This is a genomic window from Actinoplanes couchii (assembly GCF_016862075.1).
Lineage (GTDB): Bacteria > Actinomycetota > Actinomycetes > Mycobacteriales > Micromonosporaceae > Actinoplanes > Actinoplanes couchii.
Window position 1 is genome coordinate 1 of record NZ_BOMG01000052.1, and the last position, 56,517, is coordinate 56,517.

The 56,517-nt window shown below is 70.0% G+C and carries 53 protein-coding genes and 3 tRNA genes (1 of these 56 only partly in view); 22 read left to right on the forward strand and 34 right to left on the reverse strand.

Annotated elements, in window-relative coordinates; all coding sequences use genetic code 11:
* The first annotated feature begins 455 nt into the window (after positions 1-455).
* A complete protein-coding gene (locus Aco03nite_RS20005) occupies positions 456-671 on the forward strand; it encodes a hypothetical protein (protein ID WP_203796902.1) in 216 nt (71 codons plus the stop codon).
* Between the two features lie 28 nt (positions 672-699).
* On the opposite strand, the gene Aco03nite_RS20010 is transcribed toward Aco03nite_RS20005, so the two are convergent.
* The 6 genes from Aco03nite_RS20010 to Aco03nite_RS20035 form a co-directional block, all read right to left on the reverse strand.
* Positions 700-1,494, reverse strand: coding sequence for a carbon-nitrogen hydrolase family protein (locus tag Aco03nite_RS20010; protein ID WP_203796903.1), 795 nt, complete (start codon positions 1,492-1,494; stop codon positions 700-702).
* A 119-nt stretch (positions 1,495-1,613) separates the two neighbouring features.
* On the reverse strand, positions 1,614-2,906 hold the full coding sequence (clpX, locus tag Aco03nite_RS20015; protein WP_203796904.1) for an ATP-dependent Clp protease ATP-binding subunit ClpX: 1,293 nt from the start codon (positions 2,904-2,906) through the stop codon (positions 1,614-1,616).
* Between the two features lie 218 nt (positions 2,907-3,124).
* Positions 3,125-3,781 (reverse strand): ATP-dependent Clp protease proteolytic subunit, encoded by a 657-nt coding sequence (locus Aco03nite_RS20020; protein WP_203796905.1) that lies wholly within the window; start codon positions 3,779-3,781, stop codon positions 3,125-3,127.
* A gap of 11 nt (positions 3,782-3,792) precedes the next feature.
* Positions 3,793-4,431 carry a ClpP family protease gene (locus Aco03nite_RS20025; protein WP_203796906.1) on the reverse strand — a complete coding sequence of 213 codons (639 nt, stop codon included), beginning with the start codon at positions 4,429-4,431 and terminating at the stop codon, positions 3,793-3,795.
* Positions 4,432-4,634: 203 nt separating this feature from the next.
* Positions 4,635-5,978 carry a trigger factor gene (gene tig / locus Aco03nite_RS20030; protein ID WP_203796907.1) on the reverse strand — a complete coding sequence of 448 codons (1,344 nt, stop codon included), beginning with the start codon at positions 5,976-5,978 and terminating at the stop codon, positions 4,635-4,637.
* 38 nt (positions 5,979-6,016) lie between these two features.
* Positions 6,017-6,090 (reverse strand) — tRNA-Pro (locus tag Aco03nite_RS20035).
* A 130-nt stretch (positions 6,091-6,220) separates the two neighbouring features.
* On the opposite strand from Aco03nite_RS20035, the gene Aco03nite_RS20040 reads away from it, so the two are divergent.
* A tRNA-Gly gene (locus Aco03nite_RS20040) sits at positions 6,221-6,291 on the forward strand.
* 285 nt (positions 6,292-6,576) lie between these two features.
* Here the strand turns inward: Aco03nite_RS20040 and Aco03nite_RS20045 are convergent.
* The gene (locus Aco03nite_RS20045; RefSeq protein WP_203796908.1) at positions 6,577-7,440 is read right to left on the reverse strand and encodes a hypothetical protein; all 864 of its coding nucleotides are present in this window, start codon (positions 7,438-7,440) and stop codon (positions 6,577-6,579) included.
* 230 nt (positions 7,441-7,670) lie between these two features.
* On the opposite strand from Aco03nite_RS20045, the gene Aco03nite_RS20050 reads away from it, so the two are divergent.
* From Aco03nite_RS20050 to Aco03nite_RS20060, 3 genes are all read left to right on the forward strand, one after another.
* Entirely contained in the window at positions 7,671-7,991 is a 321-nt protein-coding gene (locus Aco03nite_RS20050) for an ArsR/SmtB family transcription factor (RefSeq protein ID WP_203796909.1), read from the forward strand.
* Positions 7,988-8,494 carry an SRPBCC domain-containing protein gene (locus Aco03nite_RS20055; RefSeq protein ID WP_203796910.1) on the forward strand — a complete coding sequence of 169 codons (507 nt, stop codon included), beginning with the start codon at positions 7,988-7,990 and terminating at the stop codon, positions 8,492-8,494. Before Aco03nite_RS20050 ends, Aco03nite_RS20055 begins: the two co-directional genes overlap by 4 nt.
* Positions 8,495-8,655: 161 nt before the next feature.
* Complete coding sequence (locus tag Aco03nite_RS20060; RefSeq protein ID WP_239145311.1) at positions 8,656-9,453, forward strand: SDR family oxidoreductase; 798 nt, start codon at positions 8,656-8,658, stop codon at positions 9,451-9,453.
* A 468-nt stretch (positions 9,454-9,921) separates the two neighbouring features.
* Here the strand turns inward: Aco03nite_RS20060 and Aco03nite_RS20065 are convergent, their stop codons facing one another.
* Positions 9,922-10,647, reverse strand: coding sequence for a DNA-directed RNA polymerase II (locus Aco03nite_RS20065; RefSeq protein WP_203796912.1), 726 nt, complete (start codon positions 10,645-10,647; stop codon positions 9,922-9,924).
* Between the two features lie 101 nt (positions 10,648-10,748).
* On the opposite strand from Aco03nite_RS20065, the gene Aco03nite_RS20070 reads away from it, so the two are divergent.
* On the forward strand, positions 10,749-11,972 hold the full coding sequence (locus tag Aco03nite_RS20070) for a GNAT family N-acetyltransferase (protein WP_203796913.1): 1,224 nt from the start codon (positions 10,749-10,751) through the stop codon (positions 11,970-11,972).
* A gap of 1,001 nt (positions 11,973-12,973) precedes the next feature.
* Positions 12,974-13,324, forward strand: coding sequence for a hypothetical protein (locus tag Aco03nite_RS54550; RefSeq protein WP_373872619.1), 351 nt, complete (start codon positions 12,974-12,976; stop codon positions 13,322-13,324).
* A 389-nt stretch (positions 13,325-13,713) separates the two neighbouring features.
* Here the strand turns inward: Aco03nite_RS54550 and Aco03nite_RS20080 are convergent, their stop codons facing one another.
* The 4 genes from Aco03nite_RS20080 to Aco03nite_RS20095 all read right to left on the reverse strand — a co-directional run bounded on the left by Aco03nite_RS20080 (position 13,714) and on the right by Aco03nite_RS20095 (position 17,275).
* Positions 13,714-14,199 carry a ribose-5-phosphate isomerase gene (locus Aco03nite_RS20080; protein ID WP_203796914.1) on the reverse strand — a complete coding sequence of 162 codons (486 nt, stop codon included), beginning with the start codon at positions 14,197-14,199 and terminating at the stop codon, positions 13,714-13,716.
* Between the two features lie 13 nt (positions 14,200-14,212).
* Positions 14,213-15,130 carry an alpha/beta hydrolase gene (locus Aco03nite_RS20085; RefSeq protein ID WP_203796915.1) on the reverse strand — a complete coding sequence of 306 codons (918 nt, stop codon included), beginning with the start codon at positions 15,128-15,130 and terminating at the stop codon, positions 14,213-14,215.
* Positions 15,130-16,326: a DUF1015 family protein gene (locus Aco03nite_RS20090; protein WP_203796916.1), complete on the reverse strand. Its 1,197-nt coding sequence runs from the start codon at positions 16,324-16,326 to the stop codon at positions 15,130-15,132. Before Aco03nite_RS20090 ends, Aco03nite_RS20085 begins: the two co-directional genes overlap by 1 nt.
* Positions 16,327-16,642: 316 nt before the next feature.
* Complete coding sequence (locus Aco03nite_RS20095; protein ID WP_203796917.1) at positions 16,643-17,275, reverse strand: mycothiol-dependent nitroreductase Rv2466c family protein; 633 nt, start codon at positions 17,273-17,275, stop codon at positions 16,643-16,645.
* A gap of 100 nt (positions 17,276-17,375) precedes the next feature.
* Here Aco03nite_RS20095 and pepN point away from each other — a divergent pair, with 100 nt between their 5' ends.
* Both pepN and Aco03nite_RS20105 read left to right on the forward strand, forming a co-directional pair.
* The gene (pepN, locus tag Aco03nite_RS20100) at positions 17,376-19,934 is read left to right on the forward strand and encodes an aminopeptidase N (RefSeq protein ID WP_203796918.1); all 2,559 of its coding nucleotides are present in this window, start codon (positions 17,376-17,378) and stop codon (positions 19,932-19,934) included.
* Positions 19,935-20,003: 69 nt separating this feature from the next.
* On the forward strand, positions 20,004-20,555 hold the full coding sequence (locus tag Aco03nite_RS20105) for a Uma2 family endonuclease (protein ID WP_203797022.1): 552 nt from the start codon (positions 20,004-20,006) through the stop codon (positions 20,553-20,555).
* Between the two features lie 3 nt (positions 20,556-20,558).
* On the opposite strand, the gene Aco03nite_RS20110 is transcribed toward Aco03nite_RS20105, so the two are convergent.
* Entirely contained in the window at positions 20,559-20,954 is a 396-nt protein-coding gene (locus tag Aco03nite_RS20110; RefSeq protein ID WP_203796919.1) for a DUF5130 family protein, read from the reverse strand.
* Entirely contained in the window at positions 20,941-21,183 is a 243-nt protein-coding gene (gene ctaJ, locus Aco03nite_RS20115; protein WP_239145293.1) for an aa3-type cytochrome oxidase subunit CtaJ, read from the reverse strand. Before ctaJ ends, Aco03nite_RS20110 begins: the two co-directional genes overlap by 14 nt.
* A 231-nt stretch (positions 21,184-21,414) precedes the next feature.
* Here ctaJ and Aco03nite_RS20120 point away from each other — a divergent pair, with 231 nt between their 5' ends.
* Both Aco03nite_RS20120 and Aco03nite_RS20125 read left to right on the forward strand, forming a co-directional pair.
* A complete protein-coding gene (locus Aco03nite_RS20120; protein ID WP_203796921.1) occupies positions 21,415-21,888 on the forward strand; it encodes a hypothetical protein in 474 nt (157 codons plus the stop codon).
* A 10-nt stretch (positions 21,889-21,898) separates the two neighbouring features.
* A complete protein-coding gene (locus tag Aco03nite_RS20125) occupies positions 21,899-22,699 on the forward strand; it encodes a class F sortase (RefSeq protein ID WP_203796922.1) in 801 nt (266 codons plus the stop codon).
* Between the two features lie 19 nt (positions 22,700-22,718).
* On the opposite strand, the gene Aco03nite_RS20130 is transcribed toward Aco03nite_RS20125, so the two are convergent.
* The gene (locus Aco03nite_RS20130) at positions 22,719-23,258 is read right to left on the reverse strand and encodes an HNH endonuclease (protein ID WP_203796923.1); all 540 of its coding nucleotides are present in this window, start codon (positions 23,256-23,258) and stop codon (positions 22,719-22,721) included.
* A 191-nt stretch (positions 23,259-23,449) separates the two neighbouring features.
* On the opposite strand from Aco03nite_RS20130, the gene Aco03nite_RS20135 reads away from it, so the two are divergent.
* The 3 genes from Aco03nite_RS20135 (at position 23,450) to Aco03nite_RS20145 (ending at position 26,278) form a co-directional block, all read left to right on the forward strand.
* Positions 23,450-24,526 carry a mechanosensitive ion channel family protein gene (locus Aco03nite_RS20135; protein ID WP_203796924.1) on the forward strand — a complete coding sequence of 359 codons (1,077 nt, stop codon included), beginning with the start codon at positions 23,450-23,452 and terminating at the stop codon, positions 24,524-24,526.
* The gene (locus tag Aco03nite_RS20140) at positions 24,523-24,948 is read left to right on the forward strand and encodes a globin (RefSeq protein WP_373872620.1); all 426 of its coding nucleotides are present in this window, start codon (positions 24,523-24,525) and stop codon (positions 24,946-24,948) included. The genes Aco03nite_RS20135 and Aco03nite_RS20140 overlap by 4 nt, the downstream gene beginning before the upstream one ends.
* 64 nt (positions 24,949-25,012) lie before the next feature.
* On the forward strand, positions 25,013-26,278 hold the full coding sequence (locus Aco03nite_RS20145; protein WP_203796926.1) for a PKD domain containing protein: 1,266 nt from the start codon (positions 25,013-25,015) through the stop codon (positions 26,276-26,278).
* Positions 26,279-26,305: 27 nt separating this feature from the next.
* Here Aco03nite_RS20145 and Aco03nite_RS20150 read toward each other — a convergent pair whose 3' ends face one another.
* The 5 genes from Aco03nite_RS20150 to Aco03nite_RS20170 all read right to left on the reverse strand — a co-directional run bounded on the left by Aco03nite_RS20150 (position 26,306) and on the right by Aco03nite_RS20170 (position 30,412).
* Positions 26,306-26,899 carry a type III secretion system chaperone family protein gene (locus Aco03nite_RS20150; protein ID WP_203797023.1) on the reverse strand — a complete coding sequence of 198 codons (594 nt, stop codon included), beginning with the start codon at positions 26,897-26,899 and terminating at the stop codon, positions 26,306-26,308.
* Between the two features lie 129 nt (positions 26,900-27,028).
* A complete protein-coding gene (locus tag Aco03nite_RS20155; protein ID WP_203796927.1) occupies positions 27,029-27,688 on the reverse strand; it encodes a DUF8185 domain-containing protein in 660 nt (219 codons plus the stop codon).
* A 16-nt stretch (positions 27,689-27,704) separates the two neighbouring features.
* Positions 27,705-28,115 (reverse strand): acyl-CoA thioesterase, encoded by a 411-nt coding sequence (locus Aco03nite_RS20160; protein ID WP_203796928.1) that lies wholly within the window; start codon positions 28,113-28,115, stop codon positions 27,705-27,707.
* Positions 28,116-28,118: 3 nt separating this feature from the next.
* A complete protein-coding gene (gene ettA / locus Aco03nite_RS20165; protein ID WP_203796929.1) occupies positions 28,119-29,795 on the reverse strand; it encodes an energy-dependent translational throttle protein EttA in 1,677 nt (558 codons plus the stop codon).
* A gap of 98 nt (positions 29,796-29,893) precedes the next feature.
* On the reverse strand, positions 29,894-30,412 hold the full coding sequence (locus Aco03nite_RS20170) for a hypothetical protein (protein ID WP_239145294.1): 519 nt from the start codon (positions 30,410-30,412) through the stop codon (positions 29,894-29,896).
* A gap of 137 nt (positions 30,413-30,549) precedes the next feature.
* On the opposite strand from Aco03nite_RS20170, the gene Aco03nite_RS20175 reads away from it, so the two are divergent.
* Positions 30,550-31,944, forward strand: coding sequence for an alpha,alpha-trehalose-phosphate synthase (UDP-forming) (locus Aco03nite_RS20175; RefSeq protein ID WP_203796930.1), 1,395 nt, complete (start codon positions 30,550-30,552; stop codon positions 31,942-31,944).
* A 58-nt stretch (positions 31,945-32,002) separates the two neighbouring features.
* Here Aco03nite_RS20175 and cobA read toward each other — a convergent pair whose 3' ends face one another.
* The 3 genes from cobA to cobC form a co-directional block, all read right to left on the reverse strand.
* Entirely contained in the window at positions 32,003-33,205 is a 1,203-nt protein-coding gene (cobA, locus tag Aco03nite_RS20180; protein ID WP_203796931.1) for a uroporphyrinogen-III C-methyltransferase, read from the reverse strand.
* Between the two features lie 151 nt (positions 33,206-33,356).
* The gene (cobT, locus tag Aco03nite_RS20185; protein WP_203796932.1) at positions 33,357-34,409 is read right to left on the reverse strand and encodes a nicotinate-nucleotide--dimethylbenzimidazole phosphoribosyltransferase; all 1,053 of its coding nucleotides are present in this window, start codon (positions 34,407-34,409) and stop codon (positions 33,357-33,359) included.
* A complete protein-coding gene (gene cobC, locus Aco03nite_RS20190; protein WP_239145295.1) occupies positions 34,406-35,458 on the reverse strand; it encodes an Rv2231c family histidinol phosphate aminotransferase CobC in 1,053 nt (350 codons plus the stop codon). Before cobC ends, cobT begins: the two co-directional genes overlap by 4 nt.
* Positions 35,459-35,542: 84 nt before the next feature.
* Here cobC and Aco03nite_RS20195 point away from each other — a divergent pair, with 84 nt between their 5' ends.
* On the forward strand, positions 35,543-37,687 hold the full coding sequence (locus Aco03nite_RS20195; protein ID WP_203796934.1) for a transglycosylase domain-containing protein: 2,145 nt from the start codon (positions 35,543-35,545) through the stop codon (positions 37,685-37,687).
* Between the two features lie 15 nt (positions 37,688-37,702).
* Here the strand turns inward: Aco03nite_RS20195 and Aco03nite_RS20200 are convergent, their stop codons facing one another.
* Together Aco03nite_RS20200 and Aco03nite_RS54120 are read right to left on the reverse strand one after the other, a co-directional pair.
* Positions 37,703-38,302, reverse strand: coding sequence for a TIGR03086 family metal-binding protein (locus Aco03nite_RS20200; RefSeq protein ID WP_203796935.1), 600 nt, complete (start codon positions 38,300-38,302; stop codon positions 37,703-37,705).
* Between the two features lie 182 nt (positions 38,303-38,484).
* Positions 38,485-41,067 (reverse strand): cobyrinic acid a,c-diamide synthase CobB, encoded by a 2,583-nt coding sequence (locus tag Aco03nite_RS54120; protein ID WP_275415883.1) that lies wholly within the window; start codon positions 41,065-41,067, stop codon positions 38,485-38,487.
* 137 nt (positions 41,068-41,204) lie between these two features.
* Between Aco03nite_RS54120 and Aco03nite_RS20210 the strand changes: the two genes are divergently transcribed.
* Both Aco03nite_RS20210 and Aco03nite_RS20215 read left to right on the forward strand, forming a co-directional pair.
* The gene (locus tag Aco03nite_RS20210; protein WP_239145296.1) at positions 41,205-42,176 is read left to right on the forward strand and encodes an SURF1 family cytochrome oxidase biogenesis protein; all 972 of its coding nucleotides are present in this window, start codon (positions 41,205-41,207) and stop codon (positions 42,174-42,176) included.
* 10 nt (positions 42,177-42,186) lie between these two features.
* Positions 42,187-42,621 carry a hypothetical protein gene (locus Aco03nite_RS20215; RefSeq protein ID WP_203796936.1) on the forward strand — a complete coding sequence of 145 codons (435 nt, stop codon included), beginning with the start codon at positions 42,187-42,189 and terminating at the stop codon, positions 42,619-42,621.
* Positions 42,622-42,818: 197 nt separating this feature from the next.
* On the opposite strand, the gene Aco03nite_RS20220 is transcribed toward Aco03nite_RS20215, so the two are convergent.
* The 9 genes from Aco03nite_RS20220 to Aco03nite_RS20260 all read right to left on the reverse strand — a co-directional run bounded on the left by Aco03nite_RS20220 (position 42,819) and on the right by Aco03nite_RS20260 (position 53,641).
* Positions 42,819-44,678: an ATP-dependent DNA ligase gene (locus tag Aco03nite_RS20220; RefSeq protein ID WP_203796937.1), complete on the reverse strand. Its 1,860-nt coding sequence runs from the start codon at positions 44,676-44,678 to the stop codon at positions 42,819-42,821.
* A 331-nt stretch (positions 44,679-45,009) separates the two neighbouring features.
* Complete coding sequence (locus Aco03nite_RS20225; protein WP_203797026.1) at positions 45,010-45,198, reverse strand: hypothetical protein; 189 nt, start codon at positions 45,196-45,198, stop codon at positions 45,010-45,012.
* A gap of 182 nt (positions 45,199-45,380) precedes the next feature.
* Entirely contained in the window at positions 45,381-46,844 is a 1,464-nt protein-coding gene (locus Aco03nite_RS20230) for an FAD-dependent monooxygenase (protein WP_203796938.1), read from the reverse strand.
* A 14-nt stretch (positions 46,845-46,858) separates the two neighbouring features.
* Positions 46,859-48,205, reverse strand: coding sequence for a dipeptidase (locus Aco03nite_RS20235; protein ID WP_203797027.1), 1,347 nt, complete (start codon positions 48,203-48,205; stop codon positions 46,859-46,861).
* 35 nt (positions 48,206-48,240) lie between these two features.
* Positions 48,241-49,323 (reverse strand): M48 family metallopeptidase, encoded by a 1,083-nt coding sequence (locus tag Aco03nite_RS20240; RefSeq protein WP_203796939.1) that lies wholly within the window; start codon positions 49,321-49,323, stop codon positions 48,241-48,243.
* 88 nt (positions 49,324-49,411) lie between these two features.
* On the reverse strand, positions 49,412-50,938 hold the full coding sequence (locus tag Aco03nite_RS20245) for a cobyric acid synthase (RefSeq protein WP_203797028.1): 1,527 nt from the start codon (positions 50,936-50,938) through the stop codon (positions 49,412-49,414).
* The gene (locus tag Aco03nite_RS20250; RefSeq protein ID WP_203796940.1) at positions 50,932-52,065 is read right to left on the reverse strand and encodes a cobalamin biosynthesis protein; all 1,134 of its coding nucleotides are present in this window, start codon (positions 52,063-52,065) and stop codon (positions 50,932-50,934) included. Before Aco03nite_RS20250 ends, Aco03nite_RS20245 begins: the two co-directional genes overlap by 7 nt.
* A 40-nt stretch (positions 52,066-52,105) precedes the next feature.
* Positions 52,106-52,570, reverse strand: coding sequence for a hypothetical protein (locus Aco03nite_RS20255; protein WP_239145297.1), 465 nt, complete (start codon positions 52,568-52,570; stop codon positions 52,106-52,108).
* A 387-nt stretch (positions 52,571-52,957) separates the two neighbouring features.
* Complete coding sequence (locus Aco03nite_RS20260; RefSeq protein ID WP_239145298.1) at positions 52,958-53,641, reverse strand: single-stranded DNA-binding protein; 684 nt, start codon at positions 53,639-53,641, stop codon at positions 52,958-52,960.
* 82 nt (positions 53,642-53,723) lie between these two features.
* Between Aco03nite_RS20260 and Aco03nite_RS20265 the strand changes: the two genes are divergently transcribed.
* From Aco03nite_RS20265 to Aco03nite_RS20280, 4 genes are all read left to right on the forward strand, one after another.
* On the forward strand, positions 53,724-54,794 hold the full coding sequence (locus tag Aco03nite_RS20265; RefSeq protein WP_203796941.1) for an alpha/beta hydrolase: 1,071 nt from the start codon (positions 53,724-53,726) through the stop codon (positions 54,792-54,794).
* 13 nt (positions 54,795-54,807) lie between these two features.
* Positions 54,808-54,880: transfer RNA gene (locus tag Aco03nite_RS20270), tRNA-Arg, on the forward strand.
* Between the two features lie 88 nt (positions 54,881-54,968).
* Positions 54,969-55,727 carry an SAM-dependent methyltransferase gene (locus Aco03nite_RS20275; protein ID WP_203796942.1) on the forward strand — a complete coding sequence of 253 codons (759 nt, stop codon included), beginning with the start codon at positions 54,969-54,971 and terminating at the stop codon, positions 55,725-55,727.
* Positions 55,728-55,788: 61 nt separating this feature from the next.
* Positions 55,789-56,517: the 5' portion of an SPFH domain-containing protein gene (locus Aco03nite_RS20280; RefSeq protein WP_203796943.1), read on the forward strand. It continues 162 nt past the right edge of the window; only the first 729 of its 891 coding nucleotides appear in the window; it begins with the start codon at positions 55,789-55,791; its stop codon lies off the right edge, out of view.

Here is a 56,517-nt window from a genome sequence, read left to right on the forward strand (position 1 = left end):
TCAAACTTGAGCCCGTTAAAGGCTCGCCTTCGAGGCAACCGTTCAAGCTTACCCGGTCGTTTTCGCTGCGCAAAGTTGAACCCTTGCGAGCAACGCCCAAGTGTCTTTCTCGTTAGACGAGAGGTGGCTCTAGCAGAACCGGCCTACGATCACTTTCGTGATCGGACCGCCCGGCTCCCTGCTGGCTTAGCCACTCTACCCGGCCGGCTTCGCGACCGCAAATCCAATTTCTTGGATCTTTTGTCGCACCACCCGGTGCTGAGGTCGAGCATAACTCGCTCTTAGCTGCCTTCGTGCCAGCTTCTGGATTGTCGCTTTCGCGTCGTTCCGTACCGCTTTCCCGCTTGCAGAGAGAAAGTTACGCGAACCATGGGTGCCACCGCAAATCGACGATCATGACCGCCTTGAGCGGCGAGCCTGCACACGGCGAAGCCATCCCATGACAGAGTGGGTTCATGGCCACTCCCCCGGCGCTGGCGACCGATGCGGTCCTGAGCCTGATCGCCCCGCTCTGGCAGTGGGTGATCGGCCTACTTGTGCTGGTCACGGTCGTGTTGTCGATTCGGAAGCTGCTGATGCGGGGCCCCTCCCGGATGGGCGGGGCCCTTCTCATGGTCGGCGGAGCGGTGGTCGCGCTTACTGCTCTGACCTACCTGATCGAAACTCTGTGACGCCGGATACAAAAACCTGGTAACACGCTCACATCCGGCGGTTGGCCAGGCTCGGAACTTCAGTGCGGATCTTGTCGAGACGGTCCAAGTCCAGGTCGGCGAAGGTGACGCCGGCGGTGTCCGGGGCCTGGGCGAGCACGGTTCCCCACGGGTCGACGACCATGCTGCGGCCGAAACACGTGCGATCCGGGTCGTGGTCACCGATCTGCCCGGCCGCCAGGACGTAACACTGGTTCTCGATCGCACGGGCGCGCAGCAGCACCTCCCAGTGATCCCGCCCGGTATGCAGCATGAACGCCGCCGGCACCACGAGGATCTTCGCTCCGGCGATGGCGAGACTCCGGTACAGCTCGGGGAAGCGCAGGTCGTAACAGATGCTCAGCCCGACCGGCACACCGTCGACGTCGGCGACAACCGTCTGATCCCCCGGTGCCACGGTGCGCGACTCCTGGTAGGAGACCCGGCCCGCTATCTCCACGTCGTACAGATGGATCTTGCGGTAGACCGCGGCCCGCTCGCCGTCCGGTGCGAAGACCAGTGTGGTGTTGAAGGTCCGGCCGGTGTCGGGGCCGGTCTCGTGGAACGAGCCGGCGTGGATCCAGAGGCCGAGCTCGCGCGCGGCGCCGGCGAAGAAGTCGGCGAACTCGCCGTCCACCGGCTCGGGCTCGGGGGCGTCGGCGGACCGGCCGAGAAAGTCGACGTACTCCGGGAGGACCGCGAACGTCGCACCACCGGCGGCAGCACGTTCGAGGAGTCCCCGGGCCACGGCGAGGTTGTGGGCACGGTCTTCGCGTGAGTTCAACTGGCAGACGGCGACGCGCATGAATCGAGCGTACGGCCATCGAAGGTGTTCCGGGGGTCTCACCAACCCTCCGGAAACAGCACTGCCGCCACCCGGTGCGGGTGGCGGCAGTCAGCGAACTCGGTGGGGAAAGCCCGATGTCAGGCGGACTTCTCCTCGCGCTCGGGACGACGGCGCCGGCCGACGAACTCGCGCGGGACGATCGTGGGAATCACGTTCTCCACGACGACCTCCCGGGTGATCAGCACTCGCGCGGCGTCGGGGTTGCTGGGCACCTCGAACATCACGTTCTGCAGGACCTCTTCCATGATCGCCCGGAGACCGCGGGCGCCGGTGCCCCGGAGCATGGCCTGATCGGCGATCGCCTCCAGCGCGCCCTCGTCGAACTCCAGCTCGACGCCGTCGAGCTCGAAGAGTCGCTGGTACTGCTTGACGTACGCGTTCCGTGGCTCGGTGAGGATCTTGATGAGCGCTTCGCGATCCAGATTCCGAACGGTCGTGATGACCGGGAGCCGGCCGATGAACTCGGGGATCAAACCGAATTTGAGCATGTCCTCCGGCATCACCTTGCCGAAGATGTCATCGGTGTTCCGCTCGGATATCGACCGGAGACGCGCGCCGAACCCGACGCCGCTCTGCCCGACCCGCTGCTCGATGATCCGGTCCAGGCCGGCGAACGCCCCACCCACGATGAAGAGCACGTTGGTGGTGTCGATCTGGATGAACTCCTGGTGCGGGTGCTTCCGGCCGCCCTGGGGCGGAACGTTGGCGACCGTGCCCTCGAGGATTTTCAGCAGAGCCTGCTGGACACCCTCGCCCGAGACGTCCCGGGTGATCGACGGGTTCTCGCTCTTGCGGGCGATCTTGTCGACCTCGTCGATGTAGATGATGCCCTGCTCGGCGCGCTTGACGTCGTAGTCGGCGGCCTGGATCAGCTTGAGCAGGATGTTCTCGACGTCCTCGCCGACGTAGCCCGCCTCGGTCAGTGCCGTGGCGTCCGCGATCGCGAAGGGGACGTTGAGCATCCGGGCCAGGGTCTGGGCCAGATGTGTCTTACCGCAGCCCGTGGGGCCGATCAGCATGATGTTGGACTTGGCCACCTCGACGTCGCTGCCCCCACCGGGTGCGCCGTTCGATTCGGCCTGGATCCGCTTGTAGTGGTTGTAGACCGCGACGGAGAGGGCCTTCTTCGCCTGTTCCTGGCCCACCACGTAGTTGTCCAGGAATTGGCAGATCTCCATCGGCTTGGGAAGCTCTTCCCACTTCACCTCGCCGGTCTCAGCCAGCTCTTCTTCGATGATCTCGTTGCAGAGGTCGATGCACTCGTCGCAGATGTAGACCCCAGGGCCCGCGATGAGTTTCTTGACCTGCTTCTGCGACTTCCCACAGAAGGAGCACTTGAGTAGGTCGCCACCGTCGCCGATCCGTGCCACCTACGTTCTCCCTGCGTTCAATGGGCCGGCCGTCGACCGGTCCTGGTGCGAGGACGGAATGCCTCGTTGCCATCTATCGTCCGCCGACCCGCGTAGCTGAGGCTGCAGACTCGACGTTACCCGCAAAGGGGCAGATCTCCGACCCCCCAAAACGGGCGTGTCAGGGGTCGGTCAGTCTAGCGCCTGCCGACCGGACCCCTGACACCACGGACTCGACGTCAGACGCCGGCCGTCTGCAGGCTCTTCTTGCGCGTGGCCAGGACGACGTCGACCAGACCGTACTCCTTGGCCTCGGCCGCGGTCATGATCTTGTCGCGGTCGATGTCCTTGCGGACCTTCTCGATCGGCTGGGTGGAGTGGTGCGAGAGCATCTCCTCCAGCTGCGTGCGCATGCGCATGATTTCGCGCGCCTGGATCTCGATGTCCGACCCCTGGCCGTAACCACCCTCGGTGGCCGGCTGGTGGATGATGATCCGCGAGTGCGGGAGCGCCATCCGCTTACCGGGGGTACCACCGGCGAGGAGCACCGCCGCGGCGCTGGCCGCCTGGCCCAGGCAGACCGTGCTGATGTCGGGCCGCACGTACTGCATGGTGTCGTAGATGGCGGTCATCGCGGTGAACGAGCCACCGGGCGAGTTGATGTACATCAGGATGTCGCGGTCCGGGTCGGTGCTCTCCAGCGTCAGCAGCTGGGCCATCACGTCGTTGGCCGACGCGTCGTCCACCTGCACGCCGAGGAAGATGATCCGGTCCTCGAACATCTTGTTGTACGGGTTCGACTCCTTGATACCCCACGAGGTGCGCTCGGAGAACGAGGGCAGCACGTAGCGGTTGTGCACCGGAGCGAACCCGGGAGGCATGGAGAGGTCGGTCATGGTTCAGCTCCTCAGTTCAGCGTTCCGGCACCGTCCGGGACCTGCGTGGCCCCGGTGATCACCTTGTCGATGAAGCCATAGTCCTTCGCCTGCTCGGCCGTGAACCAGCGGTCCCGGTCGAAGTCGGCGGCGATCTGCTCCTGCGTCTGGCCCGTGTGGTGGGCGATCCGCTCCTGGAACATGCGCTTGGTGTGCAGCATCTGCTCGGCCTGGATGGCGATGTCGGCGGCGGTGCCACCCATGCCACCGGACGGCTGATGCATCATGATGCGGGCGTGCGGCAGGGCGAAACGCTTGCCCGGCGTGCCGGCACAGAGCAGGAACTGCCCCATCGACGCGGCCATGCCCATCGCGACGGTCTGCACGTCGTTGTCGATGAACTGCATCGTGTCGTAAATGGCCATACCCGAGTAGACAGAGCCGCCCGGGGAGTTGATCCAGAGGTGGATGTCAGCCTCGGGGTCTTCGGCGGAGAGCAGCAGCAGCTGGGCGCAGATGCGGTTGGCACTCGCATCGGTCACCTCGCTGCCGAGGAAGATGATCCGCTCCCGCAGCAGGCGATTGAAGACCGAGTCGTCGAGGTTGCCACTCAGGGTGTCACCGCCACCGCGCCGCGACGCGGGCCCGGTGGGGATGTGGAGATCGGTCATGGCAGCCCTTCACAGCTTGCTGTGTCGGCCGAGGGTCCGGCCGGCAGGTTGTCCGTCGTACGACCAACCTAACTGGTCGAATGCTCATCAGCTTCCCGCTCGGGCAGGTGTTCGCTGACAGCGCATCGCTCAGCCGTACCCGAAAACGACAACGGCCACCGCGCACCGGAACCGGTGCGCGGTGGCCGTTCTGAAGCTATGGATCAGTGGTTGTGACCGGCGTGCTCGTCGGCCTCACGCAGGTCGTCCAGCGAGAGCGTGTTGTCCTCGGTGTCCTTCATCGTGACCTGCTCCATGACGGACGCGAGGGCCTTGCCCCGGCGCACGTCGCCGAAGACGGAGGCCGCGGAGCCCGAGCGGACCAGCTGGTCGTAGTACTGCTGCGGCTGCATCTGGGCCCGCTGCGCCCGGTGCACGATCTCGTGACCGAACTCGTCGTCGGTGACCTGGACGTCCTCGGCGTCGGCGATGGTGTCCAGCAGCAGCTGGATCCGGACGCCTTCCTGAGCGGCCTCGGTCAGCTCCTGGTCGATCTGCTCCTCGGTCTTGTCCTCCGAGGCCAGGTAGTCGGCCAGGGTGGCGCCGATGCGCTCGAGCTGGTCGGTCATGGCCTGCTTGCGGCCCTCGACCTCGTCCTTCACGACACCCTCGGGCGCCGGGATGTTCGCCGTCTCGACGAGCTGCTTGAGGGCCTCGTCACGAGCCGCGTAGATCTGCTCGACCTTCTTCGCCCGGGTGAGGCGGGTGCGCAGGTCGTCCTTGAGCTCGTCGAGGGTGTCGAACTCGCTCGCCAGCTGGGCGAACTCGTCGTCGATCTCGGGGAGCTGCTTGTCCTTGACGGTCCGGACCGCGACCTTCACCTCGGCGTCCTGACCGGCGAAGTCGCCGCCGACCAGCTGGGTGGTGAAGTTCGCCTCCTCGCCGGCGGACAGGCCGACGAGCACCTCGTCGAGGCCGGGGAGCAGCTGCTTGCTGCCGACCTCGTGGGAGATGTTGGTGGCGGAACCACCCGGGACGTCCGCCCCGTCGACGGTCGCGTTCAGGTCGAGCTGGACGTAGTCGCCCTCCGCAGCGGCGCGCTCGACCGTCTTCAGGGTGGCGAAGCGCTCGCGCAGGCCGTTGATCTGCTCATCGATCTCGCTGTCACCGATCTCGACGGCCGGAACCGTGACGGTGATCTCGGAGAGGTCCGGGACGGTGATCTCCGGGCGGACGTCGACCTCGGCCGTGAACTTCAGCGGCGCGTTGTCGGCGAACTCGGTGATCTCGACCTCGGGACGGCCGAGGGTCTTGACGTCGTGCTCCTGGACCGCGGCGAGGATCTGCTGCGGGATCGCCTCCTGGACGGCCTCGTTCAGCACGGCGCCACGGCCGACACGCTGGTCGATCACGGCCGACGGAACCTTGCCCTTGCGGAAGCCCGGCACCTGAACCTGCGCGCCGATCTCCCGGTACGCCTTCTGCAGGCTCGGCTTGAGCTCCTCGAACGGCACCTCGATAGCGAGCTTCACCCGGGTCGGGCTCAGAGTCTCGACGGTGCTCTTCACAGGCGTACTCCTAGTTGCTGCGGATAGTTGATAGTCAGTCGGGGTGGCGGGATTTGAACCCACGGCCCCTCGCTCCCAAAGCGAGTGCGCTACCAAGCTGCGCCACACCCCGTGGCGTCGGCCAGTGTATGCGGTCGGCTCGCCTGCGTGTGCGCTGGAGTCACCTGCTGGGGAATCCGGTTCGCGCGGACGGGAGATGATTCAGTAAGATGTACACGAGCCCGGAGGTTTCCAGGGCTCACGCGGGCGTAGCTCAATGGTAGAGCCTCAGTCTTCCAAACTGATTACGCGAGTTCGATTCTCGTCGCCCGCTCCGAGTGCAACGGCCCAGGTCAGACCGGATTTCCGGGACCTGGGCCGGTTGCGTTTCACCCACTAGTGGATCTTGGGCGGGGCGATCTCGCGGGACGGTCACCGCGTGGGCTGCCGGCCGGTCGACGGTTCCGGACGATCGCGCGGCGCGGCCGGCGACTCCGGCACGGATCGCGGTTCGGCCGACCGCATCACCGCGCGAGGCATCACGCCGGCGGCCTTTCCCGCGGCGTAGCGACGCTCGACACCGGGAAACACCAGGACAGTGATCAACGCCATAGTTCGGTCACTCGTCGGGGTCGTCCCGGCTGGCCGTCACGTGGTCGCGGATCTTCACGAAGGTCGACATGCTGTTCCAGGGGGCGCGGGTGATCCAGTCCTCCCCGATCACGTCGAGGATGTTGCCGGCCTGGTTGATCTGGCCGCCCAGGGCGAGGGTGTAGGCGAACGTGTTCCAGACGATCGGAGTCAGCAGGCTCTCCTGGTAGTCGGCATGGAAGACGGACTGCTGGGAGGCATCCCAGATCTCGTCGATCACCTCGTCCTGCTGCAGGTATTCCTGCAGTTCGGTGCCGTTCCTGCCCTGGGCGTGCTCGATGTGTGCCAGCGGGACGAGCACCGGGATGTGGGTGCCGGGGCAGGCCGCGGACCGGGTCCTGGCGAAGTCGAACATCTCCTCGGCACTGCCGCTCCACTTGCGCATCAGGCCTTCCAGCATCTGCCGGTGTCCGGAGTAGTGGGTGGGGTCGGCCGCGATCAGCCCGTCGAACCGCCGCCGGAGTTCCTCCTTCGGCAACTGCCGGGCACGGCCCAGGGTGATCAGGTAGCGCCAGGCCTCGGCAGAACCCGGATCCCGTTCGACGACCTCGTCGAGACAGTCCTCCGCCTTCCTCAGACGGTTGAACCACACGCTCCAGGCATCCTCACTGACCGTGTCCGAACCGCCTGAACCGCGGGCCTCCCAGGCCCAGGAGACGTAGCGGGCACCGCGGATCAGGAGCGGCAGTGTCGAGCCGGGTTCGGCGCGGACCGGGCCGTCGATCCACTCCTCCACCGAAGCGCAGCCGGCGGCGACGGTGACGTAGTAGGAATGCTCCTCGGGCGCCGCCGCGGTGAAGATCTCGCGGGCAGTCTCCCAGTCCCGCGCCAACAGGGCTTCTTCCAGGCGTTCAGCCTCCGGATCGCCCAGGTGTCGGCAAAATTCGGGGGTATCGGGGGCGGCTGCGCCGCGCTTCTTGAATGGCCACACGGAGCGGAGCCTAGATCCGGCGGGCAAAGATCGAAAGATCCACAACCATTTGCCGGTACGGCTACCGAACGTTGTCCACAGGGGCGCACCCCAGCTTGACACGTGACCGAATGGTCACCTAACTTAGCGTCATGACGGACGACGATCGGGTGTTCAAGGCGCTGGCCGCCCCGAGCCGCCGTTTCCTGCTCGATCTGCTCTTCGCCCGGGACGGCCGCACCCAGACGGAGATGGAGAGCGAGCTGGAGATGACGCGGTTCGGTGTCGCCAAGCACCTGAAAGTGCTCGAGGAGGCGGGTCTCGTCGTCGTGCGCCGTTCCGGCCGGGAGAAGTTGCACTACCTCAATCCGGTGCCGATCCGGCAGATCCACGATCGGTGGATCGACAAGTACACCGAGAAACACGTGGCCACACTCATCGATCTCAAGCGCACGCTGGAGGAAGAGTCATGAGCGACACCCAGGTCTTCCGCATCTGGCTCAAGGCATCGGCCGAGAAGGTGTGGACGGCTCTCACCGACCCGGAATGGACCGCGAAGTACGCGTACGCCGCGCCCCAGTTCTACGAGCTGAAGAAGGGTGGCCGGCTCTACTCGACGGCCACCCCCGAGATGAGGGACTACGCGGCCGCCAATGGTTTCGAGGTGCCGGACACCATCCTGGACGGTGAGGTGCTCGAGTCCGACCCGCCCCGCCGCTTGGTGCAGACCTGGCGGATGCTGATGGATCCGACGACCGCAGCCGAGCCGTACACGATGCTCACCTACGAGATCGAGGAGTCGAGTCCCGGGGTTCAGCGCGTCACCATCACCCACGAGACACCAGGCGCCCCAGCCACCGCCGCGATGATCCGCGGCAACGAGAACGCCGGCGCCGAGGGCGGCGGCGGATGGGCCTGGGTCCTCAGCGACCTCAAGTCGCTGCTGGAGACCGGCAAGATCCTCACCGAGGCGTAATAGCCCCCACGGGCCGCATTCGGTTGGTCGCCCCCGTTCGGGGAATGCCGGAAGTAATTCCCGTTCCCCGATCAGGAGGCGATTCCGTGAATCCCGTCGACCTTTACCCGAAGCCCGAACTCGACGGTGGCGACCTGCAGCCACCCGGTCTCACCTCGGACATGCCGGACCGGCCGGACCACGGGGAGGAGACCTACCGGGGCAGCGGGCGGCTGACCGGGCGAAAAGCGGTGATCACCGGAGGCGACTCGGGGATCGGGCGGGCGGTGGCCATCGCGTATGCGCGGGAGGGCGCCGACGTGCTGATCTCGTACCTGCCGGAGGAGGAGTCCGACGCGGCCGACACGGCTCAGTGGATCGAGAAGGCCGGGCGCAAGGCGGTGCGGGTTCCGGGAGACATCCGGGACGAGGCGCACTGCCGGGCGATCATCGACCGGGCGCAGGCCGAACTCGGCGGGATCGACATCCTGGTGAACAACGCCGCCTACCAGATGGCCCAGCCGGGTGGGATCACCGACATCACCGACGAGCAGTTCGACCGGGTCATGAAAACCAACCTGTACGCGATGTTCTGGCTGTGCCGGGCCGCGGTGCCGCACCTGCCACCGGGGGCAGCGATCATCAACACCGCTTCGATCCAGGCCTACCTGTCGTCGAGTGCGCTGCTCGACTACGCCACCACCAAGGGCGGCATCGTCGCGTTCACCAAGGCGCTCGCCGAGGACCTGGCCGAGAAAGGGGTACGGGTCAACGCGGTGGCGCCCGGACCCATCTGGACGCCGCTCATTCCGGCGACCATGCCGGAGAAGAAGGTGAAGTCGTTCGGCGGCGACACCCCGATCGGGCGCGCGGGGCAACCTGCCGAACTGGCCGCCGCCTACGTCTACTTCGCGAGCCACGAGTCCAGTTACACCACCGGTGAGGTGCTCGGGATCACCGGTGGGAAGCCGGTCAGCTAGGGCCGGCTTCGCGGGCTCGGGCCGGCCCTCCGGGGCCGGTCCACCCTCGTGGGCTCGCGCGGGCTCACGCAGAGTCGCGCGGGGTCGCCTCGCGGGCTCGGACGGGATCACGCGGGGTCGCCTCGCGGGCGCGGACGGGGGTTGCCCTCGCCGGCCGCTCCGGGCGCCGACGTCGCTCCAGGCCCGTGGCGGGTCGTGCGGTCTGGCGGTCGTTCGCCCGCCTGGCAGCCGTTTGCCCGCCAGGCAACCAGTTTGTGCGCCAGGCAACCGTTCGCCTGCCAGGCAACCCGTTTGTGCGGCAGGCGACCGGTTTGTGCGCCAGGCGACCGGTTCGTGCATTGGATGACCGGTTCGCGCATCGGGTGACCGGTTCTGTTCGCCAGGTGACCTTTTCGAACGGCCGGGTGACCCTTTCGTGCGGCCAGGTAACCGTTCGTGCGCCGCGTGACCCTTCGTGCGGCTGAGTGATCAGAAGCTGCCGGTCACCCAGTTGACGACTCGCATTACCCACTCGGTCTGGCGGAGGAAGGCGAAGCCGACACCGGCCAGGAAGAGGCCGGCGACCACGTGGGCGCCACGGGCGGTGTGCCGGCGACGGCCCATCCGCTGCTCCAGCACCAGACGGCCGACCAGGCGGGCCAGACCGAACACGCCGGCGGCGACCAGAAGGGTGACCACGAAGATGATGAACGAGCTGAACAGGTCACCGTCCGACGACAGCGCCCAGATGCCCCAGCAGACGAAGGCGAACAGGGCCGCCGCGCTGCTCCACTCGCCGCCCCGGCGCAGATCGCTGATCCGCGCGCTCAGACTGCGCGGCGGCTCGTGATGCTCCTCGTCGGGCCAGCCGGTGCCGGTCGGCTCGTGCTGGGTGGTGAACTGGCCGGTGAACTGCTGAGTCCGCTGGGTGACCCGGGCCCGGCCCTTGCTGAACGGGGACTGGTCGGCCTGCTCCGGCTGCTGCGGACCGGCCGGCGCGGTGCCGGTCGGTGCGCTGCCGGAGGAGGTGCTCCCGGCCTGGGCGGACTCGGACGGCGTGGATCCGAACGCGGTGGTCTTCGGCGCGGACGAGCCCGGGTCGGGCCGGCCGGGCGAAGTCGCGTCCGGAGCCATGTTGCTGGTCGGCTGGTCGGCCCACGGGTCTTGCGGTGGCATGTCGAGCGTCCGCTCGGACCACTGCGGTTGCTCCGGCATGGTTCCCCTTTCAACATGCGGCCGGTGCCCCGGCCGCCCTTCGAGCGTAGCGAGCGAACAAATCAGTCGCCGCAGCACACGCGGTCCGTTACACACAAGCCATGAAGGAAGAGATACGACTCCGCCCCGGCAGTGCCGACGACTTCCCGGCGATCTGCGATCTGCTCGGCACGGTATTCCACGAGGACTACTCCGGCGAGTTGAAGGAGTGGGAGGCGGGGATCTTCGAAGCCGACCGGTCGCTGGTCGCCGAGGACGCCGGGCAGGTGGTGGGCCATACCGTCGCCTTCACCCGGGATCTGACGGTGCCCGGGGCGGTCGTGCCCACCGCCCATGTGTCCGGGGTGGGGGTGCTGCCCACCCATCGGCGCCGCGGTCTGCTCACCCGGATGATGCACCGCCAGCTGCGGGAGATCGCCGACGCCGGGCGGGAACCGATCGCCGCCCTCTGGGCCACCGAGACCTCGATCTATCCGAGGTTCGGGTACGGGCCGGCCGCCTCCCGGCTGTTCCTCGACATCATGAATCGTGAGGTCCGCCTGCCCGCCCCGCCGGCCGAGCCGTCCGGCCGACTGCGGCTGATCGATCCGGTCGCCGAACTGGCCGAACTCAGCAAGATCCACGAGCAGTTGCGGCCGGAACGAATCGGCTGGTCGAACCGGGACGAGCGATGGTGGAACTATCACCTCGCCGATCTGAGCTCGCTGCGGGACGGCGCCACCAAACAGAGCGCGGTTCTGTACGAAGGTCCCGACGGGGCCACCGGGTACGCGCTGTGGCGGGTCAAGGGCGGGTGGACCAACCACGGGCCGAACGGGGAGGTCGTCGTCCGGGAGGTCGTCGCCGCCGATCCGGAGACCTATCTGGCGCTGTGGCGGTTCCTGCTCGGCATCGACCTGGCCCGCCGGGTGTCGGCCCGGCTCTCCGCCCTCGACGAACCCCTGCTCTACCTGGTCGACGAGCCCCGGCGGCTCGGGCCCACCCTGGTCGATTCGCTGTTCGTGCGCCTGGTCGACGTGCCGAAAGCTCTTTCCGCCCGCCGGTACGCCACGGCGGTCGACGTGGTCATCGAGGTGACCGATCCGATCCTGACGGAGAACAACGGACGCTGGCGGCTCACCGGCGGCCCGGACGGGGCGGTTTGTGCCCGGACCGAGGATTCGGCCGACCTGGTCTGCTCGGTGACCGAACTGGGCGCCGCCTACCTGGGCGCCACCTCGATCGCCGGACTGGCCGCCGCGGGCCGGGTCCGCCAGCTGACCGGAAACGATCCGACCATCGCCTTCAGCTGGCACCGAAAGCCGTCCCCCACCGAGGTTTTCTGACCCCCACGGGCCACAGGGCGAGGCGGATCGGCTCCCTCCAGACGTGGGGAGTGATGGTTCTGCGGCGGCACGTCATCTCAGGAGGCAAACCGGCTCGCTTGGTGAGGCAGGGCGGCTCGCTTGGTGAGGCAGGGCGGCTCGCTTGGTGAGGCAGGGCGGCTAGCTTGGTGAGGCGGAGCGGCTCGCTTGGTGAGTTGGCGGGATTCGCTGAACCGAGCAGGAGCGCTGGTGCCTGGTGCGCGGCGCCGAGCGGAGGCGGCGGCTCGAGAGCGCGGGGAGCCGGGCACGGCGGCAGTGTGGAGGTGTTCGGGGGCGGGTGTGGCGGCGGTAACGTCGGCATCATGGACCAGCCCGAACGCCGTCGTCGTCGTGTGCGCCCTCCGTCCGGTGGGACGCCCGCGCCGCCCGCGGCTCCGGCGGTCCCGTCACCACCGCCGGGATCGGGCCCCGCGCCGACATCCGATCCGGCGACAGACACCCCGGTTCCCGGACCAGGGAAGGCACCGACTCCAGGACCGGCGACCACGCCAATTCCTGGCTCGGCGGCCACGCCGGTTCCTGGCCCAGCGACCACGCCGGCACCCAAGCCGGCATCTCCGCCGGTGCCCGGCCCCCCGGCGGTTCCCGTTCCCGGGCCTCCGCCGACCCCGGTTCCTGGACCTCCTTCGCCGGCCCCCGTTCCTGGACCCTCGCCGGCCCCCGTTCCCGGGCCTCCGGCGGCGCCGAGTCCTGGGTCGGCGGCATCCCCCGTGCCCGGACCAGGGGCGGCTCGGGTTCCCGGACCGGGGGCGACTCCCGGACCGGGGGCGACTCCCGGATCAGGGACGACTCCCGGATCGGTGACGGCTCTTGGGGCGACGACGACTCCGGTGCCCGGACCGGGGGTAGCTCCGGTTCCCGGACCGGGGACGTTTCCCGGACCGGGGGCAGTTCCCGGACCGACGGCGATTCCCGGACCGACGGCGATTCCCGGACCGACGGCGATTCCCGGACCGACGGCGATTCCTGGACCTGGGGTAGTTCCGGGGCCTGGGACGGCTCCGGGGACTGGGACGGCTCCGGTTCCGGTTCCGGGGCCTCCTATCGGGGCTGGGGCCGAGGCTGAGGCGTCGCGGCCGGCGCGGGCGAATCATCCGCGGCGGTCGAACGGGTCCTCCGGTGGGGACGACCGGGAGAACGAGCGTGGGCTGCGTGGGCTGGTGGGTTCCGGATCGTCGCAGGTGAGCGTGGGTGCGGCGCTGCGTGCCCGGGACGCTTCGCGGCCGTCGGACGACGATCTCGCCGAAGCGGAACGCAGCCTGACGATCGTGCGCCGCAACTGGCTGCCCCGCGAGGAACTCCCCCGACGCTGAGCCCACGGGGAGTCACCCAGCACGAAGAGCCTGCACGAATATCGGGAGCGCGGTGGCGGTGGAGGCGATTCCCGGCCGAGAGCAGGCCTCCTGAGCGGAACCGGAGTGAGCGAGCTACTGGCCCCGGAAGCGGCGGGCCGAAGCGAATGCCGACCGCGGCGGGCTGAAAGCGGCCGGCCGAAAGCGAATGCCAGAAGCGGCGGGCCGGCAGTGAGTTCCAAAGGCGGGCCGGAACCGATCACCAAGAGCGCGGCTGGAACCGAACGCCGGAGCGATGAGCGGAACCGAGCATCGGAAGCGATGGGTGGAACCGAACGCCGGGAGCGGTGGGTGGGAAAAGCCGGCCGTCGGTGGGACGGCCGGCCGGGAGTGGTGGGTGGGGCTGCGGGTCAGGGGGTGGGGGTGGACTGCGGGAGCTCGGGGAGTTCGCGGGCCACCTCGTAGTCGGCGAGCTGGCTGATGCGGCGGGCGTGGCGGTCGTTTCCGGAGAACGGGGTCGCGATGAACGCCTCGACGAACGCGGTGGCCTCGTCCAGGGTGTGCTGGCGGGCGCCGATCGCGATCACGTTGCTGTCGTTGTGCTGGCGGGCCAGCTCGGCGATCTCGGGCTTCCAGACCAGGGCCGACCGGACGCCGGGGACCTTGTTGGCGGCGATCTGCTCGCCGTTGCCGGAGCCGCCGATGACGATGCCGAGGGAACCCGGGTCGGCGACCACCTTCGCGCCGGTGTGGAAACAGAACGCCGGGTAGTCGTCCTCGGCGTCGTAGACGTGCGGTCCGACGTCCACCACGTCGTGCCCCTGCTTCGCCAGGTGGTTCACGAGATGGTTCTTCAGTTCGAAGCCGGCGTGGTCGGAACCAAGGTAGAGACGCATGTCGGGAAGTCTTTCAGAAGGTCAGGGCCGAACGCAGGGCGGACGCCACCTGATCAGCCGCGGCCCGTGCGGCGTCGATGGTGGCCAGTTTGCGGGCGAAACCGTGGTTCACCCCCATGTAGCGGGTGTGCACCACCGGAACACCCGCGGCGATCAGCGCGTCGGCGTAGTCGGCGCCCTCGTCGCGCAGCGCGTCGTACTCCGCGGTGATCACCAGCGTGGGTGGCATGCCGGACAGGTCGGCGACCGCGAGCGGCGCCACGTCGGGGGTGAGCCGGAGCATCGGATCGGGAACGAACGTCTCCCACGCGAGCCTCATCGACGCCCGGTCCAGGCCGTACTCCCCCAGCTCGTCGTACGACTCGGAGGAGGTCAGCGGGTCCAGGGCCGGGTAGATCAGCACCTGGTAGTCGAGCGGGGTGACCGCGTCCCGCTGGCGCCGGGCGGTGACCGTGGCGATCTGGCCGCCCGCGCTGTCGCCGCCGATCGCGATCCTGGCCGGATCCAGGCCCAGCTCCGTCCCGGACTTCCGCAGGTACCGCAACACGGTCTCAGCGTCGTCCACAGCGGCCGGGAAGACGTGCTCCGGAGCGAGCCGGTACCCCACCGACACCACGGCACAGCCGGACCGCTCGGCGACCCGGCGGCAGAACCGGTCGACCGTCTCGATGCTGCCGTAACACCAGCCGCCGCCGTGCAGGTAGACGAGCACCGGGCCGCCCACCCTGGTGGCGTAGAGACGGCAGGGCACCCCGTCGGCGTCGAAGTCGGCGACCACCGGCAGCGGCAGCGCCGGGCCGGTCTCGGCCTCGTTCGACTCCTCCATCGCGGCCCGCACCCCGAGCAGGCGCTGGTACGGGTCGGCGCTCAGTTCCTCCGAAGACGGCCGCCGCCTCAGCTGGGCGGCGGCCGTGACCTGCGGGTGCAACATCAGTCGATTTCGGCCAGGACCAGGCCGCCACGGGCCTTAGGGGTGAACCAGGTGCTCTTGCGGGGCAGCTTGAGCCGTTCCAGGTTCACTTCGACGAAGTCGTCGACGGTCACCGGCGCGATCATGATCGCCAGCTCGGCGCGGCCGGCGTCGACCTCGCCGCGCAACCACTCGACCGGGTAGTCCCCGCCGATGTAGGAGATCCGCTTGTCGCCCGGGTCGAGACCGAGCGCGTCCCGCAGCAGCACCCGCTCGACCAGGGCGTGATCCAGGTTCTCCACGGTGCTGCCGGCCGGATCGGACGGGAGCCCGATCGCGAACGTGCGGCCCCCCGCGTACACCTCGATCGTCCCTTTCGGGGGAAGCTGCGCGGCGCGCGGCAGCTCGGTGACCGTCGCACCGGCCGCGCGGAGCCGCTCGAGAAGGTCGTCGAGCTCGGCCGGGAGCTCGTTGATCAGGCGGTTGTAGGGCTGGATGAAGACCGAGGCGGGCGTGGTGACGACCGCCAGGAAGCGCTTCAGGTCGCCGGTCTGCGCGGCCAGGCTGCGGTGGTTGCCGTCGGCCACCACCAGCTCACCGCCGCCGGCCAGGGCCAGCAGCTTCTCCTGCTGCTCGCCGGGGCCGAGGGGCCAGATCGCGTGGGTACGCCCGGCGAAGTCCAGGTCCGTCGCGGCGGGCTCACCGGCGGCGTCGATGGCCTCGGCCAGCGCCGCGTGCAGCTCCTCGCCACGACCGGTCTGCAGCAGCAGGACCGGGGAGAGCAGGGTGCCGACCGACTCGGCCAGCGCGACCCGCTCGCGGACCTTGCTGATGAAGACGTCCTCGTTGCGGATGACCAGACCCGGCTCGTCGGCGCTGGTGGAGATCTGCCCGGTCTCCACCGCGCTCCACAGCCCGTAGGCGGGAGCCTCGCCCGGCGCGGATATCCGGTAGAGCACCACGACGTGCTCGGCCTGCCGGTACTTCTCCTCGGCCTGATCGCGCTGCAGTCGGACGACGGCGTCCGGCAGGGACTCGAGGAAGGACTTCCCGAGGGACTCGGGCGCGAGGTGCGGCATCTCGACGGCCAGCGCGCTGTGCGGGTTGGCCTTGATGATGTCGGTGATTTCGGCGTCGTCGGCGAACTCGTCGTAGTTCTGGGCCCCGGTGCCACCGTTGGTGATCCAGGCCCGGCTGATCGGGTGCACGACCGTCATGGCAGGCAACTTACCCGGCCTACCTGATGTACCCACCAACCGGCACGTTCCCTCGTGACCTGCCCAACTGGACGTTCAGGTGCTTGTCGACCGGCAGTTCGGCGGGCCGTGCCGTGACGGTCACCGGAGGAGCGAGCATAATCGCCACGTCAGGGGGCAAATCAGCCCAGATGCCACGCTGAACGCTGATGCTCGTTCCGACCGATGTGCTCTCCGGCATTACCGCCTCCGCTGGGGGTGAGTTGTACGTCACCCATCCAACGACGGATACCGAGCCGAGCATCGGTTTTTCCGGCGACCGCCACCGAACGGCAACTCAGTCGAAGATCGGGCCCAGCTCGCGACTGCGCTTGAGCTCGTAGAAACCGGGGGTGCCGGCGACGAGCACGACGCCGTCCCACAGCTTGCCGGCCGCCTCGCCCTTGGGCGCCGGAGTGATCACCGGGCCGAAGAACGCGACGGTCTCGCCCTCGTTCGGACCTGGGGCGTGGATGACCGGGGTGCCGACATCCGTACCGACCGGCTTCATCCCGGCGTTGTGGCTGGCCCGCAGCGCCTCGTCGCGGGCATCCGTGTGCCGGGCCTCGGCCAGGGACGGGTCGAGACCGACCTCGGCCAGGGCCTCCGCGTAGAGCTTCTGGTCCTGGATGTCGTACTTCTGCAGGTGGATCCGGGTGCCGAAAGCCGTGTAGAGGTCACGGAGCACGGCCGGGCCGGCGGTCTCGGCGGCGGCGATGCAGACCCGCACCGGGCCCCAGCCCTTGGCGAGCATCTCCTTGTAATTGTCGGGAAGTTCGTCACGGCCCTCGTTGAGCACCGAGAGACTCATGACGTTGAAACGGACGTCCAGGGGACGGACCTTCTCCACCTCCAGCAGCCAGCGGGAGGTGATCCAGGCCCATGGGCACAGGGGGTCGAACCACATGTCGACGGTCGCGCGCTCAGTCATTCTTCGATGATCCTCCCTTCCTGCGACCGGTCGGGGTGAGTTACGTCGCCGTGTCCGCATAGGCTTCGGGAAAACGCAGTCAGCTCGAAGGAGAGTGCACGTGGCCGGTGTTCACAACCTGACCCAGGTCGAGGCTGCGGAACGTAGTCGTCTGCTCGAAGTGACCGGGTACGACATCACCCTTGACCTGACCGACGGGCACGGCAACCCCGGCTCCGGCACGTTCCGGTCCACCACGGTCGTCACCTTCCGGTGCACCGAGCCGGGCGCGTCGACGTTCGTCGAGGCCGCCGCCGCGTCGATCCACTCGGCGACGCTGAACGGCGAGCCGCTGAACCTCGGTGGCTGGTCCCCGGAGACCGGTCTGCCGCTGTCCGGCCTGGCCGCCGAGAACGTGCTGGAGGTGTCCGGCGACTTCAAGTACTCGGCCAGCGGCCAGGGGCTCCAGCGCAGCCAGGACCCGGTCGACGAGGAGATCTACCTCTACACCCAGTTCGAGACGGCGGACGCGCAGCGCGCCTACGTCTGCTTCGACCAGCCCGACCTGAAGAGCGTGTTCACCTGGCACGCCACGGTGCCGGCGCACTGGAAGGTCGTCTCCAACATGCCGGTGGACTCCGAGGAGGAGTCCGGAGCCGGCGCCAAGACGGTCCACTTCACCACCTCGCCGAAGATGAGCACCTACATCACGGCGATCTGTGCCGGGCCGTACCACGAGGTCCGCGACTCGCACGACGGCATCGAGCTCGGTGTCTTCTGCCGCGCCTCGATGGCGCAGTACCTGGACGCCGACGACCTGTTCCTGGTCACCAAGCAGGGCTTCGACTTCTTCCACGAGAAGTTCGGCATCCGGTACCCGCTGCCCAAGTACGACCAGCTGTGGGTGCCGGACTTCAACGCCGGCGCGATGGAGAACTTCGGCTGTGTCACGCACGCCGAGGCGCACTACATCTTCCGCTCGCAGGTCACCGACTACGAGTACGAGCAGCGCGCCAACACGATCCTGCACGAGCTGGCGCACATGTGGTTCGGCGACCTGGTCACCATGCGCTGGTGGAACGACCTGTGGCTGAACGAGTCGTTCGCCGAGTGGGCCAGCCACTGGTGCAACACCGAGGCCACCCGTTTCGGTGACGCCTGGTCGACGTTCCTGTCGATCCGCAAGGCCTGGGGTTACCGCCAGGACCAGCTCTCCTCGACCCACCCGGTCTACTGCGAGATGCCGGACCTGGAGGCGGTCGAGGTCAACTTCGACGGCATCACGTACGCGAAGGGGGCCAGTGTCATCAAGCAGCTGGTCGCCTACGTCGGGCTGGACCCGTTCCTGACCGGTCTGCGGGCGTACTTCGCCAAGCACGCGTGGGGCAACGCCACCTTCGACGACCTGCTCACCGAGCTGGAGACGGCGTCCGGCCGGGAGCTGCGCAAGTTCGCCGCACAGTGGCTGGAGACCGCGCAGGTCAACACGCTGCGCCCGGTCGTGGAGATCGGCGCGGACGGCGCCTACACCAGCGTGGCCGTGCAGCAGGAGGCCCCGGCGGGCTATCCGACGCTGCGCACCCACCGGGTCGCCATCGGCCTGTACGACCTCGACGGCGAGCGCCTGGTGCGCCGCGACCTGATCGAGGCGGACGTGTCCGGGGAGAGCACCGAGATCACCGCGCTGACCGGGGTACGCGCCCCGGATCTGCTGCTGCTCAACGACGAGGACCTGACGTACGCCAAGTTGCGTCTGGACGAGCGGTCGCTGAACAGCCTGGTCCAGCACATCGGCAAGTTCGGTTCGTCGCTGCCGCGGGCGCTGTCCTGGGCGGCGGCGTGGGACATGCTGCGCGATGCCGAGATGGCGAGCCGGGACTACGTGGCGCTGGTCTGTGCCGGTCTGCCCGCCGAGACCGACATCAACCTGGCCACGGCCACGCTGCGGCAGGCCGCCACGGCGCTGGCCAGCTTCGCCGACCCGGAGTGGGCGCCGCAGGGCTGGGCGCAGCTGGGCCGGCTGGCCGAGGAGCGTCTCGCGGCCTCGGAGCCGGGCAGTGGCTGGCAGCTCACCTGGGCGCGGGCGTTCGTCACCGCGGCCCGGACGCCGGAGCAGGCGGCCGTGCTGCGCGGCTGGCTGTCCGGTGACGCCCGGCCGGAGGGTCTGGTGGTCGACACCGAGCTGCGCTGGTCGCTGCTGCAGGCGCTGGCCGCTCTGGGGGCCGCCGCCGAGTCGGAGATCGACGACGAGCTGGCCGCGGACAAGACGGCCAGTGGTGAGCGGGAGGCCGCGATCGCCCGGGCGCTGCTGCCGACGGCCGAGAGCAAGGCCCGGGTGTGGGCCGACCTGACCGGACCGGCGGCCCCGCCGAACTGGCTGAACCGGTCGCTGCTGATCGGTTTCCAGAGCACCCGGCAGGTGGACCTGACCGCGCCGTACGCCGCGAAGTTCTTCGACGTGGTGGCGGACGTGTGGGCCCGGTCGGACAGTGAGCCGGCGCAGGAGTTCGCCACCATGGCGTACCCGGTGTACCAGATCAGCGAGGAGACGGTGGCGCTCACCGAGGCCTGGCTGGCGCGGGAGGGGCACCCGGCGTCGCTGCGGCGGCTGGTGGCCGAGGGCCGGGACGGCGTGCTGCGGGCGCTGAAGGCGCGGGCGAAGGACCGTGCCGCGAACTGACCGGAAATGATCGTCAGGCCCGTCTCGCAGCGCGCGAGGCGGGCCTTTCATTACGCTGAGCCGGTGACGATGGTGAGCCACGGTTCCCCGGTGCGCTGGAGTGCGCCGGACGGGCGCTGGTCACGGCCCGACCTGCACCTCTTCCCACCGGACGGGCACCGCTACGAGATCCTCGACGGTGCTCTGCACGTCACCCCGCCGGCCGGGCCGCGGCACGACGCGACGGTCGAGGCGGTGGTGGCCACGTTGCGGGCCGCGGCGCCGCCCGGCTGGTGGGTGTGCAGCCGGCTCGGCATCGCGATGCCGGACAGCAGCCTGGTGCCGGACGTGACGGTGCTGCGGCCGCGGTCGTCCGGGGCGATCTGGGCGGATCCCCGGGACGTGGCGCTGGTCGTCGAGGTGGAGTCGGAGGAGACCCGGCGGTACGACCGGTTGCTCAAGCCGGCCGTTTACGCGGCCGAGGGCATCGGCGGGTACTGGCGGGTGGAGCCCGGGCCGGTCCTGCGGGTGTGCACGCTGGCGGACGGCGCCTATCTCCCGGGCCGCGACGTCGGGGCCGGGGAGCAGGCGGAACTCGATGTGCCGTACCCGATGAGGGTGGATGTGAGCTCGTGGAGCTGAGGATCAGCCCTTGCCGGCGTGGCTGGCGAGCTGGTCGATGCCGATCATCAGGCCGCCGGCCAGGTTGCCACCGGCGAACGTGCCGACCATGGAGAAGCCGGCCAGTTTCGCGTCCTGATCGGAGATCCGCTTGCGGGCCTCGGAACCGGTGACGATCTCCAGCTTGCACTGATCGGGTGACACCGCCATGAGCACCGAGCGCTCCGGGTGCCGGGTCCGCGCGTGCAGTTTCTCGGCGGACTCGCGGATCGGCTCCTCGAGCGGGCCGAGGTAGATGCTGAACTGCAGCCCCGTCACCTGGTCGGCGACGCGGAGCGCCTCGTCGAGGTGGATCAGCTGACGGGTCGTGAACGGACCGTCGGCAGGCTGCTCGAGCGGGGTGACCTCACCAACTGTCACTTGCGCCTCCTGTGGAACCGGGGCGGACGGGTGCGCCGGAGCTGTCCTCGATGATCAGCCCGGAGTGGCCGCCCCCAGCCGGGGTGACCTGCTGCGGCGTCGCGGAGAACCACATCGCCGGGAAGTCGAAGGGCCGGCCCGGGCGGTAACGCCGGGACGGCTTGGACCGGTCGGAGCCGGCGAACACGAGTGTCGCGATCGTTCCGATGATCGCTGCCGGAATGATCACGAAGACCAGAATGGTGCTGATTACTGACAACTGAACGCCCCCAGGCGCACGGTGACCCTACTTATTCCGAACATCAATCACCGTAGCGGAGCGCATGTCGTCCCGGACCGTCGGGTCTCGAACCGGGGTCTCACGCCGTCGGGATCTACGCGGAATGTGTGCCGGGGTGCGAAAATCACCCTCACGCGCCGTCCGCGTACTTTCCGTCGCGAACGGCAGGGAGGGGAACCCATGCGCACGTTCGTCCCGGCGGTCCTCACAGGCCTTTTCGCCGCCCTTTCGGGCGTCTCGCCGGCCTCGGCCGCGGCTGTCTTCGTCGAGATCAACCCCAGCACGGCCCGGGCCGGTGACGAGATCGCGCTGCGCGCGTCGTGTGACGACAACCTCAAAGCGGCGACGGTGACGGGCGAGCCGATCGGTTCGGTCACGGTCAACCCCGAGTTCGGGTTCCTGACCGCGACGGTACGAGTCCCGGCCGGCACCGGTTCGGGTGACTATCCGGTCCTGCTGAAGTGCCCCGACGGTGGCACCGCGACGGGCACCCTGCACGTGGTGGCCAAGGTCGAGCCGAGCCGCGGCCCGGCGACCGGGGGCGGGGGCACCGCTCCGGGAGCCGCCGGCCCGTTGCTGATCAGTGGCGGCCTGGCCGCGGTGCTGGCCGGTCTGGCGCTGGGCGCGGTGTCGTTGCGCCGCCGGGTCGGTTGAGGGGGCGGGCATGACCACACGGGGGAAGAGCCCACGGGTGCCGGAGTCGGTCGCCCGGAAACGTCCGGCCCAGGTGATCGTGGCGCCGCCACCCGGGTCGATCACCGGGCCGCTGCCGACACCGAAGTCGCTGCCGGGGCGGCCGTCGTTCCGGATCCCGCTGCCCCGCCGGGCGCCGAAACCCCGGCCGGTCCGCGGCAAGCGGGGCGGGATGGCGGGGATCGTCGCGTTCGTGCTGGTCTTCGTCGGGCTGTTCGCGTTCGGCCTGGGGCTCGGTTTCGCCACCGGGTTCGACATCGGCGGGCTGTTCCGCGGGCCGGACCAGCCGCCGCCGCGCGCGTTCCCGGTGCTGGACCCGTCCCGGCCGGAGCGGCTGGAGATCCCGGCGATCCGGGTGTCCGCGCCGATCCTGGACGTGGGCCTGGCCGGGGACGGTTCGGTGGACGTGCCGCCGCTGAAACGGCACAACGAGGCCGGCTGGTTCGAGGGCGGGCCGACACCCGGCCAGTTCGGGCCGGCGTTGATCGTGGGGCACGCGGACACCCGGACCGGGCCGTCGGTCTTCCACCGGCTGGACGAGCTGAAACCCGGGCAGGAGATCCGGGTCTCCCGGGCCGACGGGTCGCTCGCGGTGTTCGAGGTCAACTCGGTGGAGACGTTCGACAAGAGCAGACTGCCGGCCCAGCGGGTGTACGGCGACTACTCCCGCCCGTCGCTGCGGCTGATGACCTGTGGCGGGAAGTGGCTGGGCGGCGACGAGGGTTACGAGGACAACGTGGTCGTCTTCGCGTCGCTGGTGTCCTCGGCCTGAGCCGGCGCGCCGGCGGGTGTCAGGCGGCCTCGGCGACCGCGGACGGCAGGTCCAGCCAGTCCATCCACCGGGGATCCGGGGTCCGGTGGCCGAGGACCCGCCAGGCCACTCCGCGGGGAGCGGCGGGCGGGGCGTGCAGCCGCCAGCCGAGCTCGGCCGGGGTCTTGTCGCCCTTGCTGTGGTTGCACTTGGCGCAGGCTGCCACGACGTTGTCCCAGGCGTGCAGGCCGCCGCGGCTTTTCGGGAAGACGTGGTCGATGGTCTCGGCCGAGCCGCGGCAGTAGGCGCAGCGGCCGCCGTCACGGGCGAAGATGGCCCGGCGGGAGAGACCGACATGGGTGCGGTACGGCACCTTCACGTACCGCGTGAGCCGGACCACGGACGGGACCGGGAGGTTCTGATGGGCGCTGTGCAGGATGCCGTCCCCGTCGGAGACACACTCGGCCTTGGCTGTCAGGACGAGGATGGTCGCTCGACGCACCGATACGACGCACAGCGGCTCGTAGGTAGCGTTCAGGACCAACGCGGAAGAGCCAACCATGGGTCGTATGTCAGGCATCGCGATCACCCTTCCGGTGTCAGTTGCTTGTTACCGCTCCCGTAGCCCATGCGTGTGTGATTCGGGCCTCCCTGCCGGAAGGTCCGTGAGCCAATAGTCCCTGATGAATAACCGGATTGCCAGCACAATCTGTGGCCGGACGGTAAACGTCTGAGGTCTCCGCTCAGGTCGACCCGGTACCTTCTGTTCCCGTGTTCCTAGCCGCGACCCCCACCCCCACACCGTCGGTCTCCCCCGACGTGTTCGTCACGCCGGTCTGCAAGGACGACGCATTCTGCGCCCAGATCCTCACCTGGACGGGTAGTGAATGGTTCGCCACCAGCAGTTACGTCGTCCTGATCAAACCCGCTCGGATCATCGCGATCATCCTGGTCGCGATGCTGCTGCGCTGGCTGATCCACCGGGCCATCTCCCGGCTGGCGACGACCAGCTCGCGGGCCTCGATGCCGGCGCTGCTGAAGCCGCTGAAGGAGAAGGTGACGGTCACCGCCGAGGAGGGGACGTTCATCCCCGAGCGGCGGCGCCAGCGGGCCGAGGCGATCGCGTCGGTGCTGCGCAGCTTCGTCAGCGCGGTGATCTTCACGATGGCCGCGCTGCTGGTGATGGGCGAGCTGGGTTTCAACCTGGCCCCGCTGCTGGCCAGCGCCGGCATCGTCGGTGTGGCCCTCGGTTTCGGCGCGCAGAGCCTGGTCAAGGACTTGATAGCCGGTCTGTTCATGCTGCTGGAGGACCAGTACGGCGTCGGCGACACGGTCGACCTGGGCGAGGCCACCGGTGTGGTGGAGAGCGTCGGCCTGCGGATCACCACGGTCCGCGACGCCCGGGGTGTGCTCTGGTACATCCGCAACGGCGAGATCGTCCGGGTCGGCAACAAGAGCCAGGGCTGGGCCATGGTGGTGGTGGACATCCCGATCGGCTTCGTCAACTCGGAGGAGGCGATCGCGGTGCTGAAGACCGCCGCCGCCACCGTCGCCCACGATCCGGAGCACGAGGCGGGTTTCCTGGAGCCGCCGGACGTGCTCGGCGTCGAGCAGCTCACCGTCGAGGGCGCGGTGATCCGGACCATCGCCAAGACCACCGCCGACGGCCAGGTCTCGATCCAGCGCGACCTGCGCCGGGCGCTGACCGAGTCGCTGGAGACCTCCGGCCTGTCCGAGCGGATCGCGGCGTCCCGGCTGGCGCCGCGCAGCGCGGTCCCGCCGCCCTGGGCCGGTGGCCCGGAGGTCGTCCCGCCGCCCGCCGACGAGCAGCCGGGCGGCAGGGCCTGAGGCATGGCTGGCAGGATGGAACGGTGAGCGCACCCACCTTCTACGACGCCGTGGGCGGCGAGCCCACCTTCCGGCGCCTCGTCGACAAGTTCTACGAGGGCGTCGCGGAGGACCCGCTGCTGAAGCCGATGTACCCCGAGGAGGATCTGGGGCCGGCCGCCGACCGGCTCACGCTCTTCCTGATGCAGTACTGGGGTGGTCCGTCGACGTATTCGGAGAGCCGTGGTCATCCACGGCTGCGGATGCGGCACGCCCCATTCGTGGTCGACGCGGCCGCCCGGGACGCCTGGTTGCTGCACATGCGGGTGGCCGTCGACTCGCTGGAGCTGCCCGAGCAGTTGCGGACCCAGCTCTGGGAGTACCTGGAGCGTGCGGCGTACTTCATGGTGAACCGGCTGGACCCGGCGGAGCCCACGCCGTAACAGTGACTCCCCCGGCCGGTGGCTCGTTGATCGGATTGTCACTCACGATCCGGGGAGCCATCGCATGCACCGTCGTCTGCTCGCTGTCGCCGCCGTCGCGGCCGTCGCCGTTCCGGCGCTGGCCGTGGCACCGGCGGCGGCCGACGTCCACCACCCGACGGTGGTCTCCACCGATCCGGTGGACTGGACGCCGCACGTCTTGGACGGCACGGTGTGGTCGCTGGCGCTGGTCGGTGACACCGTCGTGGTGGGCGGGGCGTTCACCAAGGTCGCCGACAGCAGCCGGCGGACCACGTACGCCCGGAAGAACATCTTCGCGTTCGGCCTGAGCGACGGGCGGATCCGCACGTTCGCCCCGGAGGTGGACGGCGCGGTCTACTCGCTGGCGCCCGGGCCGGACCACTCGGTGTACATCGGCGGCGCGTTCAAGCACGTCAACGGCAACGAGCAGCGCGGACTGGCCCGGATGTCGCTGCTCGACGGCGGCCGGTACCCGACGTTCGCCGCCACGGTGAACTGGGGTGATGTGCGGACGCTCGTCACCCGGGGCTCCAAGGTCTACGCCGGCGGCACCTTCTCGGCGATCAGCGGCGTGCCGCGGGTCGGACTGGCCCGGATGGACGCGTACACCGGCGCGGTCGATCAGGCCTTCGACGCGAAACTCGCCGGGCCGGGCCTCAAACGGACCCGGGTGGAGCACTTCGACGTCTCCCCGGACGGGCGGAAGCTGATCGCCGTCGGGGCCTTCCTGAAGTCCGGGGGCGCGGACCGGACCCAGATCGCGCTCTTCGACACCGGCGGTCCGGGGGCGGTCCTGAGCAACTGGTGGACCGACGCGTTCAAGCCGACCTGCATGAAGGGCTTCGACACGTACCTGCGGCAGGTGAAGTTCAGCCCGGACGGCAACTACGTGGTGGTGGCGGCGACCGGGCGGGCCTCGTCGGCGCAGAAGCTGTGCGACGCGGCGGCACGGTTCGAGACCCGCGGCACCGGTGAGCAGAACCCGACGTGGGTGCAGCGGACCGGCGGGGACTCGCTCTACGCGGTGGCGATCACCGGGCCGGCCGTCTACCTCGGCGGGCACCAGCGGTGGTTCGACAACCCGTACGGCACCGACGGCAACGGGCCCGGCCCGGGCGCCGTCTCCCGGCCCGGCATCGGCGCGGTCAACCCGAACACCGGCAAGGCGCTGGAGTGGAACCCGACCAGGTCCCGGGGTGTCGGGGTGCGGACCTTCCTGGCCACCGCCGGCGGTCTGCTCGTCGGCTCGGACACCGACCAGCTGGGCCGCGAGTACCACGGCCGGATCGGCATGTTCCCACTCCGGTAACAGCCGTTCCCGCTCCGGTGACGAACGTCAGAGCAGGGCCCCTTCGTCGTGGAGCCAGTCCACGAACGAGGTGGCCACGGCGGCGCCGCAGTCGAGCAGCTCGACGAGCAGGGTGTCGTGGACGCCGGCGGCGAGCGGGACCTGCAGCTCGGCGTAGATCGGGAGCTGGCCCCGCTCGGTGGGGTCACCCACATAGGCCTTGCAGAACCGTCGGGTGTGGTTCCACTCGTTGACCACCCGGTAGGCCCGGTCGGCCCAGTCGGGTGGGACCGTCGCGTGTGGCCGGGCCCGCATCACCAGGATCTCGTCGTCCGGCCCCTCCAGGGTGAACAGCACCGCGTGCCGCTCCCACATGGCCAGGAGGCTGCCGCCGCCGTCGGCCAGGAACCGGATGTCGAGCAGGTCGAGCGCCTTACCGACCCGGGCGAGCTGCACCGGCAGGACCAGATCGGAGGATCCGCTCGCGGACAGTTCGGACGGAACTCCGGGGCGGCTGCTCGGCTCGCGCTGAGCCGGGACGCCGACACGGACGGTGCCGGCACTCTGCACCGCCACCTCGCCACCGGTGTCCGTCTGCTCGTTGCCCTCGGTGGATCCCGGGCGCCATGACCACCACGGCATCGTGTGCACCTCACTCCCCAACAGACCCACCGCTGGACGTTGCAGTGGATCCGAGGGCCGACGGTACCCGTACCGTTCCGGAAGGTCATCCCCCCAACGGGAGGGCGGGACCAGATGAACGATGCAAGGTCACCCTTTCGGGTTACCCACCATCGGCATAACGGTCAATTTGTGGACGCTTTGTCGCCACGCGACTCCATATGGTGCAGAAATTCCCACCCAGCCACCTGTCACGCGGACTCGCGCCTCCGCCGGTGCGGCGTCGCGCGGGCCGAGAAAACCCATCCGGGCGACCGCCTGGACGAGCCTCTGGGAGATCTGCACGGGCGCTCCGGAGTCCGGGGTGACGACCAGAGCGACATGATCGAGAAGGGCGTCGCGGACCGCCCGCTGCCCGACCGCGCGCCCGGAGACACCACTCGCGGTGACCTCCCGCAGGGTTCCGGCGGCGGCCGCGGCCAACCGGGCCAGCTCGGTGCCCGAGATCGATTCCACCGCGGTGCTCGCCGGGGGCGGCAGCGGCCAGCGCCAGAGGGTGTCCCGCCGCTCCGGCAGGGCCGTCCCGCTCGCGGCGAGGACGGCGAGCAGTTGCGCCGCGGAGACCGTGGCGTCACCCGGCCCGGGGCCGGCCACCTCACGGGTGACCAGGACGTCCCAGGGGAGGTGGGCCCAGAGCGCGGTACGGCCACCGGACGAGCGGAGCCGGACCGGTGCGGACGGATCGAGCCTGGTGAGCCGCGCCAGGAACGCGCCTGCGTCGGGAACCCCGAGCAGGCCGTGCTCACTCATGACCGGTTGACAATCATCAGGACACCTCGGTGTACGGCCGGAGGAAGTCACGCTCGGCGTCGGTCAGCCGGCGCGGATGCCCGTCGGCCAGGTTGTAGGGCACGCACACGGATTTCGCCCGGCTCGCCAGCACCCCGTCGTCGAACAGCTCGTAGGAGACGGTGAAGGCCGCGGCCCGCAGCTGGGAGACCCACATCTCGATGCGGACCGGGTCACCGAAGTCGACCGGCCGCACATAGTCGATCTCGTGCCGGGCGATGACGATGCCCTCCTCGAACGAGCCCAGACCGTGCTGCCGGGCGCCGACGAAGAACATCGCCACGCGCGCCTCCTCGTACAGGGTGAGGAAGCGCGCGTTGTTGACGTGCCCGTACGCGTCCATGTCGGACCAGCGCACGGGCACATCGAGGATGAAGCGCTCAGACACAGATCAGTCTCTGGTGAGCTTGCGGTAGGTGACCCGGTGCGGACGGGCCGCGTCGGCACCCAGCCGGTCGATCTTGTTCTTCTCGTACGCGTCGAAGTTGCCCTCGAACCAGAACCACTTGTCCGGCTCCTCGTCGGTGCCCTCCCACGCGAGCATGTGGGTGGCGACCCGGTCGAGGAACATCCGGTCGTGGGAGATCACCACGGCGCAGCCGGGGAACTCCAGCAGAGCGTTCTCCAGGCTGGAGAGCGTCTCGACGTCCAGGTCGTTGGTCGGCTCGTCGAGCAGGATCACGTTGCCGCCGATCTTCAGCGTCATCGCCAGGTTGAGCCGGTTGCGCTCACCGCCGGAGAGGACCTTGGTCGGCTTCTGCTGGTCCGGGCCCTTGAAGCCGAAGGCGGCGACGTAGGCCCGGGACGGCATCTCGACCTTGCCGACCATCATGTGGTCGAGACCGTCGGAGACGACCTCCCACAGCGTCTTGGTCGGGTCCAGACCGGAACGGCTCTGATCGACGTACGACAGCTTGACCGTCTCGCCGATCCGCACCGAGCCCTCGTCCGGCTGCTCCAGCCCGACGATGGTCTTGAACAGCGTGGTCTTGCCGACGCCGTTCGGGCCGATGATGCCGACGATGCCGTTGCGCGGCAGCGAGAACGACAGGTTGTTGATCAGCGTCCGGCCCTCGAAGCCCTTGGTCAGGCCGTTGACCTCGATGACCGTGTTACCCAGACGGGGGCCCGGCGGGATCTGGATCTCCTCGAAGTCCAGCTTCCGGGTCTTCTCCGCCTCGGCGGCCATCTCCTCGTAACGGTCGAGCCGGGACTTGCTCTTGGTCTGGCGGGCCTTCGCGTTCGACCGCACCCACTCGAGCTCCTCGGACAGCCGCTTCTTCATCTTGGCGTCCTTGCGGCCCTCGACGGAGAGGCGGGCGGCCTTCTTCTCCAGGTACGTGGAGTAGTTGCCCTCGTAGCCGATCGCCCGGCCGCGGTCCAGCTCGAGGATCCAGCCAGCCACGTTGTCCAGGAAGTACCGGTCGTGGGTGATCGCCAGGACGGTGCCCGCGTACTTCGCCAGGTGCTGCTCCAGCCAGCTGACCGACTCGGCGTCCAGGTGGTTGGTGGGCTCGTCGAGCAGCAGCAGGTCGGGCGCCTCGAGCAGCAGCTTGCACAGGGCGACACGGCGGCGCTCACCACCGGAGAGCTGGGTGACGTCGGCCTCCGGCGGCGGGCAGCGCAGCGCGTCCATCGCCAGTTCGAGCTTGGAGTCGACGTCCCACGCGTCGAGGTGGTCCAGCTCCTCCTGGAGCTTGCCCATCTCGTCCATCAGCTCGTCGCTGTAGTCGGTGGCCATCTGCTCGGCGATCGCGTTGAAGCGCTCGAGCTTGGCCTTCGTCTCGGCGACGGCCTCCTCGATGTTGCCGAGGACGGTCTTCTCCTCGTTGAGCGGCGGCTCCTGCGCGAGCATGCCGACGGTGTAGCCGGGCATCAGCCGGGCCTCGCCGTTGCTCGTCTTGTCGAGCCCCGCCATGATCTTGAGCAAGCTGGACTTACCGGCGCCGTTCGGGCCGACGACACCGATCTTGGCGCCCGGCAGGAAGCTCAGCGTCACGTTGTCGAGCACGACCTTGTCGCCGTGCGCCTTGCGCGCCTTTTCCAGGACGTAGATGTACTGGGCCACGGTGTGCCCTACCTCCGAGATCGTGGATTGTCGTGCCGGGATCAAAGGACAATCTTTCCACTACCGCCGCGGAGCCGTTCGCCCAACCCCGGTCGGTGTCACTCCGGGACGACGTCCTGCTCCTCGACCCGGCCGTCGGTGTGCGCGACGACCAGCCGTTCGCTGTTCACTGTGAAGGTGGTGCCGTCGGTCGGGGCGGTCGCGGTGAACGTGCCGGCGCCGTCGTGCGAGACCCGCTGCAGGAACAGCGCGGTCTTGTTCTCCACCCACGGAGCGTCCGCCCCGCCCTTGTTCGCGTGGTAGAAGAGGTCGCCGACGTCGTCCTGGCAGATCCAGATGACCGTGCGCTTGGCCGTCCGCACCTGCAGGACCTCTCGCAACTCACCGTCCGCGCCGAATTGCCGGCCCATTTTCTGGGTACGTTCCAGGCAGGGCTCCCCCGCCGGGAGGAGCGAGATGGTCGAGTTCTGTTCCGGTTGCGGCTCCGTCCTCCCGGACCGGTTCTCGGCGAGGAGGTAACCGCCGCCCATGCCGATGATCGTCAGCAACGCCGTGGTGATCACCACAGGTATGAGCAGCGGCTGCCGTTGCTGGGAATGATCATCATGCGGGGTCACCGGCACAGGATGACACCCCGCCCCAACCCGGTCCATCACCGTCGATTCCGGTGGCGGACCGGAGCCGGTGAGAAAGCGAGAGCTTACGCACAGTAGGCTCACGTTGGGAACAGAAACCACTCGGAGGTGTACTCAGCGTGGCCCAACGAAGTTCCTTCGTCGTCGTCGCCAACCGTCTGCCCGTGGACGAGGTAACTACGCCGGATGGTGAAAAGCAGTGGCGGCCCAGTCCGGGCGGCCTGGTCACAGCCCTGCATCCGGTCCTGGTGGAGCACCAGGGCACCTGGATCGGATGGGCCGGCGGGACGGGTGAGGCACCCGAGCCGTTCGACCTCGAGGGTATCCACATCCACCCGGTTCCACTCAGCGACGAGGAGCTGGAACGCTACTACGAGGGTCAGTCCAACGCGACGATCTGGCCGCTCTACCACGACGCGGTCGAGACCCCGGCCTACAAGCGGCGCTGGCGCGACACGTACCGCCTGGTCAACCGTCGTTTCGCGGAGGCCGCCGCGGAGGTCGCCGACGAGGGCGCGACGGTCTGGGTGCAGGACTATCAGCTCCAGCTGGTTCCGGCGATGCTGCGGGAGCTCCGGCCGGACCTGAAGATCGGCTTCTTCCTGCACATCCCCTTCCCGCCGATCGAACTGTTCATGCAGATGCCGTTCCGGTCCGAGATCCTGCGCGGGCTGCTCGGCGCCGACCTGGTCGGTTTCCAGCAGCGGCTGGCCGCGCAGAACTTCGTCCGGCTGGCCCGGCACCTGCTCGGGCTGCGCTACACCGGCCAGTCGATCCAGGTCGACGGGCGCGAGGTCAAGGCCGGCGCGTTCCCGATCAGCATCGACACCAAGGAGATGGAACGGCTCGCCGCCGACCCCGCGGTGCAGGCCCGGGCCAAGCAGATCCGGGCCGAGCTGGGCGATCCGAAGACGGTGATCCTCGGCGTCGACCGGCTCGACTACACCAAGGGCATCGAGCTGCGCCTCAAGGCGTTCCGCGAGCTGCTCGCCGACGGCAAGCTCAACGCCGGCGAGGCGGTGATGATCCAGGTCGCCACCCCCAGCCGGGAGCGTGTCGAGCACTACCAGACCCTGCGGGTGAAGGTGGAGCGCGAGGTCGGCCGGATCAACGGCGAGTTCGGGCGGGTCGGCACCCCGGCGGTGCACTATCTGCACCAGTCGGTCGACAAGCAGGAACTGGCCGCGATGTACGCGGCGGCCGACGTGATGATGGTGACGCCGTTGCGTGACGGCATGAACCTGGTCGCCAAGGAGTACATCGCCTGCCGCGGTGACTCCGGTGGCGCGCTCGTGCTCAGCGAGTTCGCCGGGGCGGCCACCGAGCTGCGCCAGTCGTTCCTGTGCAACCCGCACGACCCGGACGGGGTGAAGGACGCCCTGCTGCGGGCGGTCACCGCCGAGCCGTCCGAGCTCAAGCGCCGGATGCGGGTGATGCAGCGACACCTGCGCACCCACGACGTCGCCCGCTGGGCGCACACGTTCCTCGACGAGCTGGGCGTGGGCGAGAAATAGGTTCACCGCGAGGGCGCCGGGCCGGCTTCGGCCCGGCGCTTCTGCACGTCAACGTCAACTACAGCTGCGCGGGTACGGTCGCCTCGCTCACGACGTCACCGATCACCACGACCGCGGGCGGACGGATCCCGGCCGCCTTCGTCTCCGCGGCGACGCTCCCGAGGGTGCTGATCAGCGACTTCTGGTGAGCCGTCGAACCCTCCTGCACCACCCCGACCGGTGTCGACGGCGACCGGCCCTCGGCGATCAGCCGCTCCGCGATCACCGGCAGGTTCTTCAGGGCCATCATCAGCACCACGGTCCCCCGCAACCGGGCCACCGCCGGCCAGTCGACGAGCGAGTCCGGGTGATCCGGCGGGATGTGGCCGGAGATCACGGTGAACTCGTGCGCCACCCCACGATGGGTGACCGGGATGCCGGCCAGTGCGGGCGCCGCGATCGAACTGGTCACGCCCGGCACCACCAGCACCGGGATCCCCGCCTTCGCACAGGCCTGGGCCTCCTCACCGCCCCGGCCGAAGACGAAGTTGTCGCCGCCCTTGAGCCGGACCACGAACCGGCCCTGCCGCGCCCGGTCCACCAGGATCCGGTTGATCTCCTCCTGCGCGGCCTGCGGACCGTACGGGATCTTGGCGGCGTCGATCAGCTCGACCTCCGGCCGCAGGTCACCGAGCAGCATGCCGGGCACCAGCCGGTCGGCGACCACCACGTCGGCGGCGGCCAGCAGGCGACGGCCCTTGACCGTGATCAGCTCCGGGTCGCCGGGACCGGCGCCGACCAGGGCCACCCCGGTCAGCTCCGGCGCGGCCGGTGGGGACGCCTCCAGCACCCCGGCCACCATGTCGCGGACCGCCATCGCCCGGCGGCGGTCACCACCGTCGGTCACCGCCACCGTCACCTGGCCGTGCCTGGTGACGGCCGGGGTCCAGGCCGTCGCCGCGTCGCGGTCGTCCGCGCGTACACAGAAGATCCGGTGTTGCTCTGCCGCGACGCTGACCCCGGCCGCGGCCTCCGGGTCGTCGATCGCGACATGGACCAGCCAGGCACCCTCGACGTCGGCGGGCGCGAAGCGCCGCGGCGTCCACACCGCACGGCCGGCGTCGACGTGCCCCTGCAGGGTGGGGGTCAGCTCGGGCGAGACGATCTCGACCCGCGCGCCCGCCGCGATCAGGGCCGGCACCCGGCGGGTGGCGACCGAGCCACCACCGACCACCAGCACCCGGCGGCCGTCCAGGCGCAACCCCAGCGGATAGATGCTCATATCTCCGACACTCCCGCGCTCTCGTCCCGCACTCCCGCGCCCGTCGCCGCTGACCTCGCGCTCACTTCCCCGCCACTCACTCCACCGGCCCTGGTGCTCACGTCGCCGGCACCCCGGCGGGCCTTCACCTCGCCGGCACGCTGGCCGGCTCTCACTTCTCCGAGACCCCGGCCGCGTCGAACGTCGCCACCTCGTGCAGCACGCGGACGGCGGCCGTCACGATCGGCAGGGCCAGCACCGCGCCGCTGCCCTCGCCCAGGCGCATGCCCAGGTCGAGCAGCGGTTCCAGACCGAGGTGGGCGAGCGCGACACCGGCGCCGGGCTCGGCCGACCGGTGCCCGGCGACCATCGCGGCCACCGAGTCCGGGGCGAACGCGGCGGCCGCCACCGCGGCCGACGTCGCGATCACCCCGTCGATGACCACCGGCACCCGGGCCGCCGCCGCGCCGAGGATGAACCCGGTCAGCGCGGCGTGCTCCAGACCGCCGACCGCGGCCAGCACCCCGAGCGGGTCGGCCGGGTCGGGCGCGTGCCGCTCCAGCGCCGCGGTCACCACCGCGATCTTGTGGTTGAGGGTCTCGTCGTCGATGCCGGTGCCCCGGCCGGTCGCGACCCCCGCCGAGACGCCGGTGAACGCCGCCACCAGCGCCGCCGCCGGAGTCGTGTTGGCGATCCCCATGTCGCCGGTGAGCAGCGCTTTCGCCCCCTGCTCGACGAGCGCGCCGGCGACTCGGATGCCGACCTCGACCGCGGCCAGGGCCTCCTCGCGGGTCAGCGCCGGACCGGCCGTCATGTCCCGGGTGCCGCGCCGCACGTTCGCGTCCAGCAGGTTCGCGCCACCGTGCAGCGGGATCTTCACCCCGACGTCGATCACCATCACGTCGGCGCCGGTCTGCCGGGCGAACGTGTTGACCACCGCGCCGCCGGCCACGAAATTCGCCACCATCTGAGCGGTGACCTCCTGCGGCCACGGGCTCACCCCCTGGGCGTGCACCCCGTGGTCACCGGCGAAGACCGCGACCGTGGCCGGCTCGGGCAGCGGCGGCGGGCACACCCCGGCCAGCCCGGCCAGGCGCACCGACAGCTCCTCCAGCGCACCCAGCGAACCGGCCGGTTTGGTCAGGCGCAGCTGCAGCTCACGGGCGGCGGCCATGGCGGGCTCGTCGGCCGGGCGGATGGCCGCCAGGGTGGTCTCCAGCGTCACGGTCGCTCCTCGATCACTTCGCGCAGATTCTGTACGAATCGGTCTGTGGTGGCAGTGTCGCGCACCGCGATCCGGAGCCAGTCCGGGCCCAGGCCCGGAAACGTGTCGCCACGACGCACGGCGTAGCCACGTTTGCGCAGATCAGCGCGGATTCGGTCGGCTTCTGCCAGGCGTACCGCAACAAATGCCGACGCCGGATCACCGGCAACCGTGACGCTCGGCACTCGCCGCAACCGGTCCACCAGGTGGTTCCGCTCCACCGTGAGGCGCGCGGCGATCTCGCGTTCCGCGGCGATCGCGACCGGCGACGCGCACGCCCGCGCCGCGGCCAGCGCCGGGGTCGACACCGCCCAGAGCGGCTGCGCGGCGGCCAGGCGGCGCAGCAGGTCGGCCGGGCCGAGCGCGTACCCGATCCGCAGTCCGGCCAGCGCCCACGTCTTGGTCAGGCTGCGCAGCACCACCAGGCCGGGCAGGTCACGGCGCTCGGCCAGGGACTCCGGTTCGCCGTCGTGCCCGGCGCGCCAGGTGGTGTCGGCGAAAGCCTCGTCGACCACCAGGACCCGGCCCGGCCTGGCCAGTTTCGCCAGGTCGGAGGCGGGGTGCAGAACCGAGGTCGGGTTGGTGGGGTTGCCGACGAAGACCAGATCGGCGTCGTCGGGGATCGTCGCGGGGTCGAGGCGGAAGCCGTCCTCCTCCCGGAGAATGACACGCTCCACCTCGTGGCCCGCGTTACGCAGAGCCGCTTCGGGCTCGGTGAACTGCGGGTGCACCACCACGGGGCGCTTCTTCTCTTTCAGCGCCTGCGCGAGGAGCACAAACGCCTGGGCCGCGCCGGCGGTGAGGAGAACCTCTTCGCGATCCCGTTCATGGCGATCTGCTACTGCTTCGGTAGCCGAGTCGGCATTCGGGTAAGCGGCCAGCGTGGCCATCGACTCCGTGATCGGGGCCGAGAGCCAGTCCGGCATCGGCTGGTGGCGCACGTTGACCGCGAGATCGATCAGGCCCGCCCCCACTTCGGCGTCACCGTGATGATCGAGGTCGAAACTCATGGGGCTCAGCATGCCGGACGGTGGAGCACGCCACATATCGGCCGTTCCGTCCGAACATGAGGCCTTTTGCCATACCGTCAGAGGGTGACGAGCCGACACCTGACCGTAGCCGGACGCGTGGCCCTGCTGATCCGGGCCGGACTCATCGCGGGGCTGGTCGTCACCGGGCTCACCTACCCGTTCGCCGCGCTGGCCGGGATGGGTGTCAAGGTCGGCTCGGAAGCCCTGGAGAACATGCCCGAGCGGCTCACCGAGACGGCGCCGGCACAGTCCACCTACGTCTACGCCAACGACGGCAAGACCCTGCTCACCATGTTCTACGAGGAGCACCGCAAACACGTCGACCTGGCGAACATGTCGCCGTTCATGATCAAGGCGATCGTGGCGGCCGAGGACAACCGCTTCTTCGAGCACCACGGCGTCGACGCCAAGGGTGTGGCCAGGGCGTTCGTCGCCAACCAGAAGGCCGGCGGGGTCTCCCAGGGCGCGTCCACGCTGACCATGCAGTACGTGCGGATGGCCCTGCAGAACAGCGCGCGCACCCCGCAGGAGGCGCTGGAGGCCACCGAACAGACCGCGGCCCGCAAACTCCGGGAGATGCGGCTCGCCATCGAGGTAGAACAGCGGCTCAGCAAGGAGGAGATCCTCGAGCGGTACCTGAACGCCGCGTACTACGGGCATCGCGCCTACGGCGTCTACGCCGCCTCGCAGGTCTTCTTCTCCAAGTCTCCGCGCGATCTCACGCTGACCGAGGCGGCCCTGCTGGCCGGGCTGGTCAAGGCGCCGTCCGCCTACGACCCGGCGACCAAGGACCGCAAAGCCGCGACCGAACGCCGCAACTACGTGATCGACCAGATGCTCAAGATGAACGCGATCACCGCCGAGCAGGCCGTCAGCGCCCGGCGTTCCAAGATCAAACTCAAGTTGAGTACGCCGCCGAACGACTGTGTCTCCGTCTCGTCGCGCCACAACGACTGGGGATTCTTCTGCGACTACTTCAAGAGCTGGTGGCGTGAACAACCCGCCTTCGGCCGCAACCCCCTCGAGCGGGAGGAGAACCTGCGGCGCGGCGGCTACCGCATCGTCACCTCCATCGACCCCGCCATCCAGCGGTACGCGATGAAGAACGTCCTCGGCAAGGAACGCCGTGGCAGCGCGTTCGCCCACGGACAGGTCGTCGTTCAGCCCGGCACCGGGCGGGTCCTCAGCATGGCCGTCAACCGGCGGTACTCCCTCGACCAGTCCGCCAACGGCCGGCACAGCGACTGGCGGCAGGACCGGGACGTCAAAGGCAACTACCCGAACACCGTCAACCCGCTGCTCGGCGGCGGCGACATGGCCGGTTACCAGGCCGGCTCCACCTTCAAGATCTTCACGATGCTGGCCGCCCTGGAAGAGGGCATGCCGCTGTCCACCACGTTCTATTCACCGCAGCGGTACGTGTCCCGCTACATCACCGCACCCGGCCCCGCCACCTGCGGCATCCACTGGTGCCCGAAGAACTCCAGCGAATCCATGACCGGCAACCAGTCCATGTGGAGCGGCTTCGGCAAATCCGTCAACACCTACTTCGTGCAGCTCGAACAACGCGTCGGCGCGGAGAAGGTGGTCCGGATGGCGGAACGGCTCGGCCTGCGCTGGCGCACCGCCATCGACAAGAAACTCGCCACCAAGGAACACGCCTCCGAATGGGGCGCCTTCACCCTCGGCGTCAGCGACGCCACCCCCGTCGAGATGGCGAACGTCTTCGCCACGCTGGCGGCCGAAGGAAAATACTGCGAGCCGTTGCCGGTGGTCAGCATCCGCAACCCCGACGGCAGTCACGCCCTGTATCAGAAGCGGCTCATCGCCGCGCCGCGCTGCCATCAGGAGGTGAAGGTCAACGTGGCCCGGGCGGCCACCGACGCGGCCCGATGTGTCACCGGATACGGCTCGGCCCGCGGCAGCTGCGGCGGATGGGGCACGTCGGAGATGGTGTACGGCACGCTGGGCCGCCCGGTGGCCGGAAAGAGCGGAACCACCGACGGCAACAAGACGGCCTGGTTCAGCGGTTACACCCCGCAGCTGGCCGCATCCGCCTTTGTCGCCGACCCCGACAACCCGGAACACGTGGTCGGTTCGGGCCGCTCGACGATGTCCAAATACACCGTGGCCCAGACCTTGCGGGACGCCCTGAAGGACAAACCCCGAGAGAACTTCAAACCCCCCACCGACAAGTACGTCTGGTAACCGGCCGGCCGTGGGTCAGGCCGCTGACGGGTAGTGGCGGGGGCGGCGCCAGGCTGGATTGCGGCCGGACAGGGCCACCGTCTGGAGCAGGATCTCTTCCGACGGATCGACCTGGAGTCCCGGGCTGCCCTCGGGTGGGGACTGGGCCAGGAACTCCGCCAGCGTCTCCAGGACCCTCGGGTCCGCGGCGAAATCCTGGCCGGTGGCTCGGGCCAGATCCCAACCGTGGATCACCAGCTCGGTCATGGCGATCGTGCCCATCGTCGTGGCCGGCAGGGGCACGCCGGCCGTCTGGGCCGTGCCTGTCCAGGCTGCCGGGTCCTTCCAGGCGATGGCCAGGTCGGCCAGCAGCACCGGGAGACGGCTGCGCCAATGGGGGGACAGGCCGGCCACCGATGGTCGTGGTGGGCCGCCGCCGGCACCGGGATCGCCGGTGCGCTTGCGGGCGGCCAGGGTGAATACCAGGGCCTGGCCCATCAGGTGGTCCAACAGAGCCGCGACCGGCCACTCCGGGCACGGTGTCCGTGCGGTGAGATCACGGCTGTCCACACCCAGCAGCAGCGCTCTGATCTGACGAACCGGCGGGTCGAAATCCAGCGGCACACGATCGGCCACGATCATCCTCCTTCGGTTGTCGTACGCCTCACGATAAGAGGGAGGTACGACTCTCTCCGGACCCCGATTTCCGCTTTCGCACGCAGGGCCGTTTCCGACGGCCAGCATCAATACGCAGGTTCCCGGCGGTGGCTGGGAAACCCTGACATCTGCTGCGGACCGGGCTGTGGTTTCGGGACGGCTCAGTCCTGGGTGCCGGGGACCGCGGGCATGCCCTGGCGCTGGTTGTCCGGCACACCGTTGCCGGGCGGGAACGTGCCGCCGGGAGGTGTTCCGTTACCGGGGAAGTTCCCGTGGTTGGGCGGTGCACCGGGACCGGGGAAGCCACCCGGGCCGGAAGGGGAACCTGGACCGGGAAAGCCGCCGGGCGTTCCCCCGTGGAACGGCATCACCTGCGTGGGCATGCCTTGGAGGGTCTCGTCCGCGCTGGAGGAACCCGGGCCGCCGAAACCTCCGGGGCCGTTGGCGCCGGGATGGTTGTTCGGGCGGCCCATCGCCGGGTCGAACGGGGCCGGGCCGGATCCGGCGTGATCGGCAGGGATCCGGCCGGGGCTACCCAGGTCGAACACGTCAGGACCGAGTCGGTTCTGGTCCGCGAAGCCGTCGTGGCCGGCACGGTTCTGGTCGGGGAAACCGTCGTGGCCGGGGCGGTTCGGGTCGGGGAAACCGGTGCCGGAATTGCCGGAGTTGGGGAAACCTGAGGGCTGCTCTCCCGCGGGCGGGAACGGCTGGGGCGCGTCGTTCGACGGGCGGAAGTCGGCGGCCTGACCGTTGCGGGCGGGGCGGTGGGGCCCGGGACCCGACGGGGCCGGGAAGTCGGGGCCACCGAATTCGGGGCCTCCGGAGTAGGCGGCTTCCGATCCGTTCGGCGGCTGGAAGCTCGGGCCTGCTCCCGGCGTACCGGAAAAGCCTGAGACCTGGCCGGAACGACCCGGGAAACCGGAGACCGGACCGCCCTGGCCGGAGGGACCGGGACCGGAATGGGGTGGGCCGGCGAAGCCGGGGCCGGTGCCCGCCGGGCCGGGGAAACCGGGACCGGAGAACGCCTGGCCGGGGAAGACCGGGCCGGGGAACTCGGAGCCGGATGAAGAGCCGGAGGACGAGCCGGAGGAATCCGCGTCGACGTAGTCACGGTCGGTGAACTCCGGGCCGGAGAAACCGGGGCCCGAGCCTCGGGGGCCGGAGACGACCTCGCCCGAGACGATCTCGCCGGTGATGACCGGGCCGGACGCCACCGACGTGGCCCGGGTCGGAGCGTTGTGGCTCGGAAAGACCGTCTGCAACGGCTGGGCCGACGTCGCCCTCGGCGCCTGGCCCGCCGGAGCCCCCTGCGGCGACCCGGACTGGCCGGGCTTGGACTGGCTGGGCACCTGCTGGTTCGGCACGGACGGGGAAGCGTGACCGTTCGGCTGCTGGGACTGGGCGCCCTGCGGGCCCGCGTGGGCGGCGGACACCAGACGGCGGGCGATCTCCGGCGCGGCGGCCCAGTGCAGGCCCAGCTGGGAGGCGTGCACCTGGCGCCAGACGAAACCCTCCGGGTTGCCGCCGGACCAGGTCCAGGCCGGGTTGGCACCGGCCCGCGGGGTGACGACCGCCCGGTGCTGCTTGTAACCGGTGATCCGGGCGCCCGCCGGAGCCAGCACCGACGTGCCGGGAGCGGTGGCCTCACGGTAACCGGCGACGGTCTGCTCGCTGGTGGTGGCGGTCGCGTCGAGGACGCCGCACATCGGACGGCCGTCCAGCTCGTGACCCAGCCACGGCAGGGCGACACCCTCGGCGACGATCGGCCAGCCGTCCCGGGCGAACTGCGCGATCGCCGCGTTGAGGCGACGGTTGGCGGACAGCTCCTCCGCGTACCCCTCGGGCAGACCGGCCCCCACGATCAGCCCACGGGTGCCCGGCGGCAGAGCCTCGTCGCGCAGCGGGTCGACCACCGCGACATCGGCGCCCGCGGCGGTGAGCAGCTCGGCCGTCTCCACATAGGTGTAGGGGGCGCCCTGACCACCGGCCAGCGCGATCACCGGGCGCTTGTCGAACACGACGCCCTCGCCGGCCGCCTCCGCCGGAGTCCACAGCGGGCCGGGGATCGGCGGCGCGGACGTGGCCAGCGACATCAGCCGGTCCATGTCGAGCGAACCCGAAACAGCCTCACCCAGGCGGCGTACGGCCCGGCCGGCCTCGACGGTCCGGTGCGCGACCGGGACCAGCCCGTGCGTACGTGCGGGAAGGACGTTGGGCAGGTCACCACGGTGCAGGGCGCCGAGCACCGGCATGCCGATGTCGTCCATCGCGCTGCGCAGCATCTGCTCGTGCCGGTCGGAGGCAACCCGGTTCAGGATCACGCCGCCCAGGTGCACCATCTCGTCGAACATCCGGAAGCCGTGCACCAGCGCGGCCAGCGAATGGCCCATCGCGGCGACGTCCACCACCAGGACCACCGGAGCACGCAGAGCGGCGGCGACCGAGGCGGTGCCGTCGACCTCGGGCTGGCCGGTGAGACTGTCGAACAGGCCCATCGCGCCCTCGATCACCGAGACCTGGGCACCGGACGCGCCGTGCGCGAACAGCGGCGCCACCCGCTGGGCGCCGACCAGACGAGGATCCAGGTTGCGGCCGGGGCGACCGGCGGCAAGACCGAGGTACGCGGCGTCGGTGTGATCCGGGCCGACCTTGAAACCCGCCGTGGGGATGCCACGGCCACTGAGCGCGGCGAGCAGGCCCACGGCGATAGCTGTCTTGCCGTGGCCCGACGACGGCGCGCTCACGACCAGACGAGGCTGGGCGGTGATCAATGTCTCCCCCGAGGTTTCCGCAGGCGGCTGCCACGTGTTCATCGACTGCCGGAGGTCGCAGACTACCTGGCTGCGGCGGGAGGCACCCGCTGGCCGGGTAGCCTCAGGGGGTGTACCGGTTCCTGCTGACCCCTCGCTGGCTGGGTGCGGCCGCACTCACCGTCGTCGCCTCCGCGGTCATGGTCGTGCTCGGCAACTGGCAGTTGCACCGATATCAGGAACGAACCGGCATCAATCAGCGTATCGAAGCGGCGGCCGGCGTTGACGCGGTGCCGCTCAGCTCCGTGATGGGCGCACCGGCCGTCGCCGGCACCGCCGGACCCAACGCCGGCAAGTCCGTGGCCTGGACAAAGGTCACGATCAGCGGTCGGTACGACCCGGCGAACGAGATTCAGGCCCGCGGTCGTACGGTCGGGGCCGAGGTCGGTTTCGAGATCGTCACGCCGTTGATCCTCGACGACGGGACAGCGGTCCTGATCGATCGCGGCTGGGTGCCCGCGCCGGCCGGCGGAGCCCTGCTGTCACCCGAGGTCCCGGCCGCGCCGACCGGGCGGGTGACGGTCGTCGGCAAGATTCACCTGTCGGAAAGTAGACCCGCTCCGGTGGAACGGCGTGACGGTCGTCTCGACACCCGCCGGATCAACCTGCCGCGCCTCGCCACCGAACTTCCCTATCCGGTGTACGGGTCGTACCTCCTGTTGACCGAGCAGACCCCCGCCGCGGACCCGGCCTTCGTGCAGATCCCGAGCGCGCACGAGGACGCCTGGCAGAACGGGGGCTACGCCGTCCAGTGGTGGATCTTCTCGGGGATGGTCTTCGTCCTGTACGGGTGGCAGGCCCGGCGGGAGGCCCTGGAACGTGCCGGGGGGCCGTTGGCCGGCACCCGCTCCGCAAAGGCGGAGCAGCCCCTCGACCGCGTCGCGGCGGCTGACGCCCGCGCTGCCGCTCGTGCTGCTTCTTCTGCCTCTACTTCCGGTGACCGCGTTGCTGAGGCCGATGCCCGGGATCGGGCGGCGACGGTGACCGCGGAGCGTTCGGACGGCACCGAGCGTCGCCTCGCGGCGCCGGACGACGCCGGTTAATGTCTCGGGCATGACGTTCCCGCAGGGTGATCCGTGGGGCCCGCCCACGCCCCCGCCGGAACCCGCGACCCCGGGTTCCCCGATGGCGGCGGCCGGCCCGGTGATCGTCGAGATAGCCGAGATACAGATCACCTCGACGCTGGTGCGCACCCCGGTCGGCGATCTGCCGCTGGCCGGCTCCCGCTGGCAGGTCGCCGACCACTGGATCTCCCAGCGCCGCACCCCCACCTGGGCGAAGATCGTGGCCTTCGTCGGCATGTGCCCGACCGCGTTCCTGAGCCTGCTCCTGCTGCTGGTCAAGGAAACAGTCCCGCAGGGAACGATGCACGTCACAGTCACCAGCGGCCCGCATCAGTACGTCGCCCGCATCACCCTCCACACCGAGAACGACGTCGCCACACTCAACCAGCAGGTCAACTACGTCCGCAGCCTGGCCGCCCTGTAGCCCGCACCTTCAGCCGACCGCCGACCGCCACCGGAAGCCGCCATGGCAAGTGTCCGGCGGTGAGAGTGGGGACGAGCCGCCCGGCAGGGCCAGACCGACAAGGGCACGATCGAGCCACCCGGGCCAGGTCAGAGCACGGCAAGGACGGACGAGCCCGGACAGCCGGACCGTGGTGAGGGCGGTTCGGTCTGCCAGGCTCAAGTCGGTGGGGGTGGGTGGGCTGCGTTGAGGGCCTGGACCGCGTCGATGGTGTCGGCTTCGGCGGCCGGCTTGTCGTCCCGGTAGCGGAGGACCCGCGCGAAACGCAGCGCGACACCACCCGGATAGCGGGTCGAGGTCTGGACGCCGTCGAAGGCGATCTCCACCACCTGTTCGGGGCGAACCCGCACCACCCAGCCGTCGTCGGAGACCGCTAGTTGCTGGAATCGTTCGGTCTGCCAGCGCAGCAACTCGTCGGTCAGTCCCTTGAACGTCTTGCCCAGCATGACGAACTCACCGGTCCGTGGATCACGGGCGCCCAGGTGCAGGTTGGACAGCCGGCCTTTACGGCGGCCGCTGCCCCGTTCAACCGCGAGTACCACCAGGTCGAGTGTGTGCCGAGGTTTCACCTTCACCCAGGCCGAACCACGACGGCCGACGTCGTAGGGCGCGTCCGGCGCCTTGATCACCACCCCTTCCTGCCCCGCGGCGAGAGCGGCGGCAAACGCAGCGGCCGCCTCTTCCCCGGTCTCCACTTCGGTCCGCCCGACGATCAGCGATTCCGGCACGACACCCCCGAGAGCGGCCCACCGCGCCCGCCCCGGTTCGTCAAGCAGGTCAACACCATCAAGGTGAAGGAGATCAAAGAAAAACGGCCGAATCCCACCACCGGACGCGGCAAGGCCGGAGGAAGCCGCACCACCGGACACGGCAGGGGTGGGGGCAGGGAGTCCGCCAGGCGCGGAGGAGCCAGTGGCCGGACTGTCCGCCGGAGCGGTTTCGGGCGCGGCAGGTTCGGAAGCCGGATTGACGGCCGGGACAGCACCCGGCGCGGCTGGGGCGACAGCCGAACCCTCCGCTGGACCACCCCCGAGCGCGACCGGGTCGACAACTGGAACACCACTGGTTGCGGCAGAGCCGGTGGTCGGGCCGGCGGCTGGGGCAGCGCTGGGCGTGGCGGGATCGGGGCGGGCTGGGGTGCGGCGGGTGGTGGGGGTGTTTCTGGTTGCGGTTCGGCTTGAGGTTTCCTGGAACGGGCGTGGGCGGCCGGCATCGTCGGTCAGCATCGCCTCGCCGTCCAGGATCGCCTCCCGCAGGGGTAGGGAGCGGACCGCCTCGGCCACCTCTGGCAGGCGGGACGTTATGTCGTCCAGGCTTCTGGTGAAGATCGCCACCTCGTTGCCGGAACGGTGGACCTGGATGCGGATGCCGTCGAGTTTGGCGTCCACCACTGCGGGCGTGCCGGTGGCCAGCAGGGCGGCTGCCACGTCGGGGGCACTGCCGGCCAGCATCGGGCTCAACGGGGTTCCCACCCGGAGCTGGATCTGGGCCAGTGCTGGTGCTCCGCCGGTCAGTGCGGCGGCTGCTACCAGCTTCAGATCGCCGGACAGCAGCAGTGCGCGGCGGACCACCGTGGACGGCACACCGGCCGCGGACGCCACCGCCTCGGCCAGCAGGCCCGCCTGGGCACCCTGGCGCAACTCGCCGCTGAACAGGCCGGTCAGCAGTGTCTGCTCCGGCTCGGTGGCGGCGCTGAAGAGTGCTCCCAGAAGCTGTTTGCGCCGGGACTGGGAGCCGGTGCCGGCGACCGTGGAGAGCTCGGCGATGGCCTCGTCCACGGCGGCGACGGTCAGAGTGGGGTCGGCGGCTGGTGGCGGGCGGTCGCGCAGCGCGGCCCAACCCACACCGGTCTGGCGTTGCCGCAGCTCACCGGCCAGGTAAGCGGCACCGGCGACGATCTCACCGGGATCCAGGCGCCGGAGCGCGGCGGCCAGCAGCTCGATCTTGGCCTTGCGGCCCGAGGTCGCGGTGACGGCGGCCGAGGTGGCAGCGATGTCGAGGAACCGCACGATCTCCATCCTGTCAGCAGGCGGCACATTCCGTGGGCCGGTCAGCGACCACTGACCCCGGACGAGGGATCAGCAGGCGACACATTCCGTGGACCGGTCAGCGACCACTGACCCCGGACGAGGAAGACGAAAGAAGCAGAGGCGCAGCAAAAGAGCGGAGGACGGCAGGCGGAACGCAAGGGCTAGGGAGAAGCTAGGCCGAGCGCGGAAGAAAGGCAGCGGGAAGGCGGAGGCGGAGATAGGCGAGGCAGATCCCGACGAGAACGGCATGGACCAGGGCGAACCCAGAGGCGGATGCTCACCCCCGTACCAGAAAAGGGTGGGCCGCAAGCCACGCGGATCATGCGGCTTTCGGCTCCTCGATGCGGAAACCGCGAGCCCGGACGTCGTCCGCGACCCGGGCCAGCTCGGCGTCCAGCGAGCAGAGCACTTTGGAGAGGTCGTCCAGATGGTCGGTGAGGGACGCGTCGTCCCAGCCGGTGACGTCGACGTCGCCCAGGGCGCGGGCCGCGGCCCGGAGGCGGGCGATCGACTCGATGCGGTCACGGGTGCGGAGGCGGCCGAGCGAGTCACGCGGACCGGGATTGCCCCGGGACGCGCGACTCGCCAGAGCGGCCGAGAGGGAAGGTCCAGTTATCGAACGCATGTACGAATCCTACATGGAATGATCGTTCCTGACACCCCTGAGATCCACCCTGTGGACAACGGATCTCACCTGGCCATGGCATGCCGGAACAGCGTGTCCGCCTCACCCGGCTCGGCCCGCGCGGCGACGAATCCGTCCGCTCTCACCAGGTAGAACAGGCCCGGCCGGAAGGCGGGGGCCGGCGGGAACACGTGCACCGGCAACCCGAGATCGGGCGCGTCGTCCGCGGCCACACCCCCGTAGGCGTGGATCTGCCAGCAGGCCGCCCGCAGCGCCTCGTGGTTCGCGCCGGCCCACGGCAGTCGCCGACCGATCACCGGGTCGCGCCGTCCGGCCGGCGCCCCGGGTTCGAGCGGGTAGTGGATGCGGATCTGGGAGACGTACTGGAAGAGCCGGGTTCCGCCGGGTGTCCGCGGCAGCAGCCGGACCGCGACCGGGGCGATCAGCGGCACCACGAGCCGGCGCAGTGTCCGGGCCACCGGCCGGGCCGAGGTCACCAGGTTGAAGATCCGGTCGGTGGTGGCGACCAGTTTGCGGGCCACCGGACGGCGCTCCGCCTCGTACCGGTCCAGCCATCGGTCCTTGCGCCGCCCCTGCAGCACGTCGGCGAGTTTGAAGGCCAGGTTGTGGGCGTCCTGCAGCCCGGTGTTCATGCCCTGGCCGCCGACCGGCGAATGCACGTGGGCAGCATCCCCGGCCAGGAAGAACGGCCCGTCCCGGAACGCCGCCGCGACCCGGTGGTGCACCCGGTAGGTGGCGAACCAGCGCGAATGGTCGTAGGTGACGCCGTAGGTGCGGCGCATCCGCGCGCGGGCGTCCTCCTCGTCCAACTGCCCGTCGCCGTCGCTCTCCCGGACCAGCCCGATCAGACGCCAGATCTCGCCACGCATCGGAAAAGCGAGAAGAAAATCAGCACGTTCCGGCCGTACGTTCACCGCGTCCCGCACCAGTCCACGGGCGCCCACGGCGTCCAGGACGAAGAACCGGTGCGGGTTGGTGACCCCTTCGAACGCGATCCGGCGGGCCTTGCGGACGATCGAGTTCGCCCCGTCACAGCCGACGCAGAACCGGGCCCGGACGGTGTCGTTGGCGACCTTCGCCTCGATGCCGTCGTCGGTCTGCACCACCGCGGTGACCGCCGACTCCCAGAACACCCGGCCGCCGAGTTTCTGCAGGTTCTCGTAGAGGATCTCCTCGTTGCGGCTCTGTTCGAGGATCTCCAGGAACGGGAACGCGGTCGCTCCCGCACCGAGCGGGCCCAGCCGAACCCGGCCGAAGGCCCGCGCGCCGAAACCGGGAGCGAGCGCCCCGGCCCGGTGCGCGGCCTCCAGCACCTGGTCGCCGATGCCGAGCTGGTCGTAGATCTCCAGGCTGCGCGCCTGCACGACGAGCGCCCGGGACTCCCGGGTCGGACCGTCCTTGCCGTCGGCGACGATCACCTGCACTCCGAGCCTGGTCAGCCAGTTGGCGAGCATCAGCCCGGTCGGGCCGGCACCCACCACGAGGACGTCACAAGACAGCTCGGCCATCAGCCACCCCGTTTCTACTTCGTCAGAGTCTCCGCAACGTTCTTGAGCAGCAGGGCCTCGGCGACACAGACCCGCTCGAACTCGCCCAGGTGCAGGCTCTCGTCCGGTCCGTGGGCCGCCGAGTACGGGTCCTCGACCCCGGTCACCAGGATCGCGGCGTCGGGGAACAGGTCCTGGAAGGTGGCGATGAACGGGATCGACCCGCCGACACCCATGTCGACCGGCTCGGTGCCGTCCCAGGCCGCACGGAACGCGGCGCGGGCGGCGTCGTACACCGGGCCGGTCGCGTCGATCACGCACGGCAGGCCGTCGCTCTCCAGCGTGACCTCCAGCTGCGCGCCCCACGGCACGTTCTTCTCCAGGTGGGCGCGGACCGCGTCGTACGCCGACTTGGGGTCCTCGCCGGGTGCCAGCCGCACACTGATCTTGGCTTTGGCGGCCGGCTGGAGCGCGTTGGCGGCCACCTGCGTGCCCGGTGCGTCGATACCGAGCACCGAGATCGACGGCTTGGTCCAGATCCGGTCGGTGATCGTGCCCTTGCCGATCAGGTCGACGCCGTCGACGAGGCCGGCCTCGTGCCGGAACCGGTCCGCCGGGTAGTCGACGCTCGCGCCCTCCCGGCCGACGAGACCGGGCACCGCCACCTCGCCGGACTCGTCGTGCAGGGTCGCGATCAGGCGGGACAGGGTGATCAGCGCATCCGGCACCGGACCGCCGAACATGCCGCTGTGCACGGCGCTCTTCAGCACCCGGACCTCGGCGAACAGGTTGACCAGACCGCGCAGAGAGGTGGTCAGCGCGGGCTGCCCGATGTCCCAGTTGCCGGAGTCGGCGATCACGATCACGTCGGAGCGCAGCTCCTCCAGGTGCTCTTGGATGATCGTGTCGAGGGAGTCGGAGCCGTACTCCTCCTCGCCCTCGACGAAGACGACCACCCCGACCGGGAGCTGATCGCCGAAGGCCCGCAGGGCCGCCACGTGGGCCATCACACCCGCCTTGTCGTCGGCGGCGCCGCGGCCGTACAGCCGCCCGTCCCGCTCGACCGGCTCGAACGGGTCACTCGTCCACAGCGCCGGGTCACCGGCGGGCTGCACGTCGTGGTGCGCGTAGAGCAGCACGGTCGGCGCACCGGCCGGGGCCGCCTTACGGCCGATCACCGCGGGCTGGCCGCCGTGCCGGACGATCTCGGTGTCGAGCCCGCAACCGCGCAACAGCTCGGCGACCGCCTCCGCGGACCGCTCGACGTGCGAGTGGTCGAAACCTTCGAAGGCGACACCCGGGATCCGCACCAACCGTTCCAGGTCGGCGCGGACACCGGGCATCTCGCGCCGGATCGCGGCGCGCAGATCGGATTCACTCAGGCTCATGCCGCCGATCGTAGGCCTGAGCCGGTCCGTCACGCCTCCGGCGTGCCGTCCCCACCATTGTTCTGCCGACCCCGGCGGGACTGGTCACTGACCCAGTTGTATGCCTTGCCGGCGGCCGAGCCGGCCAGGTCGGCCGCTCCCCCGCCGAGTCGCCGCACCAGTCCGACCAGCGGATCCTGCGAATTCGCGAAGTCCTCCCGGTACGCCTTGGCGGCCGCTTTCACGTCCTCGGTGACCGAGGCGTCGCCGTCGGAGTCACGACGCGGGTAGTCGCCGCCGACGATCTGCGCGTACTCCCCCGAATCGATCCACTTGCGCAGCTCGGCGGCCCGGGCCACCGGCACCGGGTGGCTGCTCCAGGCGGTCATGCCGAGCTTGTGGAGGCTGTCGCGCAGGTCGCCGCCGCTCTCGTACTCCGCGGCCTGCTCCAGGAACGCCGCCGTGTCGATCTGTGACAGATCGCCACCACCGGCGAGTTTCATCAGAAGGCGCAACGAGGCGGCCGGGTCCTGACCGGCGAGCAGACCGGCGCGGTCGGCGGACAGCTCCGCCTTGCGCCACCACTCCAGCATCGCCGCGATGATCCCGCGCAGCGCGATCACCCCCACCGGCAGCCAGCTCACGTTCGCCAGCCAGCCGGTCAGGATCTGCATGATCGTCTTGTAGACGGCGTGGCCACTGCGCACGTGGCCGATCTCGTGCCCGAGCAGGGCCCGCAGCTCGTCGTCGTCGAGTTTTTCCACCGCGCCCGTGGTCACCACGATGAACGGGCGGTCCAGGCCGATCGCCTGCCCGTTGATCCGCGGGTCCTGCGCCACGTAGAGCTCGGGCAGCTCGGCCACGTCGAGCGTGCTGGCCGCCTCGGTGAAGCGCTGGTAGACCCGTGGATATTGCCGGTGGTCGACGCGGATCGCCCCGGCCAGGAACATCAGGCGGAACCCGCGCTCGTTCCACATGCCGAAGAACGTCTTCACCACGTCGTCGAACCCGCGCAGCTCACGCAGCGCGGACAGCGCGCCCCGGTCGGCGGGGTGCTCCCAGGCCCGCGAGCTGATGCCGGTCAGGGTCACACGACGGCGCGCCGGCCGGTTGTCGTCGTCCTCGGTCGTCATTTGCACCATCCCGTTGCTGAGCGTGTCCGGGCCTCTGTCCGGCCCAAACCTACGCCGTGCCCGCAAGAAATGGACTCGGAGAAGTCCCCTACGGGGCACCCGGGGGCAGGACCGGCATGGCACCCGGGGGCCCCTGCTCGATCAGCCGCATCAGCGCGCCGGTGTCGAGGTGCTCGGCCACCAGATCGCCCAGGACGTCCAGCGCGCGCTCCCGGATCGCCGCGAACCGGGTGTCCGGGGCGACCGTGAACCCTTGCCGGCCGGCCTGCCGGGCCGCCCCGGTGAGGAACCGGCGGCGGAAGGCGTCCGACTCGAAGGCGCCGTGCCAGTGGGTGCCGGAGACGCTGCCGGACACCGCGCCCTCCGGGCGGCCGTCGTCGTGGCGCAGCAGCGGCTCGGCGTCGCCCGCGGAGACCTGGCCGTGGTGGATCTCGTAGCCGCTCACCGGCACGCCCAGCGCCGAACCCGACGGCCGGGCCAGCGTCTTGCCGGCGGCGAAGGTGATCTCGACCGGCAGGAGGCCGAGGCCGGGCACCGTACCCCGGCGGCTCTCGATCTCGTCGTGGATCCTCGCGGCGAGCATCTGGAACCCGCCGCAGATGCCCAGCACCGGCTTGCCCGCCGCGGCGTGCGCCAGGATCGCGTCGGCCAGTCCGGTGCGCCGCAGCCAGGCCAGGTCGTCGACGGTCGCCTTCGAGCCGGGGAGCACGACCAGGTCGGCGTCGGCGATCTCGGCCGGTTCGATCGTCAGGCTGACCCGGACACCCGGTTCGGCGGCCAGCGCCTCGGCGTCGGTGGCGTTCGAGATCCGCGGCAGCCGGACCACCGCCACCCGCAGCCAGGCGGTTCCGTGCGGAGGACCCGGACGACCCAGGACGCGGCCGTACGCCAGGGAGTCCTCCGCGTCCAGCCAGACGTCCGGATGGAAGGGCAGGACCCCGTGCACCGGACGGCCCGTCGCCGCGGTGATCATGTCGAGCCCCGGGCGCAGCAGGCCCAGGTCGCCGCGGAACTTGTTGATCACGAAGCCGGAGACGAGCGCCTGATCCTCCGGCGACAGCAGGGCCAGCGTGCCGAAGAACGCCGCGAACACCCCGCCCCGGTCGATGTCGCCGACCACGATCGCCGGCAGCCCGAACCGCCGGGCCAGACCCATGTTGACGAAGTCGCCGTCACGCAGGTTGATCTCGGTGGGGCTGCCGGCGCCCTCGCAGATCACCGCGTCGTACTCGGTCCGCAGCTCGGCCAGCGCCGCGAACGCGGTCTCCGCCAGCCGGGGCCGCAGCGTGCGGTAGTTGCCGGCGGTCACCGTGTCCACCGCCTCGCCCAGCAGCACCACCTGGCTGGACCGGTCACTGCCCGGTTTCAGCAGCACCGGGTTGAACCGCAGGTCGGGGGCCAGCCCACAGGCCGCGGCCTGCATCGCCTGGGCCCGGCCCAGCTCGCCGCCACGGCCGTCGGCGGTCACCACGACCGCCGAGTTGTTGGACATGTTCTGTGCCTTGAACGGCGCCACCCGCACCCCGTTACGGTGCAGCCACCGGCAGATCCCGGCGGTCAGCACACTCTTCCCGGCATCCGAGGTCGTCCCGGCGATCAACAACCCGGTCATGATCTGCCGGTACGCCGGGCGAACAGCGCCGTGGCCGAACCCGGAACAGCCGCATCGCGGGCACGCCCGGAGAACCGCGCCGTGGCCGAACCCCGAACGGCCGCATCGTGGGCACGCCCGAACAACAACGACGTGGCCGAACCCGGAACAGCCGCTTTGCGGGCACGCCCGGAGAACCGCGCCGTGGCCAGGCCCCGGGCGGCCGCGACGCCGGCGGCCAGGGTGACCGCCACCGCTCCGACCGCGCCGGACACCCGGGCCGCCCGGCGCAGGTGTTTCGCGGACGGGCGTGGGCCGTCGCCGAGGAACGGCCGGGTCTCGGTACGCCCGAAGTAGACGTTGCGCCCGCCGAGCCGGACCCCGAGCGCCCCCGCCATGGCCGACTCGCACTGGCCGGCGTTGGGTGACGGGTGGTCGGCCCGGTCCCGTTTCCAGACCCGCAGGGTCTCCCACGGGGTGCCGCCGGCGATCGGCGCCACCGCGACGGTGATCAGCCCGGTGAGCCGGGACGGCAGCAGATTGAGCAGGTCGTCGAGCCGCGCCGACGGGGTGCCGAACCGCGCGTACCGTTCCGAGCGGTGCCCGACCATGGCGTCGAGCGTGTTCGCGGCGCGGTAACCGAGGAGCCCGGCCGGGCCGAGGAACGCGCCCCAGACCAGCGGCGCGACGACGGCGTCGGAGGTGTTCTCGGCGACCGACTCGACGGTGGCGCGGGCCAGCTCCGGCTCGTCGAGGGCGGACGGGTCGCGCCCGCACAGGTGGTTGAGCCGGCCCCGGGCGGCGGGCAGGTCACCGGCGTCGAGGTGGCGGGCCATCACCCGGGCCTCGCGACGCAGGGTCCGGCCGCCGAGCACGGTCCAGGTGGCCGCCGTGGTGACGGCGAACCGGGCCACCGGGTGGTTCCGGGTGGCCCGGCCCGCGGCGAGCCCGGCGAGTGCGGGCACGCCGACGGCGACGGCGGTGAACAGCGCTCCGGCCCGCCGGTGGGGCCGGTAGACGCGGCGCTCCAGGGCGCCGGCCGCGGTGCCGAAACCGGCGACCGGGTGCAGGCGCCGGGGATCGCCGAACACGGCGTCGAGCAGGTATCCGGTTACCAGTCCGGCCGCGTCCGCGGTCCACCGTGACGGCACTTGTGTGTTCCTAACGCATGGGTCGGGTCCGCCGCCGCTGTCAGCGGCCGAACGGGGTGAGGTCGAACGCCCAGACGGCGATCGCCGGGGGTTCGTCGGTCTCCGGATAGGGGACGGGCTCGAGTTCGCCCCAGAGGATCGAGCCGGGTGCCCGGTCCTCCAGGAATTCGACCACGATGGCCCGCAGGTCTTCGGTGATCTGGTAGTCGTCGGTGAACGGCAGGTCACTGGGTTTCCGGGAGCCGGCCGAGCAGCGGAGCTGACCGGCGACGGCGTCGTGCCAGACGTAGAACGTGGCGGTGCCCCGGTGCCCGGCACCGGCCACGAGTGTCCGTAGCCCGGCGGCCGTCTCCTCGAACGCGGTCACGACCTCGTCCGCGGACAGGCTTATGCGCTCGTGGGGCGGCGCGCCGAACCAGTTGGTGTTGGCGGTCTCAGCCGTCGGGTCCTCCGGCGACAACACCACTGTCTCGGTCACGATGGCGCGGATGTCCTTCAGCAGCACGGGTTCAGTTTGCCGGGTGCGGGCACCCCGGGCCCACCCGGGCCGCTCCGCCCGGTGGGTGTTTCCGGCGGCACTATCGGCCGATCCCGATGGACGGAACCGGCCGCCCCGGAGCGGTCCCCTGGTGGACACCGGTTTCGCCGGACCCCGGCCGCCCGGAGCCGAACCCGTCGATCCGGAGCAGAATTCCGGGGATCCCGAACAGGATCCCGAGGATCCGGAGCGGAATCCCGAGGATCCGGAGCCGAGCCCCGGCAAAGTCGGAGCCGAGCCCCGGCGGCCCGGACCGTCGCCTCTCGCCGGTGAGGCGGGCCGGGCCGCCGGGGACCGCCGCGACCGGGCTCCGCTGGGCCGGAGCCATGGGTCGGCAGCGGTTCACCGGAACGTCTAGGCGGCGACCGGCTCGCGCCGGGTGGTATCGGTCTCCTCCTCGTCGCCGGTCCCGTCCCCGGCCTCGGCCGCCTCGTCGATGATCCCGGCGACCACCTCGAGGAAGGTGGGCGCGGCCTCGTCGGGCATGCCGTCGCCGAACCGGACCGGAACCTCGGTGTCGTGCAGGGCATCGGTGGGCTCGCCCCGGACGACGCTTTCGGTGTCGGCGCCCTCGATCGTGCTCTGCGGCACCGGCTTGTTGCGGAAGAACCGGGAGCGCCCCCGGGCCAGGTCGTGGCCGACGGCGAGTGCCTCCATCTCGTAGGAGACCCGGTTCTTGTTGTCGTCGTCGACCCAGTCACGGGTGAAGATGCGGCCGTAGACGACGACCGGGTCGCCGACGGCGATCGAGGAGGCGACACCCTCGGCGAGGCGGCGCCAGGCGGTGACCCGGATGCGCAGCACGTCGCCGTCGGACCACTGGCCGGTCCCCCGGTCGAAGCGGCGGGCGGTGGAGGCCACCCGGAAGTTGGCGACGAGCTGGTTGTGGGTGGTGGTGCGCCGCCACTCGGGCGCGGTCAGGACGTTGCCGATGACGGCGATGTTGGTCTCGTACACGATGTCTCGCTCCTTCTGGTGTTCGGTCGGGTTCGAGACTGCGTCACCAGCGATGATCTTGCGGCTACGGATTGTGGACAACGACGAACTGTGGACGACGGGCAGGCGACGTTCGTTGATCTGGTATGGCGCACCGCCCTCTACCCATGGGTAACCTGATCGTGTGGAGACCGACGTCCTCGGACTGCCGTACGAGCGGCACACCATCGACCTGGGCAGCGACGACGAGGGCCCGGTGGTGGCGACCCTGGTCCGGCGGCGGGCGGAGACCCCGTCCCGGCGGGCCGTGCTGCACGTCCACGGTTTTGTCGACTACTTCTTCCAGACCCACATGGCCGACTTCTTCGTCGAGCGCGGCTGGGATTTCTACGCGCTCGACCTGCGGAAGTACGGGCGGAGCCTGCTGCCGCACCAGACGCCGAACTTCGCCCGGAGCATGACCGACTACTTCCCGGAGCTGGACGAGGCCGTCCGGATCATCCGGGAGCAGGACGGCCACGATCAGCTGCTGGTGACCGGGCACTCCACCGGCGGCCTGATCACCTCGCTCTGGGCGCACAGCCGCCGGGAGCGGGGCCTGGTCGACGGACTGTTCCTGAACAGCCCGTTCTTCGACTTCAACCTGCCCTGGGTGGTCCGGCGCCCGTTGATGTCGGCGGTGCTGGCGGTCACCGGGCGTCACCCGTACCGGAAGATGCCTGTCGCGAATCTCGGTTTTTACGGCCGGAGTCTGCACAGCGAGCACGACGGCGAATGGAATTACGACCTGACCTGGAAACCGATCACCGGATTCCCGGTCACGATGGGCTGGCTGGAGGCGATCCGGCGCGGGCAGCACCAGCTGCGGTCCGGCCTGTCGATCGATGCGCCGGTGCTGGTCGCCTGCTCGACCCGGACGTACCGGCGGCGCGAGTGGCACGACGACATCCGGGTGACCGATTCGGTGCTGGACGTCGATCACATCACCCGGTGGGCGCCCGGTCTGGGCCGGCGGGTGACGATCGCGCAGTTCGACGGCGGCATGCACGATCTGACTCTCTCCGGCAAGGAGGTGCGCGCCGAGGTCTTCCGTGAGCTGGGACGATGGGTGGACGCGTTCCTGCCCGCGCCGGGCACTCCGGAGGTCGGGATCCCGCCGGCGCCGGAGGACACACCGGCCGTGGCGGACGCTCTGGAGGCCGCCGAGAACCGGACCACCGACGAGGCGGACGACAAGTCCGGCGCGACCGCCTAGTATGTGCTGGCCAGCGCTCGTAGCTCAGCGGATAGAGCAACGGACTTCTAATCCGTCGGCCGTAGGTTCGAATCCTACCGGGCGCGCTTTCACCAGGCAGTTCACGTAAGGCCCGACCAGCACAAACGCGGTCGGGCCTTGCGGCTGTCCGGGGGCTGTCGTAGAAACGGGCGCATGACGTCGATCGATGACCTTCGGCCCGAGGTGCCGCACGCGGCGCGGATCTGGAACTACTGGATGGGTGGCACGGACAACTTCGCGGCGGCTCGGGCCGCGGGGGACGCCGTCGCCGAGGTCTACCCGGAGATCGTCGCGATGGCCCGGCACTCGCGGCGGTTCCTGATCCGGGTGGTGCGCCACTTGAACGGCGAGGCCGGTGTCCAGCAGTTCCTCGACATCGGCACCGGGTTGCCGACGATGCAGAACACGCACGAGGTGGCCCCTGGGGCACGGGTCGTCTACGTGGACAACGATCCGCTGGTGCTGGAGCACGCCCGGCAGCTGATGACGGCGACCGACCGGGTCGTCCACGTGCACGCCGATTACCACGAGCCGGAGCGGATCCTGGACGAGGCGCGCAAGGTGCTGGACTTCGGGCAGCCGATCGGGGTGATGTTCATGGGCGTGCTCGGCTACGAGCCGGATCTCACCGTTGTGAAGTCGATCGTGGACCGGGTGATGGCGGCGGTCCCGGCGGGCAGTTTCCTGGTGCTGTGGGACGGCACGAACACCACGCCGGCGGTGGTCGAGGGGGCCGAGCGGCTGGCGAACAGCGGTGGGGTGCCGTACGTCCTGCGCAGCCCGGAGGAGATCGACGGGCTGTTCGCCGGGCTGGAGCCGGTGGAGCCGGGCCTGGTGCAGTTGACCGGGTGGCGGCCGGACGGCGACGCCGAGTGGCTGGACGCCTACGGCGCGGTTGCGACAAAGCGATGACAGTTTTCGGAAAAGCACCTCTGAGCTGGGACTACTTGTCGCTGTGCAATATCGTCACGGCATGTTCGTCTTCGGTGTTCTCCTCTTCGGCATAGCGGTCATCGCGCTCGTCGCCGCCGCCACGACCAAGGTCCCTTCGGTGAAACGCAACGCCTGGCTGACCTTCGCCGGCAGCCTGGTCCTGTCCCTCGCGGTGATCGTCACCTCCAGCATCACGGTGGTGCCGACCCGTAACGTCGGCATCGTGACGGCCTGGAACAAGCCGACCGGCCGGACCACCGGCGCGGGTCTGCAATGGACGCTGCCGTGGGAGGGCATCGACGAGTGGGACGCGTCCGGGCAGACCTACTCGCACCTGGGTGACGAGTGTGTCTGGGTGACGATCGCGGCGCAGCGGCGGGCCTGCATCCCGGTGCAGATCGAGTGGTCGGCGAAGGCGGAGAAGGCGCCGGAGAACTGGGCGGCCTACCGCGAGGTGGGCAGTAAGTCGCGGTTCGAGGTGTTCATCGAGCGGCGGGTGAACCCGCAGATCAACGGCGCCATGACGTCGATCTTCGCGACCTTCGACCCGCTCGGTGCGGTGGATCCGACAAGTGGCGACGCGCCGGCGCCGGATCTGAACAAGACCTACAAGGACACCCTGGTCCAGGCGCTGAACGCGGAGCTGGGCGACGAGATCGTGGTGAAGTCGGTGGCGTTCGAGTCGCCGCAGTACGACGAGCCGACCACGCAGGCGATCGCGGCGTACGGCCAGAAGATCCTGGAGGCCCGCAACCTGGAGATCGACAAG

What these genes read in the sequence shown, in the direction of transcription:
- Aco03nite_RS20005 (WP_203796902.1), top strand. Translation starts at nt 456, where the DNA reads ATGGCCACTCCCCCGGCGCTGGCGACCGATGCGGTCCTGAGCCTGATC.
- Aco03nite_RS20010 (WP_203796903.1), bottom strand. Translation starts at nt 1,494, where the DNA reads ATGCGCGTCGCCGTCTGCCAGTTGAACTCACGCGAAGACCGTGCCCAC.
- Aco03nite_RS20020 (WP_203796905.1), bottom strand. Translation starts at nt 3,781, where the DNA reads ATGACCGACCTCTCCATGCCTCCCGGGTTCGCTCCGGTGCACAACCGC.
- Aco03nite_RS20025 (WP_203796906.1), bottom strand. Translation starts at nt 4,431, where the DNA reads ATGACCGATCTCCACATCCCCACCGGGCCCGCGTCGCGGCGCGGTGGC.
- Aco03nite_RS20050 (WP_203796909.1), top strand. Translation starts at nt 7,671, where the DNA reads ATGACGGACGACGATCGGGTGTTCAAGGCGCTGGCCGCCCCGAGCCGC.
- Aco03nite_RS20055 (WP_203796910.1), top strand. Translation starts at nt 7,988, where the DNA reads ATGAGCGACACCCAGGTCTTCCGCATCTGGCTCAAGGCATCGGCCGAG.
- Aco03nite_RS20060 (WP_239145311.1), top strand. Translation starts at nt 8,656, where the DNA reads ATGCCGGACCGGCCGGACCACGGGGAGGAGACCTACCGGGGCAGCGGG.
- Aco03nite_RS20065 (WP_203796912.1), bottom strand. Translation starts at nt 10,647, where the DNA reads ATGCCGGAGCAACCGCAGTGGTCCGAGCGGACGCTCGACATGCCACCG.
- Aco03nite_RS20070 (WP_203796913.1), top strand. Translation starts at nt 10,749, where the DNA reads ATGAAGGAAGAGATACGACTCCGCCCCGGCAGTGCCGACGACTTCCCG.
- Aco03nite_RS20080 (WP_203796914.1), bottom strand. Translation starts at nt 14,199, where the DNA reads ATGCGTCTCTACCTTGGTTCCGACCACGCCGGCTTCGAACTGAAGAAC.
- Aco03nite_RS20085 (WP_203796915.1), bottom strand. Translation starts at nt 15,130, where the DNA reads ATGTTGCACCCGCAGGTCACGGCCGCCGCCCAGCTGAGGCGGCGGCCG.
- Aco03nite_RS20090 (WP_203796916.1), bottom strand. Translation starts at nt 16,326, where the DNA reads ATGACGGTCGTGCACCCGATCAGCCGGGCCTGGATCACCAACGGTGGC.
- Aco03nite_RS20095 (WP_203796917.1), bottom strand. Translation starts at nt 17,275, where the DNA reads ATGACTGAGCGCGCGACCGTCGACATGTGGTTCGACCCCCTGTGCCCA.
- Aco03nite_RS20105 (WP_203797022.1), top strand. Translation starts at nt 20,004, where the DNA reads ATGGTGAGCCACGGTTCCCCGGTGCGCTGGAGTGCGCCGGACGGGCGC.
- Aco03nite_RS20120 (WP_203796921.1), top strand. Translation starts at nt 21,415, where the DNA reads ATGCGCACGTTCGTCCCGGCGGTCCTCACAGGCCTTTTCGCCGCCCTT.
- Aco03nite_RS20125 (WP_203796922.1), top strand. Translation starts at nt 21,899, where the DNA reads ATGACCACACGGGGGAAGAGCCCACGGGTGCCGGAGTCGGTCGCCCGG.
- Aco03nite_RS20130 (WP_203796923.1), bottom strand. Translation starts at nt 23,258, where the DNA reads ATGCCTGACATACGACCCATGGTTGGCTCTTCCGCGTTGGTCCTGAAC.
- Aco03nite_RS20145 (WP_203796926.1), top strand. Translation starts at nt 25,013, where the DNA reads ATGCACCGTCGTCTGCTCGCTGTCGCCGCCGTCGCGGCCGTCGCCGTT.
- Aco03nite_RS20150 (WP_203797023.1), bottom strand. Translation starts at nt 26,899, where the DNA reads ATGCCGTGGTGGTCATGGCGCCCGGGATCCACCGAGGGCAACGAGCAG.
- Aco03nite_RS20155 (WP_203796927.1), bottom strand. Translation starts at nt 27,688, where the DNA reads ATGAGTGAGCACGGCCTGCTCGGGGTTCCCGACGCAGGCGCGTTCCTG.
- cobA (WP_203796931.1), bottom strand. Translation starts at nt 33,205, where the DNA reads ATGAGCATCTATCCGCTGGGGTTGCGCCTGGACGGCCGCCGGGTGCTG.
- cobC (WP_239145295.1), bottom strand. Translation starts at nt 35,458, where the DNA reads ATGAGTTTCGACCTCGATCATCACGGTGACGCCGAAGTGGGGGCGGGC.
- Aco03nite_RS20215 (WP_203796936.1), top strand. Translation starts at nt 42,187, where the DNA reads ATGACGTTCCCGCAGGGTGATCCGTGGGGCCCGCCCACGCCCCCGCCG.
- Aco03nite_RS20220 (WP_203796937.1), bottom strand. Translation starts at nt 44,678, where the DNA reads ATGGAGATCGTGCGGTTCCTCGACATCGCTGCCACCTCGGCCGCCGTC.
- Aco03nite_RS20230 (WP_203796938.1), bottom strand. Translation starts at nt 46,844, where the DNA reads ATGGCCGAGCTGTCTTGTGACGTCCTCGTGGTGGGTGCCGGCCCGACC.
- Aco03nite_RS20240 (WP_203796939.1), bottom strand. Translation starts at nt 49,323, where the DNA reads ATGACGACCGAGGACGACGACAACCGGCCGGCGCGCCGTCGTGTGACC.
- Aco03nite_RS20275 (WP_203796942.1), top strand. Translation starts at nt 54,969, where the DNA reads ATGACGTCGATCGATGACCTTCGGCCCGAGGTGCCGCACGCGGCGCGG.